Consider the following 57,671-nt stretch of genomic DNA (forward strand, 5'->3'; position numbering starts at 1 on the left):
TCATCCGGTCGATGAAGCTGCAGATATAGGCGATGAACAGCGCGGCCAGCGTCAGCCAGGCTCTCAGCGGCGTACGTCCGGTGCGGATCGGCTCCGGCGCCGCGACCTCAGAAATCGCCTTCTACTCCCATCTCTTCGAGCAGTTCGGCGCGGTCGTAATATTCGCGCCATTCCTTGATCTTGTCACCCTCGACCACGAGGACGCCCACGACGGGCACCTTGCCTTCGTGGCCCTTGAAGGTGAATTCGTCTTCGCGCTCGATGAAGACGGTATTTCCGGTCACCGCCCAGTTGCGCACGTTGAGGCGCATGTGGGTCGCATTGTCGACGAGGAAGGCCATGCGCGGACGGATGGCGTCGCGGCCCACGATCGGATCGATCATGACCGAATGGAGCACGCCGTCCTGCGTGAACATGTCGGTGATCGCATCCGCGTCGAGAGCTTCCCACGCGGCGATCATCTTCTTCACGACCGCGATATTGTGTTCTGCGCTGGCGTCCATCTCACTCTCCTCCTGGCCTGCATCCCGACTGGCGGGTGCGTCGGGCATGTCCGAACTGGCAGGGGGCTGGGTCGCGAGCGCGAACGCGGAAAAGATCAGGCCCAAAGACATAACAACTCCCCATTGGTATTTTTATGCAAGCAAGGGATGACCGGTCGCTCGCCGATGGTCAAGCCCTAGATCGTACTCCCGGGAAACTAACTTGCAAAATAATACCGAGTCGCGCTATCCCGCTTTCCGACCAATCCGAAATTTGAGGAATCGAGTTGCCATGCATGTCGAGAAGCTGCCGCGGGTAAAGACGACCCTGCGCCCCTCGAACCATCCCTACATGTCCGGGCCGTGGACCCCCCAGCATGACGAGGTGAACGCGTCCGAGCTCGAAGTGATAGAGGGGGAGATTCCCAAGGACATCGACGGCATCTACCTTCGCAACACGGAAAATCCCGTCCACCAGCCGATCGGCCGCCCCCATCCTTTCGACGGTGACGGGATGATCCACCAGATCGCGTTTTCGGAAGGTCGGGCTACCTATCGCAACCGCTTCGTGCGCACGCGCTGTTTCGAGGCCGAACAGATCGAGGGCGGGGCGCTGTGGGGCGGCCTCGCCGATGGGCCGGGCGTATCGAAGCGGCCCGGCTATGGCGCCAAGGGCGACCTCAAGGATGCTGCCTCGACCGACATCGTCGTCCATGCCGGCAAGGCCATCGCCACCTTCTACCAGTGCGGTGAGGGCTACGTGCTCGACCCCGAAACGCTCGATAACGAAGGGGTCGCGCCGTGGGTGCCGATCGACGGCATCTCGGCTCATCCCAAGGTCGACGAGGCGACCGGAGAGCTGCTGTTCTTCAACTACAGCAAGCACCCTCCGTACATGCATTACGGCGTTGTCGACGCGGATGGAAAGCTGAAGACCTATATTCCGGTCCCGCTGCCGGGGCCGCGCCTTCCGCACGACATGACCTTCTCGGCAAACTGGGCGATCCTCAACGACCTGCCGGTGTTCTGGGATGCGGAACTGATGAAGCACCGGAACCTCCATGCGGTCCGCCTGCACAAGGGCGTCCCCTCGCGCTTCGCCCTGATCCCCCGCAACGGCAACCCCGATGAGATTCGCTGGTTCGAGGCCGAGCCGACCTACGTGCTCCACTGGCTCAATGCCTATGAAGAGGGCGACGAGGTCATCCTCGACGGCTATTTCCAGGAGAACCCTACGCCCAGGCCCGAGGGTTTCGAGGAGCATGGGGAGCACGCGCACATGATGGCCTTTCTCGACGGCCACTCGCTCGGCACGAAGCTGCACCGCTGGCGCTTCAACCTTGCCGACGGCACGACGAAAGAGGAACGGCTCGACGATCGCACGGTCGAATTCGGGATGATCAACCAGAAGTTCGCCGGGCGCAAATACCGCTACGTCTATTCCACCGTCGCCAAGCCCGGCTGGTTCCTGTTCGAAGGCTTCGTGAAGCACGATCTCGAAACGGGCGAGGGCATCGAGCTGAAGCTCGATCAGGGGCGCTACGCGTCGGAGGCGCCGTTCGCCCCGCGCATCGGTTCGACCGAAGAGGACGATGGCTACCTCGTCAGCTTCATCATCGACGAGAACGAGGGCACGTCCGAGTGCGTCCTGATCGACTGCAAGAAGTTCGAGGAAGGGCCGGTCTGCCGCATTGCGCTGCCGCACAAGCTTTCCAGCGGAACGCATTCGACCTGGGTCGACAGCGAAACGCTGGATGCGGCCAAGGTCCGCAAGCGCGAGGCGCTGGCCGCCTGATCGGCGCTCAGTCTTCGATTCGTTCCTGCACCATGGCGCGCAGTTCGTTGCGCATCACCTTGTTCATCGGATTGCGCGGCAGCTTGTCCACCGTGACCAGCCGTTCGGGCCGCTTGTAGATCGCGACGTCGCGTTCGGAGAGGAAGGCGGTCACGTCTTCCAGCGTCGGCCGGGCACCGTCGGCGGGCACGACGGCCACCGCGATACGCTCGCCCAGCCGGTCGTCGGGAATGCCGACGGTCGCGGCCTCCACCGCCATGGGGAACCCGATCAGCAGATCATCGATCTCCGCCGGGGAGATGTTGATGCCGCCGCGCACGATGATTTCCTTCGACCGGCCAATGAAGCGGTAGAAACGGTCGTCTTCGCCTGCGATCTCGAACAGGTCGCCTGTTCGGTAGTGGCCCTTTTCATCGAAGGCCGCCGCAGTCAGCTCGGGCGAATTCCAGTATCCGGAGAAGATGCTCGCGCCACCGAGGCGCAATTCGCCGGGGCGGCCGGGCTCGGCAATCTCCTCCTCGGTCTCGGGATCGACGAGGCGCGATCGCGATACCTCGTGACTGCGCGCTTCCCAGGTCTGGCCCTCCGCGCCGAAGCGCGGAAAATAGCGCGCGCGGTTGGCATAGTCGGGCACGCTGGCCGCGCTGGAGAAGAGCCCCGCGCCTTCGTTCGAACCGAAGACGTTGGTGATCTCGATGCCCTTGGCGGCCCAGCCTTCGATGAGCCAGGGCGACAGGGGCGCCGATCCGGACGAGACCGTGTGGAGCGAGGATATGTCGACGCTATCCAGCAATTGCGGTTGCTTGAGCAACGCGGTGAGCACGGCCGGCGGGGCGATCGTGTAGCTGACCCGTTCCTGCTCGATCTGCTTGAGAAACACACCCAGATCGAAGGGGTGGTGCAGCACCAGCTTGGTGCCGAGCAGCAGCCACGGCATCACCAGCCCGCCGATCGACCCTATGTTCACGAGGGGGAAGGGGTTGAGCAGCACGTCGCCCTCCTGCGCGCCAGTGCCGTCTGCCACGACCTCGGCATTGAGGATCCAGTGATTGTGATCGCGCGGGACGCCCTTGGGGCGCGACTCGGTTCCGCTGGTCCAGCAGATCGTCAGCACCTCTCCGCCCGCGACCGGGTTCGCGTCGACATGGGCGCGGGTGCGCGAGGGCGATGCCGCGGCGGCTTTCGCGCGCAGGTCGCCTTCCCCACCGCCGAAGGTCAGCACCTGCAGGCCACCGCGCTCCTCTGCCAGCGACCGGCCCAGCGCGGCGTGATCGAACCCCGCGAAGCTCTCGACGGTCACGAAGAAGCGGGGTTTGACCTGCCCGGCGATGAATTCGAGCTCGTGCCGCCGATACGGCATGGCCACGGGCGACAGAATGGCACCCAGACGCGCACAGGCGAGGAAGAGCAGCACCGCGTCCACCGTGTTGGGAAGCTGGGCAAGGATCACGTCGTCCTTCTCCAGCCCTTCGTCCAGCAGGGCCGCCGCCAGTCGGTCGATCCGCTCGTCCAGCTGGCGCCAGCTGAGCCGTTCGGGCTCGTGCCCGTCGAGCTTCGCGCGGTTGAAAGGATCGACCAGGGCATCGCCGTCCCTGCCGCTGGCAACGGCGCGGCGCGTCACGGCGTCGACGCTCTCGCCGCTCCACCATCCGCGATCCTCGTAATCGCGCACTCTATCGGCTGGGGTCAGGAACATCGCTCTCTCCCGTTTTAACTTTCATAAATATACTGACATCATCGGGGAGAATGGTTAGGACGTCAATTCAAAGGGAGGGTATTGATGACGCGCGTAATCCAGTGGGCCACCGGATCTATGGGGCGGACCGGTCTGCGGCGGATCATCGATGCGCAGGGCCTGACGCTCGCCGGAGCCTACGTCTACGGGTCGAAGAAGGCTGGAACCGATGCCGGCCTTCTGGCGAAGCGGGAAAAGACGGGCGTTCTTGCCACCAGTGACCGTGACGAGATTCTGGCGCTGGATGCCGACGTCGTTCTCCATTGCCCGCGGATAACGCAGCCCTACGACGCGCTGGTCGACGATGTCGTGGCCTTGCTCGAATCCGGCAAGAACGTTGTGTCCATCGCGGGCTTTCACTGGCCGGACGCCCATGGGGCGGGTTATGCAAGCCGTCTGAGAGAGGCGGCGATGCGCGGCGGAGTGACGCTGGCGGGCGTGGGCGTGAACCCCGGCATGGTCGTCGAGCGACTGGCCCTGGCGGCAAGCGCGATGAGCCACGAACTCGATCGGATTTCGGTGTTCGAGACGGTCGATGCCTCGGGCATGGCGAGCCCCGAATTCGTCTTCGGACTGATGGGTCTCGACAGCGACCCGGCCGCGAAGGACATCCGCGAAGGCCCTCTGGCGGACCTCTATGGTACGCTGTTTTCCGAGGTGCTGCATTTCTTCGCTGCTGAAATGGGCGGCAAGGTAACGGAGATCGTGCCGGACCACCGCCTCACCCTGGCGGAGAAAGACATCGAGACCGCTGCGGGGCCGATCAGGCCCGGCCATGTGGCGGCGACCGAGTGGCGCTGGACGGCGAAGACCGATCTCGGGCCCGAACTGCTGCTGTCGATCCTCTGGACCGCCGATCCATCGCTGCATGGCGACGATCGCCAAGGTCACTGGACCCTCCGGCTGGACGGGCGACCGGTAATCAGGATGACGCTCGATATCGAGGAAGGCGACCCGTCGAAGCCGCCGAGCCGCGCGCTGACCGACGCGACGATTGCGGTGGCGATCAACGCGATACCGCACGTCGTCGCGGCACCGCCGGGCCTGTTCGCCTTTCATCCCCCTGCCGCCTGGAGCGCTGCATGACCGTTTACATTCACGACGCCGTGCGCACGCCGCGCGGGAAGGCAAGGCCCGACGGGGCGCTCGCCGGGGAAACGCCCCACGGCCTCGTCACCCATCTGGTCGATGCCCTGTGCGATCGCGGGCGCGATGCGCGGGCGATCGACCGATTCACGCTCGGCTGCGTGGGGCAGGTCGGGGCGCAGGGCGGCCACATCGCGATGGTCGCGAAGATGGCTGCCGAACTGCCCGATTCTTGCGTGGTCCATTCGGTCAACAATTTCTGCGCCTCGGGGCTGACCGCGATCGCCCAGGCCGCCGATGCCATCGAGGCGGGGCAGGCCACATCGGCGCTCGCGGGCGGGGTGGAGATGATGAGCCGCGTTCCCTTCATGGGGGACCGCGCGGACTACTATGCCGACCGCGATTTTCCGCCCGCGCGACGCTACATCCCCGTGGGGCTCGCGGCCGACCTGCTGGCGCAGTCCGAAGGCATCTCGCGCCGCGAGCTGGACGAGGTTGCCGAACGCTCGCAGAGGCTCGCCGCAGCCGCGGAGGACAATGCGGCCTTCAACGCGAGCCGCATCGCCGTCGCCGGGCTGGACCGGGAGGAGGCAATCCGGCCGACCACGCTGGAGAAACTGGACGCGCTCCCGCCCACCTTCACGGCATGGGGGAAGGAATATGCGCATGCGCTGGAAGGCGAACCGGTTCACAGCCACACGGTCGGCCATGCTCCCCCGATCGTGGACGGGGCGGCGCTCGCGCTGCTGTCCGCCAGCGGCGAGGGCGCGAGGGCGCGAATTCTGTCCTACGCCGAAATGGGCAGCGATCCGCGCGCCTCGCTGACCGCAGGGTTCGCCGCGATGGAAAAGGCGCTGGAACGGGCCGACCTGACGCTCGACCAGCTCGACCGGATCGAATTCATGGAAGCCTTTGCGGTGACCTACGCCAAGTTTCTGCGCGATTGTCCCGTCGATCCTGCAAAGGTCAACGTATCGGGCGGACATATCGCCAAGGGCCACCCGATGGGCGCAACCGGCGCGATTCTGACCTCCAGCCTGCTCGATGTCCTCAACGCGGATGATGGATGGCTGGGCATGGTCGTGTGCACCGGAGCGCAGGGCGTGGGCGCAGCAATGATTGTCGAAAGGCTGGGATGAGCAAAGAGATACTGAACCGCCTGCGGCTGCCCGTGGTGGCGGCCCCGATGTTCCTGGTCTCGGGCCCGGACATGGTCATCGCCGCCGCTCGTGCAGGGATCGTGGGTGCGTTTCCCACGCCCAATTGCCGCACCACCGAGCAGGTGGACGAATGGATGACGCGCATCGTCGCCGAAACCGCCGACGCTCCGGGGCTGTGGGCGGCGAACCTCGTCACCCATTCCTCCAACCCGCGGCTGGCGGACGATCTGGCGATGGTCGCGAAGCACAAGCCGCCGATCGTCATCACCGCGCTCGGCAGCCCCGTCCCAGCGATCGAGGTGGTGCATTCCTACGGCGGGCTGGTGCTGGCCGACGTCGTGAACGAGAAGCTGGGGCGCAAGGCCGCCGCAGCCGGGGCCGATGGACTGGTCGCGGTAGCGAGCGGGGCGGGCGGCCACACCGGCAGCCTGTCTCCCTTCGCCTTCGTCAGCGTCCTGCGCGAGTTCTTCGACGGCATCGTTTGCGTCGGCGGCGCGATTGCCGATGGAGCGGGCGTCGCGGGTGCGGTCGCGGCGGGGGCGGACCTTGTCTATGTCGGTACGCGCTTCCTCGCGGCGGAGGAAAGCATGGCGGAGCCCGATTACAAGCAGATGGTCGTCGATTCGCGCGCGGAAGACCTCGTCGTCAGCCCTGCGATCACTGGCACTGCGGCGAGCTGGCTCAAGCCCTCGCTGGTCAAGGCCGGGTACGATCTCGACGCGCTCGATAAGCCCGCCACGCGCGATTACGGCGGCGACCCGGCCAAGAAATGGCGCGACCTTTGGGCCGCAGGGCAGGGCCTGCACACCATCACCGATACCGAGCCGCTGGCCGATATCGTCGATACGCTGGAGAACGGCTGGAGCGCCGCCCGCGACAGACTTCACAACTTCGGGAGAGAGAAATGACCGACCAGGAAATCGAGGAATTCGCCGCGCATTTCGTTGACGCCGTGCAGCGCGGCGATGCCGAGGCCATGCGCGCCTGCTACGCCCGCGACGGGGTGATCTGGCACAACACCAATGGCGAACAATCGCTCGACGACAATGTGAAGACGCTCAACTGGTTCGTGGAGACGCTGCCCGACCGCAAGTACACCGTGCAGCGCCGCGAAGTGATCCCCAACGGCTTCATGCAGCAGCACATCCTGTCTGCCACGCTGCCTAATGGCGAAGCGTGGCAGATGGATGCATGCGTCGTCGTCAGCCTCGAAAACGGGAAGATCAAGCGGCTCGACGAATATCTCGACAGCGCCGCAGGTGCCAAGCTGCGCGAGTTCGGGCGCTAGGCGCCCAGCGGGGCCGTTAGGCCCGTTTCGGGAACCATGGTACGAAGCCGGAGGTGCGGCGGACATAGTCCGCGTATCCCGGCTTCGTCCGGCTCATCTTGCCTTCGATGGTCGGCGCGCCAGACCATTTCATCAGCGTCCAGGTCAGCAGCATCGGGCCGATGATGCTCCAGACGCCGGTCGAGGTCTCGGCCGCGACCAGCCAGATCCCCCACCACGCGCAGGCATCGCCGAAATAATTGGGATGGCGCGTGTAGCGCCACAGGCCACGGTCCATCACCTGGCCCTTGTTCGCCGGATCGCGCTTGAAGCGGACCAGTTGCAGGTCGCCGATCGTTTCGAACAGCACGCCGAACAGGCAGACGCATGCGCCGATAATGCCGAGAGTGCCGATCGGCGGGGCGTCGTCGACCTGGCCCAGCTGCGCGGGCAGGCAGACGATGAACAGCAGCGGGGCCTGCGTTGCGAAGACCAGCAGCGCGCTCGCCTTGGCGAAGGACCAGCCGCGCCGTTCCTGCGCCTTGCCCAGCAGCGCGACATAGCGCCGGTCGGACCCGTGATCGCGCCAGCGCCACAGCATGTAGCTGCCCAGCCGCACGCCCCACACCGCCGTCAGCGCCAGCAGCAACAGTTTGCGCTGCGGATCGCCGGTGGCGAAGATGAAGCTGGAAATCGCCATCACGACCATGCCGAAGGCCCAGAAGCTATCGACCGGCGTGACGTCCTTGGGCTTCAGGCAAATCAGCCAGAGTCCCACGAAACACGCGACGAGTATTGCAGCATTGATGGCGAGCAGCGCCCAGACCGACATTCAAATTCCCCCTATTGCGTAGTGTTTGAGATCAGACTTCGCGCACGCTGGTGGGCCGATCGTCGGCGAACAGCGCCTCGACCGCGTCGGCCCGGTTATCGAGCACCGCGCGCCGGTTGATCGTGCCCTTGTCCGAAATTTCGTGGTCATTTGCGCTCGGCGGATTCTCGAGCAGCGTGACCCGGCGGATCTTCGCCGATCCGCCCTGCTGGCCCTGGTTGAAGTCCGCCAGCTTGCCCGCAATCTCGTCGAGTGTCGCGCCCGGCTTGGGCCATGCGAGCATCGCGAGGAAGGGGCGGCCGTCATCCGCCAGCACCAGCTCGGCGACATCGTCGCTGAGCACCTTGAGCAGCTGCTCGCGCAATTGCCCGCCATAGACCCAGGTGCCGTTGGACAGCTTGAATTCCTCGGCCATCCGGCCCGCGAAGACGAGGCCCTGCGCCGGATCGTCGCGGTCGTGGAACACCACGAGGTCGCCTGTGCGGTAGTAGCCTTCCTCATCGAAGGCCGCCGCGGTCTTTTCCGGCTCGTTCAGATAGCCGATCATCAGCATGGGCCCACGGAGCCGCGCCTCGTAGCGCTCGCCCGTGGGGACCAGCTTCATCTCGACCCCGGGGCCGGGCAGGCCGATGCCGACCTTGTCGGTTTCGAAATGGATCGCGCAGCAGCCCGAAACGGTCTCGGTCATGCCGTAGCCGGTGGTCATGTGAATCCGGTGGCCGGTCGCGGCGACCGCGTGGCGCTGCAGCTTGTCGTAGACATGCTGGGGCAGGCCCGCGCCGCCGTAGAGCATCAGCCGCATCTTGGCGAAGAAGGTATCCCGCAGCGCCTCGTCCTGATCCATCGCGTCGACGAGCATGGAGTATCCGAGCGGGACATTGTTGAAATAGGGCACCGAAATGTCGCGCAGATTGTCGATGCTCGTGTCGAACAGGCCGGGCGCGGGCTTGCCGGCATCTATGTGCAGCGTTCCGCCCTGGATCAGCCCTGCGCGCAGCACGCTCGCGCCTGCCGCATGGTGCCACGGCAGCCAGTCGAGCATCACGTCGTCCCATCCGGCGGCACGGCCGATCAGACCGATGCCCTGCGCGGTGTTCGCGGCCAGCGCTGTGAGCGATTGCTGGACGACCTTGGGCAGCCCAGTGGAGCCGGACGTCATCATGTATTGCGCAGCCGCTTCGGTATCGACCTGCTCGATCGCCGCAGCCACCGCGTCGGTCGGCTCGGTCGCGAAGACATCCGCGAGGCAGATGGCGCCATCGCCGAAGACGGCGGGATCGCGCGCAATGATGGTCGCCTCGCAGCCGATATCGCGCAGGGCAGCTGCATAGGCCTCGCGCGGGTCGCAATAGATCGCGGCGGGCGAGACCGAGTCGAAAACATGCCGCAGGCGTGCGTGGTCGCCGCCCGCCATGCCGTAGGCCGGGCTGATCGGGCACAGGATCGTGCCGGTCGCGAAGGCGGCGAAGCTGAGCGCGGCCACCGCGACGCTGTTTTCCGCCATGATAACGAACACGCCGCCGCGCGGCAGGTTGTCGAGCATCCATTGCGATGCGCCGTTCACCTGCCGGGCGAGATCGGCGAAGCTGGTATAGGCCCACTCGCCGCCCGCGCCTCGCTCGGCGAGAGCCTGCGTATGGCCGAGCCGACCGGCGGTTTTCAGGAACGCGCGCGCGAGATTGGCATCGATCGGCTCGAAGGGCTGGTTGCTCTTCAGGCGGATCGTGCCGTCCGCGTCTTCCTGCACATCGAGATCGACGGGCAGGAATTCGGCGTGGCGGAACGGAGCCTGGCGCCAGCTATCGGGGGAATGGGGCGCATTCATTGCGCTGGCCGCCCGACGAGTCCCTTGACCTGGTCGGACCAGCCGTCGCCCGCCTTCTGGCTGTCGATCACGCCCCGGTCGACATAGTCGCGCCAGCCGCTGATCTTGTCGCCGCGGAATTCGATGACCCCGGCGTAGGGTGCCGCGATGTCGATGCCGTCCTTCGTCGTGTATTCGTCCACCCCCTCGACGAACAGCCGGTCCCCCTCCTCGCAGTGGTGGAAGATCCGCCAGCGCACCTCGCCGATATTGGCTCCGAAAGCGTCGATGAAGGCGCGCGCTTCGGCCTTGCCGCGCGCGGGCGGAGCGATTGCGGCGGCGAAATGCCAGACGACGTCGTCGGTCATCGCGCCGAGCACAGCCTCGACGTCCTTGCGCTTCCACGAGTCGATGACGGCCTGAAACTGTTCCATTCGGGACATGCTGGGGCTCCTTGCTTTGGCGAGTAGGGGGACTGGTAGTGGGATCGAAAGCAGCGCGGCGAACGCCATCAGGTTGCGACGCGAAATCACGCCGCTTGTGCGTTTTCGACGATGAAGCTTGCGGTGGTGGTGGTCGAACCGCCAATATTGAGGGTCTGCATGCGCCGCGCGCCTTCGACCTGGTAGTCGCCCGCGGTTCCGGTCACCTGCTTGTGCGCGTCGAGCAGCATGCGCACGCCCGTGGCACCGACCGGATGGCCGAGGCCGATGAGACCGCCCGACGGGTTGATCGGCTTCGCGCCGCCGATCTCGATCGTGCCATCCTCGATCGCCTTCCAGCCTTCGCCGGGCTTGGTCAGGCCGAGGTGGTCGATCGCCATGTATTCGGTCATCGCGAAGCAATCGTGCGTTTCGAAAGCGTCGATCGCATTCAGGTCCACGCCGGCGCGTGCGCGCGCATCCATCACCGCGCGGCGCACCTGCGGGAAAACGTATTCGGCGTTCTCGCTTGCCTTGATTTTCGAGCGATAGGATATCGGTGCCGAGCGATGGCCCCAGCCGGTGATCCGCGACAACGAAGCCGGGTCTTTGCCGCGCTTGCGCGCCCACTCGGCGGCCCACTCATCCGACGCGAGGAAGACCACGGCGGCGCCATCGGTGACCTGCCCGCAATCCATCTTGCGCGTGCGGCCTTCGACGACCGGGTTCGCTTCGTCGTCGGCGGTGAAGCTCTTGTCGGTAAACTGCCACTTGCGCGTCTGAGCGTTCGGATTGCGCCGGCCATTGCCGAAATTGATTTCCGAAATCCGCATCAGGTGGCGGTAGTCGAGGCCGTAGCGCTTCTCGTATTCCTCGGAGAGATCGCTGAAGGCGCGCGGCCAGGGGAAGACGGCATCCTGCAACTCGTGCCCCTGCCAGATCGCCGCGCCCAGATTCTCCGCCGCTTCCTGCCCCGGCACGTTGCGCATCAGTTCGATGCCGAGGACGCATGCCGTGTCGTAGCGGCCCGCCTCGATCTCCGCCGCCGCGCCGAGGATGGCCATCGACCCACTTGCACAAGCGGCCTCGTGCCGCGAGGTGGGGAGCCCGTCGAGCTCGGGGTGAACCTGAGCGAAGAACCCGCCGAGCAGGCCCTGGCCCGCGAACATGTCCGCCACGAAGTTGCCGACATGGCCCGTTTCGATCTCGCCCGGTTCGATGCCGGTCGCCTCGAGCCCGTTGGCGAGGGCTTCAGCGAAGCCATCGGCGATTTCCATGCCCTCTCGCGCCCAGTTGCGCGAGAAGTCGCTTTGCCAGCCACCCAAGATCGTAACCATAACCAATCCTCTCTCCAGAGACGGGTATAGGTTCGATTATGAAAGCTGTCCACTCACATCGCGAGATAGCGCCGACAATTGCGACGGCGTGTCGACGTCGGCCAGCGTGTCGTATGCGTTTGGAGCGAGGGTCGTGCCCTGGGGAAAGGCAAGGCTGGCCGCGCCCCTGTCTCCATCGAGCGTCTGCAGCAAAGCGAACGCCGACCGCTGAAAGGCGGCGGGACTACCGGGCCTGCCGTCCTCCTGCCGCGTGAAGACCGTGCCGTCGGCCTCTGCGAGACGTTGCAGGTGGTTTGCGGTAATCAGCGGCATATCGGCCAGCGCGATCACGATCCGGTCGTGCCCCGATGCGGCCTCCACCCCTGCGGCGATCGACGTGCCAATTCCCTGTTCGGCGTGCGGATTGGTAACCTGCGTCCAGCCCGGCCGCGCAAAATGCGGGGAATTCTCGCCGGTGACGATGTAGCGATGGCGAAAGCCCGCGTTCTCCGCCGCCTTTGCGGCCCATTCCCACAGCGGCGCCCCGCGAAAATCGGCGGTCAGTTTTTCACCACCGAAGCGTCGGCTGCGACCTGCCGCGAGGAGGATGAAAGCCGTTCCGCGATCAGGCGCCGGCATGCATGCGCTCGTATTGCCCGACCACCTCTGCTAGCGCGGATAGGGCGAGGCTGGTCGGTGTCTTGCACGCGGGGATCAGGCCGACCGGACTGCGGACCCGCGCAATATCCTCCTCGGCAACGCCGCGCCCGCCGAGGGCGAGTGCGCGTGCGATCCGGGCATTCTCACCGCCTTGGGCGCCGACATAGAAGGCCTCGCTCGAAAGCGCCTGTTCGAGCAGCGGCAGCTCCCACTCGTGATCGTGGAACAGCAGCAGGGCGGCGGTCCAACAGTCGAACCTGCACTCGCTCGCCGCCTGGCCCAGCGTGAGGCGCTGCTTGTCGAAGCTGTCGAGTTCGGTTCCCATCGCCGAAGCCAGACGAACGAGCGCTTCGAGTTCGGGCCCTTCGCCGAATGCGACGATGCGCAGTGCGGGTATGTAGTGGCGCTCGGCCAACGGAGAGACGGCGGGCAGGGCAAGCCGGGCCGGTTCGCGCCGGGCCAGCGCCGCCGTCGCTTCGGCGCAGGCGCTGCGGTCGGGCATGGGATCGAGCAGGATATCGAGCCCGCCGCCGCATGGCAGGCGAAAGTCGATCTTGGGCGATCCATGACCGTAACGGACCACGCTCGGCCGCTGCAATTCGCGCATATCCGAGGCCAGCTGCGCTTCGAGGCAGCCATCCGACAGGCTGCCGATCGTGGAGCCGTCGGGAGACACCGCCAGTTGCGCGCCGAGGCGCCGCGAGAAGCTGCCGTCGATGCCGACCACGGTGCACAGGCCCACCCCGGGCTCCCCCGCAGCAGCAAGCGCGGCATGGTCCTCGCCGAGGATCGATGCTCGGTCGAGTTCGGCGAGCATCAGTCCGGCATAGCCGCGATCACGCGGTCGGGCGTCATCGGGTAGTCGAAGATGCGCGCGCCGGAGGCGTTGTAGATCGCATTGGCAATCGCCGCCGCGCCGCCGCACATGCCGAGCTCGCCGATGCCCTTGGCCTGGATCGGACTCGCGGCGGGATCGCGTTCCTCGACCATGATGACATCGAGATCGGGCACGTCGCGGTGCACGGGAACATGATATTCGGCGAGGTCGCAATTGGCCAGGTGCCCGTCGCGCGGATCGAATTCGAGCGCTTCGGTCAGCGCCACGCCGATGCTCCAGGTAATGCCGCCGAGGCACTGCGAGCGCGCGGTCTTCTGGTTCAGCACGCGCCCGAAACCGAACGCGCCGAGCATCCGGTCGACCCGCGTTTCGCCGGTGAATCGGTTCACCCGGACCTGCGCGAAGAAGGCGCCGAAGCCCGATGCAGTGAAATCGTCCTCGATATCGCCCGGTTCGTAATGGCCTTCGCGGACGAGATCCTTGCCGTCGAGCAGGCTCGTGAGGCTCTCGCCCGACGACGCCTTGCCGTCCGTCAGTTCGAGGTCGCTCTCGGCAATACCGATGCGCTCGGCCAGTTCCTCGCGGATCGCATTGCTCGCGACATAGACCGCAGAGCCGATCGAGGATGCGCCCCAGCTGCCACCCGATCCGGGGCCGCGCGGATGGCGCGTATCGCCCAGATCGACGAGCACCTTGTCGGGCGCAAGGCCCAGCATCTCGCCCGCCAGCTGCGCCATGATCGTATAGGTCCCGGTGCCGATATCGGTCATGTCGGTTTCGACCAGCGCGGTGCCGTCCGCCTTCAGCGTGACGCGCGCCTTCGCTTCGGAAATATTGTGAACGCGTGCGGCGCTGGCCATGCCTGTGCCGACCCACCACTCGCCCTCTTGCGTGTGGCGGGGCTTGCGCGGCCCATGGTCCCAGCCGAAGGCCTCGGCCCCCTGCTTCAGGCATTCCGCCAGCTTGTGCGACGAGAAGGGCAGGCCGGACTCGGGGGCTTTCTCGGGAATATTCTTCAGCCGCAATTCCACCGGATCGATCCCGGCCTTTTCCGCCAGCACATCCATCGCCGCCTCGAGCGCGGGCATGCCCACGGCCTCGCCGGGCGCGCGCACCGATCCGGCGGTCATCCGGTGGATCCGGGCGACCTCCAGCATCAGCTCGCGGTTTTCGCCGGCATAGAGGAAGTGCGAGGATTGCAGCACCGGCTCTGCGAATGACTCGCGCGGCAGGTTGGAAACCAGCGCGTGATGGCCGAAACCGGTCAGCTTGCCGTCGGCATCGGTGCACAGCCGCAGCCGCTGGGTCGTTTCCGAGCGGCGCATGATGCACTGGAACACCTGCTGGCGCGACATCACGACGCGCACCGGTCGCCCGAGCTGCCTGGCTGCAATCGCGGCGGCAACGGTTTCCTCGCTCAACCCGAGCTTCGAACCGAAACCCCCGCCGACGAAGCGGGAGACCAAGCGGATATCGTCCTCTTCCATGCCCAGCGAGTCGGCCAGTTCGCTGATATTGTAGTTGGGCATCTGCAGGGATGCGTAGACCGTCAGCTTGTCGCCATCCCACTGCGCAATGGCTGCATGAGGTTCCATCGCGGCCGAGGAATGACCCTTGGTGGTGATCGTGACGTCGACCGAATGCGCGGCCTGCGCCATCGCATGTGCCAGGTCGCCCTGCCGCACGGTTTCGTCCTCCTGCTCCTCGGGTTCGACCGCCTGGGGGTCGAGCGGAGCGTCGTCCTCTTCGCGATATTCGACCCGCAGGTGCTTGGCCGCATCGCGCGCCTGTTCGAAGCTCTCCGCGACGACCAGTGCGATCGGCTGGCCCCAGTACGACACTTGCCTGGGACCCTGCTCGGGCGCTTCGCCCGCAGTGCCCTGTGCGGCGCGGGTTGTCATCCGCGCATCGTCGATCACCGCGAGGACGCCGGGCATGGCGAGCGCCGCGTCCTTGTCGATCGCAGTCACTTCGCCGCGCGTGATCGTGGACGTCACGAGGACGCCTTCCGCGCAGCCGTCCAGCACATACTCGGCAGCATAGGGCGCCGTGCCGGTGACCTTCGCCATGCCTTCGACCCGCGGCAGCGCCGTGCCCAGCGTGCCTTGCTTCATGTCGTCGAGGCGGTTGGCCTTGTCCGGCTTGTTCTGCTTGAAATGGACGGTCATGCCGCGTCCTCCGTTGCGTGTTCGAGGACGGCGTGAAGCGTGCGCCGTGCGAGGGGGATCTTGAAATCGTTCTCGCCGTAACCGCGCGCATCTTCGAGCAGGATGTCCGCGGCCTTGTCGAACAGCTGCGTCGACGGAGCCTTGCCGATTAGAGCTTCGGACACGCGCGGATCGTGCCACGGCTTGTGCGCGATGCCGCCGAAAGCGAGGTCCGCGCGGGTGAAGAGGCCGCCTTCCATCTCGACGATGGCGGCGATGGAAACGAGCGCGAAGGCATATGACGAGCGTTCGCGGACCTTGCGATAGATCTGCGTGCCCGCGACGGGAGGCGGCAGCGTGATCCGGGTGACGAGCTCGCCCGCTTCGAGCACGTTGTCGCGCCACGGCGTATCGCCGGGCAGGCAATGGAATTCGCGGACCGGGACGCTCCGTTCGCCGCCTTCGGGCGTGGTGATGTGAACCTGTGCGTCCAGCGCGCTCAGCGCCACGGCCATATCGCCGGGGTAGGTCGCGATGCACTGGTCGCTGGTACCGAGGATGCCGTGCAGCTTCGCGATCCCGTTGATCGCGCCGCATCCGCTACCGGGCTCGCGCTTGTTGCAGGGTTGGTCGATATTGGTGAAGTAGTAGCAGCGCGTGCGCTGGCACAGGTTGCCGCCATTCGTGGCCTTGTTGCGCAACTGCTGGGTGGCCCCGGCAAGGATCGCGCGCGCCAGAACGGGATAGTCGGACCGCACGCGGGGGTGAACGGCCGTTTCGGTATTGGTCGCCAGCGCTCCGATGGACAGACCGCCGTCGTCGCTGTCTTCGATCTCGTTGAGGCCGATGCGGTTGATGTCTGCGAGCTGGCGCGGGGTCTCGACCTGCAGTTTCATCAGGTCGAGCAGGTTGGTGCCACCGGCGATGGGTGCGGTGTCCGGGTCTGCGGTGATCTGCGCTGCGTCGGTCAGCGTGCGGGCGCGGGTGTAGTCGAACGGCCTCATGCGTTTTGCTCCGCCACATCGCGAATGGCCGCGACGATATTGGCGTAGGCGCCGCAGCGGCACAGATTGCCGCTCATCCGCTCGCGAATTTCCTCGCCAGAGACCGACATCGGCCCCTCCAGCGTATCGCTGGCGTCGCTGGGCCAGCCGCTGGCGATCTCTTTCAGCATCGCGGTTGCCGAGCATATCTGGCCCGGGGTGCAGTAGCCGCACTGGTACCCGTCGTGTTCGTGGAATGCGGTCTGGAGCGCGGAGGGTGCCTCCGGCGTGCCCAGTCCCTCGATCGTCGTGACCTCGTCGCCATCGTGCATGCAGGCGAGCGTGAGGCAGCTGTTGATCCGGACCCCGTTGACGAGGACGGTGCAGGCACCGCACTGGCCGTGGTCGCAGCCCTTCTTGGTGCCGGTCAGCCCGACGTCCTGCCGCAGGAAATCGAGCAGCGAGACACGCGGGTCGTCCGGGACCGCATGCTGGTGTCCATTGACGGAAATTCGATCGGCCAAATGCGCCTCCTTTGCGCATTCAACCACTCTACCTTGGAATTGGGTCCATATTCTTTTGCGTGAGCCCCCCTGCCGCTCCTGCGACGGCAGATTGAGGGCCATGCCAGCCGGAAAGCGCCACTCGCCGGAGTGCATTGCGGCACCCCGGCGGAGCGTTTCGTCATGCAGCCGGCGTCAGGCCGCCAGCCTCTCGATGGTCTGAGCGGCGGCTTCGATCTTCTCCTCGCCATCGACACCCATGATGCCGTCGGCGGCCACGATCTCGACATCGGTGATGCCGAGGAAGCCGAGGAAGTGGCGCAGCCAGGGCGTGAGGAAGTCGATCTCGCTACCGATCGGCGTGCCACCGCTGGCGATGACGACATAGGCCTTCTTGCCGGTCAGCAGGCCTTCCGGGCCGCTTTCGGTATAGCGGAACGTGGTCCCGGCGCGCGCGACCAGATCGGCCCAAGCCTTCAGCGTGGAGGGCATGGTGAAGTTGTAGACCGGCAGGCTGAGGACCAGCGTATCGGCGGCCTGGAGTTCCTCGATCAGTGCGTCGGCGACATCTGCCAGCGCCTGCTGCTTCTCGTCACGCTCGGCGGGCGGGGTCAGGTTGGCGGCGAAGCGGTCCGCGTCGATCAGCGGCAGGTCGTTGGCGGCCAGATCGCGGGTCACGATGTTGGCGTCTGTGCCCTGGCTGATCTTTTCGACCAGCCGGTTGCCGAGCTTGCGCGAGACGGATTCGCCGCTGCGAATGCTGGCGGTGACATGCAGGATATTGGTCATGGGATGTTCCTTTCCGTGTGAGATATTCAGGCCGCGTCGACGAGGACGATTTCGCTGTCTTCGAGTGCGGTGATCCGCAGCACATCGAGATCGCTGATCGCTGCGCCGTCGCGTGCGTTGACGGTCTGCCCGTCGATCTCGACCGCGCCGGTTGCGGGCACAAGATAGGCCTTGCGGTTGGCGCCGAGCGGGTACTCGACCGTTTCCCCGGCAGGGATCGTGGCGCCCACCACCCGCGCATCGGTGCGGATCGGCAGGGCGTCGGCGTCTTCCTCGTAACCGCTGGCAAGCATCACGAACTGGCCCGCGCGGTCGCCTTTGGGGAAGGGCTTGGCCCCCCATTGCGGGGCATCGCCTTCGCTGGTCGGGATGATCCAGATCTGGAAGATCTGCGTCACCTCGTCCTCGCGGTTATATTCCGAATGGCGGATGCCGGTGCCCGCGCTCATCACCTGAACGTCGCCCGCTTCGGTGCGGCCCTTGTTGCCCAGGCTGTCCTCGTGCGTGATCGCGCCTTTGCGGACATAGGTGATGATTTCCATGTCGCGGTGCGGGTGCGGCGGGAAGCCGGTGTGCGGCTGGATCGTATCGTCGTTCCACACCCGCAGATTGCCCCAGTGGACGCGCGCGGGATCGTGGTAGTTGGCGAAAGAAAAGTGGTGCTTGGCATCGAGCCAGCCGTGGTTTTCGCCACCGAGACTATCGAAAGGACGCAGTTCGATCATTGCGGTTTTCCTTGTCTTTGGCGGACATCGGCAGGTGCCGGTTCCGCTGCGTTGGTTCCGATTTAGGCTTGCGCACCCCTGCTGCTAAGTGGGATAAGTTCGATCCCATTGTTCGAGAAAGTCGAAATGTCCGAACCCGGCTCCCCCACGCTCGACCAGCTGCAGATTTTCCTCGCAGTGGTCGAGGAGGGCAGCTTCGCCGCCGCCGGACGGCGGCTGAACCGCGCGGTGTCGGTGATCAGCTACGGTATCGGCAATCTGGAGGCGCAGCTGGGCCTCACGCTGTTCACGCGCGAGGGCACGAAGAAACCGGTGCTGACCAAGGAAGGCGAGGCGATCCTGGCCGACGCGCGCGTGGTCGCCGCCGGCCTGGCTGGACTGCGCGCGCGGGCCAGGGGCCTGCTCGAAGGGCTGGAAGCCGAAGTCAGCCTCGCGGTCGATGTCATGCTGCCTGCCGAGCGGCTGGCGAGCGTGCTGCGCGCCTTCGCCTGCCAATTTCCGACAGTGCCGCTGCGCCTGCATGTCGAGGCGCTGGGCGCGGTTGCCGCACTGGTGATCGAGGGAAGGGCAGGACTGGGCATCGCGGGACCCGTCGCCGCCGATATCGAGGGGCTCGACCGGGTGGAAGCGGGTACGGTCACGCTGGTGCCGGTCGCGGCGCCCGATCATCCGCTGGCGCGGCAGGCGAAGCTCGAGCCCGGCGCCGGGCGCGACCATATCCAGCTGGTCCTGACCGACCGTTCGCCGCTGACGCAGGGGCGCGACTTCGCGGTCCAATCGCCGCATACCTGGCGGCTGGCGGACCTCGGCGCAAAGCACGCGCTGCTGCGCGAAGGGATCGGCTGGGGCAACATGCCCCTGCCGATGATCGAGGCCGATCTGGTCGCGGGCACGCTGGTCCGGCTGGCCATGCCCGACGACACCGGCGGCGAGTTCCGCTTCTCCGCGATCTACCGCTCCGACGCGACGCCCGGCCCGGCGACCTCCTGGCTAATGGAGCGCTTCGCGGAGCCGGGCACGGTCGTTGTTGCAGCCGAGGACTGAGTGCCCTTCAGGGGGACCATCATCGGCTGCGCGGTGATCATGCCATACCGGCTGTGATCGGCCCGTGCCCGACTCTGCAGCGCGGCCTGCTCAGGAGACCGTATAGCTGCCGTCGATTCGCCGCAGGCCGCCGGTCGCACCTTCGCGCAGGGCTTCGGGCAGCAGCGCCTCGGGCATGTCCTGATAGGATACGGGGCGCAGGAAGCGTTCGATCGCCAGCGTCCCCACCGAGGTGCTGCGCCCGTCCGAGGTCGCCGGGAAGGGCCCACCGTGGACCATCGCGTGGGTCACGTCGACGCCCGTCGGCCAGCCATTGGCAATGATCCGCCCGGCGAGCTGTTCGAGCACGGGCATCAGCTTCGCCGCAGCTTCGTGGTCACCGTCGTTCATGTGCAGCGTGGTGGTCAGCTGGCCTTCCATGCCCGAGAGGACCTTGGCCACCTGGTCGAGATCGGCGCAGCGCACGATCAGCGATGCAGGGCCGAAGACCTCCTCCTGGAAATCGGGATCGGCAAGGAATGCGTCGGCGGACACGGTATAGACCTGCGCCCGCCCGCAGGTACCCGGCGCGTCCTCGCCCAGGCCGACGAGCTGCGCACCGGCGCGCTCCGAAAGGCGCTTCGCCCCCTCGGCATAGGCCGAGGAAATGCCGGTGGTCAGCATGGTCTGGCCGCCCACGTCGGGCAGCGCCTTGGCGGCGGCGGCGACGAAGGTGTCGAGCGCTTCGCTCTCGATCGCGAGCACGATGCCCGGATTGGTGCAGAACTGGCCCGCGCCCATCGAGAGCGATCCGACATAGGCTTTCGCCAGCTCCTCGGGAGCCTCGGCGAGGCGCGCGGGCAGCAGGGTGACCGGATTGACGCTGCTCATCTCGGCATAGACCGGGATCGGCACGGGGCGCGATGCGGCGTGATCCATCAGCGCAAGCCCGCCCTTGCGCGATCCGGTGAAGCCGACTGCGGCGATATGCGGGTCCTTGACCAGCGCTTCACCCAGCGCGTTTTCGGTGCCGTTGACGAGCGAGAAAACGCCTGCGGGCAGGCCTGCTTCGGCAACCGCCTCGGTGATCGCACCCGCGACCAGTTCGCTGGTGCCGGGGTGGGCGGGGTGGCCCTTGACCACGACGCAGCATCCGGCGGCAAAGGCGGAGGCGGTGTCGCCGCCCGCCACCGAGAAGGCGAGCGGGAAGTTCGACGCGCCGAACACCGCGACCGGGCCGAGCGGAATCATCCGCAGCCGCAGGTCGGGTTTGGGCGGGGTCCGCCCGGCATCGGCATGGTCGATCCGCAGCGATTGCCATGCGCCGTTCTCGACCTCGTCGGCGAACAGCCGCAACTGGCCGACCGTGCGCCCGCGCTCGCCGTTGAGGCGCGCCTCGGGCAGGCCGCTTTCCTCCATCGCGCGCTGGGTCAGCGTGTCGCCCAGGGCATCGATCTTGTCGGCTGCAAGCCGGAGGAAGGCCGCACGCTTGGCCAGCGACAATGCGCCGTACGCCCGCTGCGCCTCGGCCGCGGCGGCGCAGGCGCGCTCCACGTCTTCCTTCGTGGCGGCATGGAATTGCTCGCCGAAGGTATTTCCGCTGGCCGCTTCGCGGGCCTGGAAGGTCTCGCCGCTCTTCGTCCGCTCGCCTGCAATGAAGTTTTCGCCTGTAATGGTCATCCGCGTTTCTCCTGTTATGTGTTTCGGCTGGTAAGCCTGCGCAAAGCCATGCATTGCATGCTTGCGTTGGCCTCGGTTTCCGTCGTAGGTAGCGCTAACATAATAAGCCGGTGTTGCAACCGGAGGTCAGGGAGCGGAACTTTGGATAACGCACGCGATAGCGCCAATATGGCGCTGATCTCGGCGATCGTGGCAGTCGCGACGCTGGGGGGATTTCTTTTCGGATTCGATAGCGGGGTCATCAACGGAACGGTCGACGGGCTGCGGCTCGCGTTCGATTCGGACGAGGTGGGCACCGGATTCAATGTGGCCTCGATGCTGCTCGGCTGTGCGGTCGGTGCATTCTTCGCGGGCCGCCTTGCCGACATCATGGGGCGCAAGAAGACGCTCCTGATCGCGGCGGCGTGCTTCATCGTCAGCGCTTACGGCTCGGGCATTGCGGGCTCGTCCACCGAGTTCGTGATCTACCGCATCATCGGCGGCCTCGCGGTGGGCGCGGCCAGCGTGCTCGCCCCGGTCTACATCAGCGAAGTGACGCCCGCCAACATGCGCGGGCGCCTCTCCAGCATCCAGCAGGTAATGATCATCGTCGGCCTGACCGCCGCGTTCCTTTCCAACTACCTGTTGGCAGAATTCGCGGGATCGTCGATCCAGGAATTCTGGCTTGGCTACGAAGCCTGGCGCTGGATGTTCTGGATCGAGCTGATCCCGGCCACGATCTTCCTCGTGGCGCTGCTCTTCATTCCCGAAAGCCCACGCTATCTCGTCAGCCGCTCGCGCGAGACCGCCGCGCACGGCGTGCTCGAACGGCTGTTCGGCAAGACTTTCGCCACGCGCAAGGTCAGCGAGATCGAGGCTTCGCTCGCCAAGGACCACCGTCCGCGCCTGTCGGACCTGCGCGACAAGGTCAGCGGCAAGATCCGCCCGATCGTGTGGACCGGCATCGGCCTCGCGGTGTTCCAGCAGCTCGTCGGCATCAACGTGGTGTTCTACTACGGCGCGGTGCTGTGGCAGGCGGTCGGCTTCAGCGAGAGCGACGCGCTCAAGATCAACATCCTCAGCGGTGCGATCTCGATCGGTGCGGTCACTCTCGCGATCCTGCTGATCGATCGCCTCGGGCGCAAACCGCTGTTGCTGATCGGCTCGATCGGCATGGCGATCACGCTGAGCACCGTCGCCATCGCTTTCATGAGCGGCGAGCTCGTGGACGGGAGGCTCAACCTTTCGGACGATGCGGGGCTGACCGCGCTGATCGCGGCGAACCTTTACGTCGCGTTCTTCAACTTCAGCTGGGGCCCCGTGATGTGGGTGATGCTGGGCGAGATGTTCCCCAACCAGATCCGCGGATCGGGTCTGGCGGTCAGCGGCTTCGCGCAGTGGATCGCCAATTTCGGGATCACCATGACGTTCCCGATCATGCTCGCGGGCATCGGCCTGACCGGAGCCTACGGCTTCTACGCCGCCAGCGCCGCCGTGTCGGTCGTCTTCGTCTGGCTGCTGGTCCGCGAAACCAAGGGGATCGAACTGGAGGACATGCAGGGCTGATCCGTCTGACCGGGCGGCGGGCCATGCTTCGCCGCCCACAGATGGGGTAGGGCGATCCGGCGATGGAACAGCGCAAACCCACCAGGGTCGTCGTGCTCGGCGGCGGAACCGCCGGATGGATGAGCGCGGCCGGGATCGCCCGCCTGCTCGGCGACCGGGTCGAGGTGCAGCTGGTCGAGAGCGATGACATCGGCATCATCGGCGTCGGCGAGGCCACGCTGCCGCATATCCGCGGTTTCGTGGAGCGGCTGGGGATCGACGAGGCGGCCTTCATGAGGGCCACCCATGCGACCTACAAGCTCGGCATCGACTTCCGCGATTTCGGGCGCATCGGCGAAAGCTACATCCACCCTTTCGGCTCCTTCGGCGAAGAACTGGCGGGGGTGGGCTTCCACCACTACTGGCTCGAACTGCAGCGCCACGGCATGGCGCAGCCGCTGGGCGACTATTCGCTGTGCGTCGCCGCTGCGCTGGCCAACCGGTTCGAACCGCCCGCGCAGGACATGTCGCTGCGCTCCACCTACGGTTACGCCTACCAGTTCGACGCGACCTTGTTCGGCCCCTTCATGCGCGATTTCGGCCTGTCGATCGGCGTCACCCGGCAGGAAGGGCTGGTGACCGGCGTCGACCGCAATGCGGCGAGCGGCGATGTGACCGCGCTGCTGCTGGAGGATGGCCGCCGGATCGAGGGCGACCTGTTCGTCGACTGCTCGGGCTTCCGCTCGCTATTGCTGGGGCAGGAGCTGGGCGAGGAGTGGGAGGACTGGACGCACTGGCTCCCGTGCGACCGCGCCGCCGCCATGCCCTGCGCGCACGCGAGCGAGGACCTGCGCCCCTACACCACCGCCACTGCGATGCCTGCCGGCTGGCGCTGGCAGATCCCGCTGCAGCACCGGCTGGGCAACGGCTACGTCTTCTCCAGCGCCTTCATCGAGGAAGAGGCTGCGTGCGAGGCGATCCGCAATGCGGCCGAGGGCGATCCGCTGGCCGACCCGCGCGTGCTGCGCTTCCGCCCCGGACGGCGCAAGCGCTCGTGGAGCCACAACGTCGTCGCCGTGGGGCTGGCGAGCGGGTTTCTCGAACCGCTCGAATCCACCTCGATCTACCTCGCGCAGATGGCAATCACCTATCTGATCGAGCTGTTTCCGCAGGATGGCCGGATCGCCGATGCCGACCGCGCCGAGTTCAACCGGCTGGTCGACATGGAATACGACCGGGTGCGCGACTTCCTGATCCTCCATTACCACGCGACCACGCGCGATGATTCCGAGTTCTGGAACCACGTCCGCACTATGACGGTGCCCGACAGTCTGGCCGAGAAGATGGAGCTGTGGCGCAAGGCGGGCAGGATCGAACGCTATTCTGACGGGCTGTTCTACGACGCCAGCTGGATCGCGGTCTATGTCGGGCAGGGCTGGCTGCCCGAGCGGCACGATCCGCGCCCGGGCATGATCGACCCGCACAAGCTGAAGGTGGCGGCGGACCGGTTGCAGCAGGAAATCGGCGACGAGGTTTCGCGCATGCCCGGCCACCGCGACTATCTGCGCGGTGAGGCCGCCCGGCTCGCGGAGCCGGCATGAGCCAGCCGCGCGAACCGCTGCGCCGCATCGTCGTCGTCGGCAGCGGGCCCGTCGGCCTGCTGACCGCGATCGGCCTGCGCCGCGCGCTGCCGCAATGCGAGGTGGTGGTCGCGACGACGATCCCCGCGCCGTCCTCCTTCGCCGACTATGCGGCAACCGCGCTGCCTTTCACCAACAAGCTGCACGACCGGCTGGGGATCGACGAGGCCGCGCTGGTCCGCTCCGCCGGGGCGAGCCACCGGCTGGTCACGCGCTATATCGGCTGGAGCGGTCAGGGGACGCAGGGCATGATGCCCTATGGCGGCACCGGCGACCCGGCGCTGCAGACCCGCTTCGCGCAGGACTGGGGCGGCGGGCCGCGCAATGCGGGCGGGGAGCGCCCGGCAGGCTCGCTGGCCGAGGTGCTGGCGCAGGCAGGCCGCTTCGCCCCGCCGCCGCCCGACGAGGACACCCCGCTGGCGCAGGTCGAATATGCGCTGCGCTGGAACCCGCACGCCTATCGCGAGATGTTGATCGCCATCGCGCAGCAGCTGCGCATCGGCCGCGTTCCGGGCGACATCGCCGCGCTGGAGCCCGACGAGCGCGGCGGGCTCGCTGCGATCGCGATTGCGGGGCAGGGGCGGCTGGAGGCCGACCTGTTCGTCGATTGCAGCGGCGCGGGCGCGCTGCTCGCGTCGGCCCTGCCGGAGTTCTCGGTCGTGGACTGGGGCGACGTGCTGCCCGTCAGACGGCTGCTCGTCGCGCCGCGTGGGCAGGCGATGGTCGCGCTGGAAGACAGGGTCTCGCTGCTCGAGCAGGGCTGGCTGTGCGAATTCGCCGGCCGCGACGGATTGCAGACCACGCTCGCGGTGGGCGAAGGCGTGCCGGACGATGCCGCGATCGCGGCGCTGGGCCAGAGACCGGCGGCGGTCATTCCCGTCGTGCCCGCCCGCATAGCGAAGGCGTGGCAGGGCAATGTGATCGCCATCGGCGATGCGACCGCGCAGTTCGAACCGCTCGGCTTCCTCAACCTCGATCTCGCGCATCGCCAGATCGACCTCCTGCTGGAAATGCTGCCGGGTCGCGACATCCTCGCGCTCGAACGCGCCGAATTCAATCGCCGTGCCGGGCTGATGCTGGACGGCGTGCGCGATACGCTGGCCCTGCATTACGCCGCGCCGCGCGCCCGCGATGTCTTCGGGCAAACCGCCATGCCGGCCAGCGTCGAGACCGCGCTCGACCAGTTCACTCGGCGTGGGCGCCTCCCCTTCCAGGAGGAATCGGCGCTGCTGCGGCAGGAGACGACCGCGCTGCTCGAAGCGCTCGGGCACCAACGCGGACTTGCCCCGCAGCATCTCGACACCGACCCGCAGCAGGTCGAGGCCGCGCAGGCCGCGTTCGACGACCGCGCGCGCGCCGCGCTCGCCTTCGCGCCGCCTTACGCGCAGTGGATGGAATCGGTCACCCGCGCGGCTGCAATGCCGAGCGTATGAGGCCGCGGATCCGGTCGAACAGGCCGGGGCTGGGCGGACCGAGCACGCCCTTCGCATGGTCCGGCAGGTGCGCGCCCGCCGCGCCGCTTTCGTCGAACACGTAGTAGTCGAGCAGGCCGCGCCACGCCGCGCGCTGTTCGGGCGGGAGGTGACGAAGCGCGAGGATCGCATGCAGCAGCGCGTCGTAGGGGCTGCCGATCCCCTGCGGCTGGCCCTGCGTCCACCAGTAGTTGACGAGGATGCTGACCGGCGAAAGCGAGCGCACGCCGTGCCACCAGCCATAGGGAATGTAGATCGCGTCCCCGGGATCGAGCGTCGCCTCGCACGCATGCTCCATCGCGTCGGCGAAGCGCGGAAAGGCGGCGAGGTCCGGATCGTCGATGTCGACCATGCTCACCGGCGTACCCGCCGGGGTCAGTTCGAAGGGACCGGGATAGAGATTGCCGGTCTGATCGGGCGGGAACAGCGTGAAGCGGCGCTGCCCCGCGACGCACACGGCGATGTTCTCCTTGATGTCGAAATGGGGCGCGACGACGATGCGGTTGCCGATCCAGATGCGCGGTTCGACCCCGGGCAGAAGGTCCAGCCGGTTGTCGCGCGCGAAAGCGGGTAGCAGCTCGGGAACGGGTTCGGACTGGACCGCCATGGCGGGCGCATCGGGCAGCGTGCCCGCCCGCAGCAGGTCCTCCAGAAAGGCCTGCAGGTGCCCCTGGCCTTTCGCGAAATTGAGGCCGGTAAGGTCGGGCTTGTAGAAGAAACGCCCCTGTTCAGAAGGCGGCGCGGCGATCGCGACCACGGGCCGCGTGACCCCGCCCTCGACAATATAGCGCACGATCGCCGCGTCGCTTTCGCGCGCGGCGGCGACGGCGGGCCAGTCGCTGGCGAGGCCGCGCATCACCACGGGGCGGCATGCGGCGCGAATGTCGGCAAGGGCGCCGGGCGTGATGGCGCCTTCGCGCTCTTCGATCGGACGCTCTTCGGCCGGAAGGGGGCTGGCGATCATGCGGTCAGGCGTTCGGACGCGGGAATCGCGCTGCCCTGTTCGGCGAGGAAGCGATCCTGCGTCGGCATCTGCGCGACGGTGGAGGCGATCACCTCGCGGATATGGGCAAGCCGCTTGCGGGTCTCTTCGGCACCGATCGTCATGGCGAGTGGGTGGAACCGCGCCGGCTCAACGCCCTGGCCGACCATCACCGCCAGCCAGCTCGGCTCGGTGAAGAACTCGTTGTTCTCGCGAAAAATGCGGCCCGAGCTTTCGAACATCTCGAGCTTGTGCGCCAGCCCGTCGGGCGGGTCGACGGCCCGGCACGCGCGCCACAGCTCCCCTTCGCGTTCGGTCTTCAGGTAATGCAGCACCAGCATGTCGCGGATATCGACCATGTCGCGCACGCTGTCCGCATTGAAACGGCGGATCTCCGCCTGGCCGAAGCTCGAATCGGGAAACAGCGCCATCAGCCGCGCGATCGATGCCTGGACGATCTGGATCGAGGTCGATTCGAGCGGTTCGAGAAATCCCGCGGCGAGACCCAGCGCGACGACGTTCTTTTCCCACGGTCGCTCGCGCAGGCCCGCCGCGAAGCGCAGCCGGTTGGGCTCGGCCAGCGGCTTGCCGTCGAGATTGGCGAGCAGCAGGTCGAGCGCCGCCTCGTCGTCCATGTGCGCGGAGGAATAGACCAGCCCGTTGCCGATCCGGTGCTGCAACGGGATGCGCCACTGCCAGCCCGCTTCGCGCGCGGTGGCCCGCGTCAGCGGCTGGCTGTCTCCGCCCAGTTCGCAGGGAATCGCCACCGCGCGGTCGCAGGGGAGCCACCCGGTCCAGTCGATGAAGGGCACGCCGAGCGTCTGCCCCAGCAGGAGCGAACGGAAGCCCGAGCAGTCGATGAACAGCTCGCCCCCGATCTCGCGCCCGTCCTCCATTCGCACGGCGGTCACGAAGCCGCTATCCGCGTCCTGCAGCACGTCGACGATCCGGCCTTCGTGCCGGACCACGCCCTGCCGCTCGGCCCGTGCGCGCAGGTAGCGGGCATAGCGGGTCGCATCGAACTGGAAGGCGTAGGCGAGCTTGGACAGCGGCGACTTGGGATTGTCGAGCTGCGGCGGGAAGTACCGGCCCGCCTTTCCCGCCATCGCGCCGATCGAATATTCGTCGAGCGGCGCGGGATCGTCCGCCGCCCGGCCGTGCAGCCAGAAATGGTGGAATTCGATCCCGAGCATGTCGAGCCCGTAGGACCCGAAGGGGTGGACGTAGGAATGGCCCGGCCGCAGCCAGTCGACGAACTCGATGCCCAGCTTGTAGGTCGCGTGCGTCTCGCGCACGAATTCCGCTTCGTCGATGCCGAGCAGGGTGTTGAAGGACCGGATCTGCGGCACGGTCGCCTCGCCGACCCCGACGGTGCCGATGGCCTCGCTTTCGACAAGTTCGATCGAGAGACCGGGGAATTGCCCCATCACCCTCGAAATGCCGGCCGCGGCCATCCACCCTGCCGTGCCACCCCCGACGATGACGATCTTGCGGATGGGCTGTGCGGTCACACGCGCGCTCCGTGCGCGCGCAGCGGGGCCTGGCCTTCCGCGGGCGCGGATGCGTGCCAGGCGCCGGCCTGGCGCATGAAGGCCTCCTGCGACGGCAGGCGTTCGGCGACGCTGCGATAATTCTCGCGCAATTGCGCCATGGCCGATGCGATCTTGGTCTCGTCCAGCGTGTCCGCGATCGCGTCGTAGGTTCGGGGTTCGATATTCTGCCCCATCAGCACCGCGATCCAGCTGGGCTGCGCGAACAGCTCCGCATTCTCGCGGAACACGCGGGCGTGGAGGCGCCACAGGTCCATCTTGCGGGCGAGGCTGGCGGGCACCTCCATATCGCGCACGTAGCGCCAGAACTCGGTATCGTCGCGCTGCGTCGCCTTGTAGTGCAGGATGATGAAATCGCGCACGTCCTCGTAAAGCTCGCGCATCCCGCGATTATACTCGTCGCGCTCGAGCGGGCTGATCGGCGTGTCGGGGAAGAGTGCGAAAAGGCGCGCGATGCCGTTCTGGATCAGGTGGATGCTGGTCGATTCGAGCGGCTCGATGAAGCCCGACGACAGCCCCAGCGCGACCACATTGTGGTTCCACGCCTTCTTGCGCATGCCGGTGAGGAATCTGAGCGTGCGGGGCTCTGCCAGCGGTTCGCCCTCGACAGACCCGAGTAGGATCGCGCGCGCCTCGTCCTCGTCCATGAAGCGGCTTGAGAAGACGTGGCCGTTGCCCATGCGATGCTGCAGCGGAATGCGCCATTGCCATCCGGCACCATGGGCGGTGGCCCGGGTGAAGGGATCGGGCGAGGTCGTATGCGTCGTCGGCAGCGCGATGGCCCGGTCCATCGGCAGCCAGTGGCTCCAGTCCTCGTAACCGGTTTCCAGCTCCTCCTCGATCAGCAGGCCCCTGAAGCCCGAGCAGTCGATGAACAGGTCGCCTTCGATCCGCTCGCCGTTCTCCAGCTCGATCGACAGCACGTCGCCGCTTTCCGCATCGCGGTGGGCGGCGGTGATCCGCCCTTCGTGCCGGATCACACCCTGGCGCTCGGCCATCTTGCGAAGATAGGCGGCATAGAGACCGGCATCGAAGTGGAACGCATAGGCGATTTCGGAAACGACGCTTTTCGCCGCTGCCGAGGGCCGTCCGAAGGCGCCGCGCGCGGCCGCCATCGTGCTCATCGAATAGTCGCCGATACCCCCCAGGTCCGGGTTCGCGAGCGCCTTCTGGCGCAGATAGAGCTGGTGGAACTGGATTCCGTGGAAATCGTGGCCGTACTCGCCGAAGGGGTGGAAATAGCGGTCGCCCCGCTGGCCCCAGTTGACGAATTCGATCCCCAGTTTGAACGTGCCGCGCGTTTCGCGCAGGAATTCGTTCTCCTCGATCCCCAGCATCGCATTGAAGTTCCGGATCGGGGGGATGGTTGCTTCGCCGACCCCCACCGTGCCGATCGCATCCGATTCGACCAGCACGATCGACCGGCGACCATCGTCGAAAAATCGCGACATGGCCGCTGCGGCCATCCATCCTGCGGTGCCTCCGCCGACGATGACCACCCGCGCGACCCTGTTCGCGGTAACGATACCACCACGCTCAGCCATCTCTCCCGCTCCACTGTTTCGTGTTTGCAACACATCTGAAACTAATCGTGCCGGGGCGTATTGCATAGGCCGGAATCTGCCGATACGATCCGGGCCTAGAAAAAACAAAAGACGCGTACCAATTTGTGGTAGCGCTAACATGGGGGAGTTGGCCAGGATGGCTATGATGCTTAAGGGCAGAATGAATGACCGTGGCTTCGGCGGTTTCCGGACATTGTTGCGAGTGGGCGTATCCTCGGTTGCGCTGGGTGGTTTCGTAACCGGCGGGGCCGCGCTGGCCCAGGACCGGCCGCAGACGACCGATACCGAGCAGGCGGGCGAGCCCGAGCAGGGCGCAGAGCCCACCCAGGTCGAAGAGAACCTGATCGTCGTCAGCGGGATTCGCCAGTCGCTGGCCAATTCGCAGGACATCAAGCGCGATGCCGATACGGTCGTCGACGCGATCACCGCCGAAGATATCGGCGCGCTGCCGGACCGGTCGGTGACCGAGGCGCTGCAGCGCGTCCCCGGCATCGCGATCAACCGCTTCGCCGGTTCGAACGACCCCGATCACTTCTCCGTCGAAGGATCGGGCGTCACGGTGCGCGGCCTCAACTTCGTGCGCTCCGAATTCAACGGCCGCACCGCCTTTGCCGCCGGTGTCGGCGGGCAGGCGCTCAACTTCGCGGACGTGTCGCCCGAACTGCTCGGTTCGGTCATCATCAGCAAGAACGCGACCGCCGAACAGATCGAAGGTGGCCTTGCGGGCACCGTCAACCTCAACACGCGCAAGCCCTTCGACAAGAGCGGCTTCCGTTTGGGCTTCAGCGCAGAGGCGAACTACGGCGACTTCCGCAAGGAATGGACCCCGACCGGTTCGCTGCTCGTCAGCAACACCTGGGATACCGAGATCGGCCGGTTCGGCGTGCTCGCCAGCGGGTCCTATTCGCGCATCAAGAGCCGCGCCGACGGCCTGCAGATCGCCAACTACCAGACGCGCGACGGGCAGCGCGTGCTCGCGGCGAACGCCGACAACCTCTTCGTCTGCCGCAACCCGCTGCCCTCGCAGAGCGACCAGCAGACGCTGCCGCCCGGTGGCGCGGCCTGCGGCAACTTCGGCACGCCGGGTGCGGACGGTTTCGCGGACTACGCCGATTACCGCGTCGCCCCGGTGGGCGGCCAGTTCCGCACGCAGGAATTCGATCGCCAGCGCGATGCCTTCGCGTTTTCCGGCCAGTTCGAGAGCATCGACGGCCGCACGCTGATCACCGCGGAATACATCCGTTCGCACTCGACGAACGAATGGGGTGAATACACCTACGAAACCGCGCCGGATCTCGGCGAATATTCGACCTATCCGCTCGGCTGCCAGCAGAACGCCAATGGTCCGCGGCAGACCGACAACCAGGGTACGTTCAATCCCGACGACGAGCAGCCGCCGCGCGCGCAATGCCCGGTCGGCGGGTTCGAGGACTGGCTCTATGATGAGAACGGCCTGTTCCAGTCGGGCTATATCGTCGATGCGTCGAACGGCTGGCGCGGTGCGGTCAACAACTACGATCCCACGCTGGGCACGGGCGGTTCGCCCTATGTGCCCGTGGGCGGCTCGCAGTATTCGCTCGCCCGGCGCCAGGTGAAGGACGAGGTCACCAACGAGGACTACAGCATCAACCTGCGGTCGGAACTGACCGACAAGCTGACGCTGAGCATGGATGCGCAATATGCGACGTCGAAGAAGGAAAACCTCGACTTCAGCGTCTTCGGTTCGACCTTTGCCGATTCCGAACTCGACCTGACGGGCGATCTGCCGGTCGTCGTTCCGCATGCACCGCAGTTCCTCGGCTATACGTGGTCGGCCCCGAGCCCCGAGCTCGAGGCTGCCGCAGCCGACGATGCGACCTATTTCGGCGACCCGCGCTTCCAGTTCTGGCGCGCCGCAATGGACCACGCCGAGCTGAGCACGGGTGACCAGTTCGCGCTGCGCGCGGACCTCGACTACGAATTCGAGCCGGACTCGTTCATTCGCCGGGCCAAGGTCGGGGCCCGTTTCCAGGGCCGCGACCAGGAAGTTCGCTACTCGACCTATAACTGGGGCATGCTCAGCGAAGTCTGGAGCGGCAGCCGTCCGATCAACTTCGCCGACACGCCGGCGGATCAGATGACCCGCTACGACTTCCCCAACTTCTTCCGCGGCGAGGTGCCCGGGGCGCCGGGGGCGTTCTACTACGGTGGCGACCTGATCGGCGACTACGACGGGACGGTCGACTTCCTGCGTTCGGTCCAGGCGCTGACCACGCAGGCGGGCGGTTCGCCCACCTGGAACCCGCTTGCGGAACGTGGCGGGGCGACGCCGGACGGTTACCTGCCGACCGAAATCCAGACCGTCGATCAGGACGATTACGCGGTCTACGGGATGCTCACCTTCGGCAGCGACACGCTGCTGGGCGACGTGCGCTTCTCGGGCAATATCGGCCTGCGCTACGTCAACACGTCGCTGGTGTCGCGCGGTGCGCGCGGTCCGGGATCGCGTGCCGACCTCAACATCGCCGATCCGTTCTCGGTGCGTTGTGCCGAACGCGAGGTCGCGGACGGGCCCAACGCCGGCCAGACCGTGCGTCCGGGCGGCATCTGCCTGCGCGGCGAAGCGGCCTACAACGCGCTGCAGGAATTCGTGGACGGCAGTTTCAACTACACCCAGGTCCGCAACGATTACGACTTCCTGTTGCCCAGCCTAAACCTGAAGTTCGGCCTTACCGACGATCTGATCCTGCGCTTCGCGGCGTCGAAGGTCATCACGCCGCCCGACAACGGCCTGATCCGCAACTACTTCACCGCCTCGCTCACGCCGGAAGGCACCTTCACCGGGACGGCGGGCAATCCGTTGCTCAGTCCTGCGTCGGCCAAGCAGTTCGACGTCAGTCTCGAATGGTACTTCGCCGCGGTCGGTTCGCTGACCCTCAACGGTTTCTACAAGGAAATCGACGACTTCTTCTATCAGGAGATTCGCGAGGACACGATCACCAACGCATCGGGCGATACCCGGGACGTCACGGTGCGCGGCCCCGCGAACTTCGATGGAACGGGCAAGGTCAAGGGCTTCGAAGTCGCCTACCAGCAGACGTTCGATTTCCTTCCCGCGCCGCTCGACGGGTTCGGGGTGCAGGCGAACTACACCTATATCGACAGCGAGGGCCTGCCCAACAGCTTCCTCAATGCAGGGGCCGTTCCGGAGGATTCGCCGATCCCGCCTTCGGGCAACCTGCCGCTGGAGCAGCTGTCCAAGCACAACTACAACATCGCCGGGTTCTACGAGAAGGGACCGATCTCGCTGCGTGCGGCCTATAACTGGCGTTCGCGCTTCCTGCTGACCGCGGCGGACGTGATCTTCCCGTACTACTCGATCTTCAACGAGCCGACCGGCCAGCTCGATGCTTCGGTGTTCTTCAACCTCAGCGACAGCATCAAGGTGGGTGTGCAGGGCGTGAACCTCCTCAACGAGGTGACGAAGACGACGCAGGCCTATGCGGGCGATCCGGACGCGCTGGCGCCGCGGTCCTACTTCATGAACGACCGCCGGTTCTCGTTCATCGTTCGCGGCAACTTCTAGGGCCGCGACGCCACGGGGGAAGGGGCCGTCACGCTGGAAGGCGTGGCGGCCCCTTTTGGTTTAAGTGCTGCGCTGAGGGGGCAATGCTTGCCGGGGCTGCACCTCATCCAACAGAACATGCGTCGGCCCGGACTTGATCCGGGCCCGGTGCTTCTTCCTTCCGCAAGTTCTCAAAAATAAGCACCGGCCCCAGTGGTTAACCCTGGGGTGACGCGGACCTTGCGCGGGGCTTCTGGCAATCTGCGCCAGACCCGCATTCGCAAGCTCGCCACATACGAAAAGACCCGCCCCGAATGGTCGGGACGGGCCTGCTTGTATCGAGCCTCGCGGCTGGTGCGCTACTCCGCGTTCAAGCGTTCTTCAGCGCGTCCGCAATCGCGAAGCGCAGCGGCTTCGGGCTGTAGTCGGAGGCGTAGGGCGTGCCGCGCACTTCCATGCCGTCTTCGCGCATCGCAGGGTCGAAATACTGCAGCCAGTTGAACTTGTCGACCATGCCCCAGGCGAGGATATCGTCCAGATGCGCGTCGTATTCGAGCATCAGGTCGAAATAGCGGCGCGCGAAATCGGCCACCTTGGCATCGCGCGTGGCGATATTGCCGGGCAGCGCCTTGTCCTTCACGTCGAACTCCGTGATCAGCAGGCGGTATCCCATGCCGGTCACCTCGTCGAGGAAGGCGCGCCATTCGCGTTCGGCATAGGGGCCGACGCCGGTCGCCGGGTCGATCTCGAACATCTCGATATGCGACTGGATGCCCAGCGCATCGACCGGCGTGCCGCGCTTGCGGAACCCTTCGAGCAGGCGGAGCACGTCTGGCACGTGCTTGTTGCCGGTGATGTGCGCGGGCTCCCAGCTCATGTAGTCGTTGTAGACCAGCTGGCCTTGCGGGAGCTGTTCGCGCGCGGTGTGGAAGGCGAGGTCGAGCACCGCCTCCGGGCTGCCCATTGCGCGGCTGAGGCTCGTCTCGATCGGCATGTTGCGATCGTGGTCGATCGCCTCGTTGACGACGTCGTAGCTGGTGATCTGGCCGCGATACCGGTCCGTTACCCGGCGGATATGGGTCGTGAGCAGGCGCTCTGCCTCCTGCACCGGGTTGGCGCCGAAATCGTAGGTGTTGAGCCAGTCGGGGAACCACTGAGGGCGATGCCACAGCAGCGTATGCCCGCGCAGCGCCAGCCCCTTGGCCTGCGCGTAGGCGGCGATCTGGTCCATCCGGGTGAAGTCGAATGTCTCGGGGCCGGGGCGCACGGTCTGCCACTTCATCTCGTTCTCGGGCACAACCATGCCGCATTCGGCCTCGACCAGCGCGGTGTAGCGCGGGTTCTGGACCGATCCGGTATCGGTGCGCCCCGGGGTCGAGGAAATCGCGGTCCCGAAATGGCGGCCGCCCCGCTGTGCAAGCGCGTCGAGGCTTGCGTCGGCCGCGGGTGCCATCGGCACGGGAGCGGACGCCGCGCCGCCCAGCCCCTGCGCCGCGCATCCCGCAAGGGGTAGGGCCGCCATCCCGGCGAGGACGCCCCGCCGGCTGGTCTCGATACTTTCGATACTCATACGATCTCCACTTCGACAGCGCGAAGCGATGCGCTGCTGTTGCCGACCGACACGGTGACCGGGCCCGGCTCGTTGACTTCCTCCATCGCGCGATTCCAGATCGCGAGACGTCGCGGTTCGATTTCGAAGCGCACGGTCCGCGCCTCGCCCGGGGCCAGCGTGACCCGCTCGAACCCCTTGAGTTCGAGCACGGGCTGCGTGACCGACGCGTTGGTACGCGTGATATACAGCTGTACGACCTCGTCCCCCGCCTGTTCACCCGTGTTGCGCACGTCGACCTCCACCACCAGCGGCTCGTCGGCGCGGAAGCGGCGCTTGGCGGGGCGGGGTTCGGAGATGGCAAACGTCGTGTAGCTGAGCCCGTGGCCGAAGGGGAACAGCGGAGTCGCCTCGTCGAACAGGTAGCCGCGCAGGGCGCTCGGCTTATGATTGTAATAGAGCGGCACCTGGCCCTCGTTGCGCGCGACCGAGACCGGCAGCTTGGCCCCCGGATTGATACGCCCCAGCAGCGCCTCGGCAATCGCAGTGCCGCCTTCCTGCCCCGCGTACCAGCATTCGAGGAGCGCATCCGCCTTCTCGGCCACGTTGGGCCAGCTCGGCGGGCGACCGTTGATCGCGCACACGACCAGCGGCTTGCCCAGCGCGGCGAGCGCATCGACCAGTTCGTTCTGCTCGCCGACGATATCGATCTCGGTCCGGTCGCCGAGGTGGTTCTTGGCGAAGCCTTCGCGGCTGGTCTGCTCGGTATCGCCGATGGCGAGGATAATCGTATCGGCGCCCTTCGCCACCTCGACCGCCTCGGCGATCAGGCGCAGGTTCTCGGCGCGGTCGGCGAGTTCGATGATGTCCTGCGAGCGATCCTCGCTGGTGGTGATAAACACGCCCTGCGCGGTGACGAAGTCGGCATCGGGCGCGATCGCGCGCAGGCCTTCGATCAGGCTGACGGTCTGCTTCGGCACGCTCGAATAGCCGCCGAGGCGCGCGATGGCGTGGTTGGGGCCGATAACGGCGACGCGGCCCATCGTGGCCGGTCTCAGCGGCAGCGTATTGTCGCGGTTGGTCAGCAGGCACAGGCCCTTGCGCGCCGCCTCAAGCGCCAGCGCGCGTGCCTCGGCATTGCCGGTAATGCGCTGCGCCAGCGCGGCGTCGCCATAGGGGTTCTCGAACAGGCCGGCGCGGAACTTGATCGCGAGCATCCGCGCGCAGGCGGTGTCGACCAGCTCGACCGGGATGCGCCCGGCCTCGACTGCGTCCTGCAGGGTCGCGTAGGCCATGCCGTCGGGCAGCTCGCTGTCGACGCCCGCCAGCAGCGCCTGATGCGCAGCATCTTCGAGGTCGGTCGCGACATGGTGGAGCGTCGCGAGTTCGTTGACGCCGCCGTAATCGCTCACGATCACGCCGTCGAAACCCCATTCGCGGCGCAGAACCTGGCCCAGCAGCCATGTGTTCGCGTGGCTGGGGATGCCGTCGATCTCGTTATAGCTCGGCATCACCGCACCGATGCTCGTGCGGCGAACCACTTCGCGGAAGGGCGGGAAGAAGTTCTCGCGCAGCTCGCGCTCGGAGAGCTGGGCGGGGGAGACGTTGTTGCCCGCCTCGGGCTGGCCGTGCCCGGTCATGTGCTTGAGGGTGGCGAACACCTTGCCCTCGCGCAGTTTGTCGAACTTGCCTGGCCCCTGAAGGCCCTCGACCGCCGCAACGCCCATCTCCGCACACAGGTACGGGTCTTCGCCCCAGGTTTCCTCGATGCGGCCCCAGCGCGGATCGCGCACGATGTCGACCACCGGGCTGAGCACCAGCGGCACGCCGCGTGCGCGGACCTCGCGCGCCGTCACCGACTGGACGCGGCGCATCAGGTCGGTGTCGAAGCTGCCCGCGAGCGCGATCGCCTGCGGGAACATCGTGGCTTCGGTGGCCATGTAGCCGTGGAGCGATTCCTCGTGAAGCAGCACGGGGATGCCCAGCCGCGTGTCCTCCACCGCCCAGCGCTGGAGCGCGTTGATGAATTCGACCGTCTGCTCCGGCGTGCGCCAGCGCGCAGCGGTGCCGCCCGCCGCGCCCGAGATGCCGGGCACGCCGCGCTTGTCGCTGGGGCGGGTGACGTGGCCAATCCCTTCGGGGAAGGCCGCGCTGGCCTTGGCGGCATCGAAGGCGAGCCCGTCGATCATGTCCGCCTTGTCCGCCCACGCGGTGCGGATCTGCGCGATCTTTTCCGCCAGCGTCATGCGCGCCATCAGGTCCGCCACGCGCGCCGTGATCGGCGCGCGCGCATCCCTGTAGAGCGCACCGCCCTGCGCGAGCGCCGCGGGTGCCTGCGCAATCGCGAGCGCGGTCAGGCTGCTTTTCGCGAGCAGCCCGATCGCGCCGCGCCGTGTCATCCCCCCCAAGCGGCTCACGGCGTGACCGTCAGCGTCACGGACTGGAGGTCTTCGGAGTTCGGGCCGACCATGATGGTGAACTCGCCCGGTTCGATGACCCGCTCCATCTCGCGGTTCCACATCATCAGCGAACGCGGTTCGATGGTGATAGAGACGGTGCGGCTCTCGCCCGGCTGCAGGGTGACACGCTCAAAGCCCGCGAGCTCCTTCACCGGCCGGGTGACCGAGCTGATCTCGTCGCGCAGGTAGACCTGCACGACCTCGTCGCCCGCCATCTCGCCGGTGTTGGTGACCGTGGTGGCCACGGTGACCGGCTGCCCCACCGCGATGTTCGCGGAGGAGAGCACGGGCGCACTCATGGTGAAGTCGGTATAGCTGAGCCCGTAGCCGAACGGGTAGAGCGGGGTCACCTCGTCGAACAGATACCCGCGCCGCGCGCTCGGCTTGTAGTTGTAGAAGTTGGGCACCTGGCCGACATTGCGCGCGGTCGTGACCGGCATCTTGCCGCCCGGATTGACCCGCCCGAACAGCGCATCGGCAATCGCGGTGCCCTGCTGTTCGCCCGCGTACCAGGTTTCGAGGATCGCATCGGCTTCCTCGGCCACAGTGGGATAGCTCGGCGGGCGACCGTTCACGAGCACCGCGACGATCGGCTTGCCCAGTTCCCTGAGAGCCGCGAACAGTTCGTTCTGCTCGCCCACCAGGTCGAGGCTGGTGCGGTCGCCGAGATGTTCGGGCGCCCAGCCTTCGCGGCTGGTCTTCTCGGTATCGCCGATGAACAGCAGGATCGTGTCGGCATCGCGCGCGACCTCGACCGCTTCGGCGATCCGGCGGCGGTTTTCTTCCGGGTCGCCGAGTTCGACCTCGTCCTCCCACCAGTCGTCGTCGCCCTTGGTGATCTCCACGCCCAGCGAGTGAACGATGTTCGCCCGGTCGCCGACCAGCGCGCGAATGCCTTCCAGCGGAGTCACGCTGGCGCGCGGTTCGCCATAATAGCCGCCCAGCCGAGCGACGTCGGCATTGGGGCCGATCACCGCGATGGTCGGCTTCGCGCCGCCTTCGGGCAGGTCGAGCGGCAGGACGCCGTCGTTCTTGAGCAGGACGAGCGACTTCTCCGCCGCCTTGCGGGCGAGAGCCACACCCTCGGGCCCGTTGGAGGTCAGCGCGGTTTCGAGGTCGGGCCATGGATCGTCGAACAGCCCGGCGTTGAACTTCATGGTCAGGAAGCGACGCACGGCAGTGTCGAGCGCCTCCATCGAGACCTTGCCTTCGGCCACGCTCGCGGCGAGGTTTTCGAACCCGTCGCCTTCGGGCAGGTCGACATCGACGCCCGAATTGATCGCGAGCTCACCGGCGGCCTTGTAGTCGGGCACGATCTTGTGCAGCCGCGCCATGTCCTCGATCGCGTAGTAATCCGAAACCACCGCACCGCGGAAACCCCATTCGCCGCGCAGCACGTCGTTGAGCAGCCAGCTGTTGGAGTGCGAGGGGATGCCGTCGATCTCGTTATAGCTCGCCATCACCGCTTCGATCGGCGTGCGGGTGACGACCTGCTCGAAGGGCGGGAAGAACTGCTCGCGCAGCGTGCGTTCGCTGATCTGCGCCGGACCGACATTGGTGCCGCTTTCGGGCTGGCCGTGGCCGGTCATGTGCTTGAGCGTGGCCATCACCTGACCATCCGGCAGCGCGAGGTCGGTGCCCGGGCCGCTCAGTCCCTCGACCGAAGCAACGCCCATTTCGCCGACGAGGAACGGATCTTCGCCGAAGGTTTCCTCGATCCGCCCCCAGCGCGGATCGCGAGCGACGTCCACGACCGGAGAGAGAACCAGATGGACGCCGCGCGCGCGCACTTCGCCCGCAATCAGGTCGTTGATCTCGCGCACCAGATCTGGGTCCCAGGTGCTGGCGAGGCCGATCGATTGCGGGAAGGCGGTCGCATCCTTGGCCGCGAAACCGTGGAGCGATTCCTCGTGGAACAGCACTGGAATGCCCAGCCGCGTTTCCTCCATCGCCCATTTCTGCGCGTCGAGAACGTACTGGATGCTATCCTCGATGCTGCGGCGGGGCACTTCGCGCGGGGAAGTAGGGCCGAGCCTGTCGGAGGGGCGGGCGATCTGGCCGATCCCGTCGGGATAGACCTGGCTCGCCTTGGCCGGATCGAACACGTCGTCCTCGCCCTGGATCGCCGCCTTGCTGTTCCAGACGGTGATGATCTGGGCGACCTTCTCGTCCAGGGTCATGCGGGCCAGCAGGTCCTCGACCCGCTGTTCCACGGGCAGCGACGCATCCCAGTAGGGCGCATCGGCCATCGGTTTTTCGACCGCGACTTCCTGTGCGAGAAGCGGGGCTGTAACGGGTCCGGTAAGCGCCATCAGGGCAGCGCCCGCGGCAAGGCTGGCACGCAGCATAATACGCATTGTCAGTCTCTCTCCCTCGGCCGCCTCGCTTGACTGGGCAGCCCTATGTGGTAGCGCTACCATGATGAGGGTGCGAGAGGTTGTCAACCGGGTTGCGGCGGGGGCCGCGATACTGCTTTTGGCGGTAACAGCGGCCACGCCCGCGTCTGCCGAGGACGGCTACGACCTTTGGCTGCGCTATGCCCCGCTGGAGGGCGAGGCGGCGGTTTATTTGCAGCGCGGTTTCGCCGTCGAAGCCGAGATGACGCCAACGGTGGAAGTGGCGGCGGATGAGCTGGCTGTCGCGCTTGGCAAGATGGCAGGCTCATCCGATCGAAAGCTTCCGGCGCATCCGCGCATCGTCATAGGCACGCGCGATCGCCTTTCGCCCGCCTATAGCGACGTGACCTCGCGACTGGAGGGACTGGCGGCGAACGCTTTTATCATCGGCCAGAGCACTGATGGCAGAATCGTTGTCGCAAGCGATGACGACCTCGGGCTGCTTTATGGCGTGTTCGCGCTCACCCGCCACCTCGCGGTTCATGGAAATCTGGATGATGTGGATCAAGCATCGGCCCCCGCCATGCCGCTGCGGCTGCTCAACCACTGGGACAATCCCGACGGCCATGTCGAGCGCGGCTATGCCGGGCGCTCGATCTTCGACTGGTGGCACCTGCCCGAGAAACTCGATCCGCGGATGATCGACTATGCCCGCGCCAATGCCTCGATCGGGATCAACGGCGCGGTCGTGAATAACGTCAACGCGCGCGGCTTCATGCTCGAGCCGCGCTATATCGCGAAGTTGCAGCGCCTGGCCGACGCTTGGCGCCCTTATGGCATCCGTGTGTACCTTTCTGCACGCTTCAGTGCGCCGGTGGACATTGGCGGGCTCGATACCGCCGATCCGCTCGACCCGCAGGTCGCCGCGTGGTGGCAGGTCAAGGCGGACGAAATCTACGCCAGCATCCCCGATTTCGGCGGCTTCCTCGTAAAGGCCAACAGCGAGGGACAGCCCGGCCCGCAGGATTACGGCCGCACCCATGCCGACGGCGCGAACATGCTCGCCGCAGCGATCGGCGACCGGGGCACGGTGATCTGGCGCGCCTTCGTCTACTCGGCAGAGGACGAGACCGACCGGGCGAAGCAGGCCTACGAGGAGTTCGTGCCGCTCGACGGGCAATTCGCGGACAACGTGATCGTGCAGGTCAAGAATGGGCCCGTGGACTTCCAGCCGCGCGAGCCCTTCCACCCGATGTTCGGCGCGATGCCGAACACGCGCCTGATGCTCGAACTGCAGATCACCCGCGAATATCTCGGCCAGGCGACCGGGGCGGTCTATCTCGCCCCGATGTGGACCGAGGTGCTGGATGCACGGACCGGGCGGGGCGGAAGCGTCGCCCGGATCGTCGCTCCGGTCGGCGTGGCCGGGGTCGCCAACACCGGCTCGGCCCGCAACTGGACCGGCACGCATTTCGACCAGGCCAACTGGTACGCCTTCGGGCGACTGGCATGGGATCCGACGCTCACCAGCAAAGAAATCGCGCGCGAATGGGTCGCGCAGACCTTCGTGCGCGAGCCCGGGCCGCGCGATGCCATTGCCGGTTCGATGGAGCAGAGTCGCGAGAGCGTGGTCCGGTACATGACCCCCTTCGGCCTCGCGCACCTGATGGCGACGGGGCATCACTACGGCCCGGCTCCGTGGGTGTGCGACCTCGCCCGGCCCGAATGGAATCCATGCTACTACCACCGCGCGGACGCGGACGGGATCGGCTTCGATCGCACGGCGAACGGTTCGGACGCGCTGGCGCAATACGCGCCGGAGGTGGCGTCGCAATGGGCCGACCCGGCGGCCATCGACGAGGATTACCTGCTCTGGTTCCACCACGTACCGTGGGATCACCGGATGAAGAGCGGGCGCACGCTGTGGGAAGAGCTGGTCGCCAGTTACGGCTGGGGGGAGCTGCGCATCCTTGCACGCATCCAGGGGTGGCAGAAATTGGCACCCTTCATCGACGCCGAACGGCACGCGGCGGTCGCGGCGGACCTCGCGATCCAGTTGCAGGAGGCGCGCTGGTGGCGCGATGCCAGCATCGCCTACTGGCAATCGGTCAACGGGCTGGACCTGCCGCCCGGCACGCGGCCACCCGAACACGATCTGGAATACTACCGGAAGCTCGACTTCCCCGAGGCGCCCGGACAATGATCCAGCCAATCACAGCGATGCTTGCTGAAAATCGGGAACGCGGTCTATGGACCTGACGATGCAGGACGGATCCGAAGACCGCAAGAAGAGCGCGCGACAAGGGGGCAAACGCGGTGGGCGGCGGGGCAACTCCGCCCCGACCATTGGCGACGTGGCGCGCGAAGCAAATTGTTCGCCGATGACGGTCAGCCGCGTCATCAATGGCGAGGGCAATGTCCGCGAGGAGACGCAGGAGCTGGTGCTCGCCGCGATCCGCAAGCTCAAATATTCGCCCAACCGCGCTGCGCGCAGCCTCGCCGGCGGCGAGCAGCTGCGGGTTGCGCTGATGTTCGACAACCCCTCCGCCTCCTATCTCAGCGAATTCCTGATGGGCGCGCTGGAGGAAGCGACCCGCAACGATATCCATCTGGAAGTCCAGAGCTGCGAGAATCCGGGGGATGCCGCGCCGCTCGTGCGCAAGCTGGCCGAGGGCGGGATCAAGGGTTTCATTCTCCCGCCGCCCTTGTGCGACGATCAGGCCCTGCTCGATCTGGTCGGCGAGCTGGACGCGGTGGCGATCGCGGTCGGCCCGGGCCGGGCGACGGGCACGCACGGCGCGGTGATGATCGACGAATATCAGGCCGCCTACGACATGACGCGGCACATCATCGATCTGGGCCACGAACGGATCGGCTTCATCATCGGCAATCCCGAACAGGTCGCCAGCGGACGGCGCCTGAACGGCTATTGCGCGGCGATCGAGGATGCGGGCCTCGAACCGCTCGACGAACTGATGGCGCAGGGCCGCTTCACCTATCGTTCGGGCATGGCGGCGGCCGAAAAGCTGCTCGCCCTCGACCCGCGCCCGACCGCGATCTTCGCCTCGAACGATGACATGGCAGCCGCGACCGTCGCGGTCTGCCACCGCAACCACCTCGATGTGCCCAACGACATCACCGTCTGCGGCTTCGACGATACCGACATGGCGAGCACGATCTGGCCCGAGCTGACCACGGTCCGCCAGCCGATCCGCGAGATGACCGCCTGGGCCGTGACCGCAATCGCGCGGATCATGCGCGCGCGCCGGACCAACGAGCGGCTGACCCCCGAACAGACGATCCTGCCTTATACCCTGGTGCGCCGCGAATCCGACGCAGCGCCCAGCCTGGTGCGCTCGTCATCCTCCGGCAAGAACGGCGAGCGATGAACGAAAAAGCTTCTCCCGTGCGCCTGCGCAGCCGCGACTGGTTCGACAATGCCGAACGGATGGACATGACCGCGCTCTATCTCGAGCGGTTCATGAATTACGGCGTCACGCCCGAGGAACTGCGCAGCGGCAAGCCGATCATCGGCATCGCGCAGTCGGGCAGCGACCTCTCACCCTGCAACCGCATCCATATCGAACTGGCGAAGCGCACGCGCGACGGCATCCGCGACGCGGGCGGCATTCCGATCGAATTCCCGGTCCACCCGATCTTCGAGAATTGCCGCCGGCCGACCGCCGCGCTCGATCGCAACCTGCTCTATCTAGGGCTGGTCGAGCTACTCAACGGCTACCCGATCGACGGCGTGGTTTTGACGACCGGCTGCGACAAGACCACGCCGAGCCAGATCATGGCCGCATCGACGGTCGACATCCCCGCTATCGTGCTTAGCGGCGGGCCGATGCTCGACGGCTGGCACGAGGGCGAACTGGTCGGCAGCGGCACGGTCATCTGGCGCAGCCGCCGCAAGCTGGCGGCGGGCGAGATTACCGAAGAGGAATTCCTCAACCGCGCAACCTCCAGCGCGCCGAGCGCGGGGCATTGCAATTCGATGGGCACCGCCAGCACGATGAACGCGGTCGCCGAAACGCTCGGCCTTAGCCTGACCGGCTGCGCCGCAATCCCGGCGCCCTATCGCGAGCGTGGGCAGGTCGCCTACCGAACCGGGCGGCGGATCGTGGAAATGGTGCACGAGGATCTGAAGCCCTCCGACATCCTGACGCACGATGCCTTCCTCAACGCAGTCGCCGCAGTCAGCGTGCTGGGCGGATCGTCCAACGCACAGCCGCATATCCAGGCGATGGCGGCACATGCGGGCGTGCGGCTGGAGCCGAGCGTGTGGCAGGATCACGGCTATGACCTGCCGCTCCTGCTCAACATGCAGCCCGCAGGCGAATATCTGGGCGAGCGCTTCCACCGCGCCGGCGGCGTTCCCGCCGTTCTGTGGGAATTGCTGCAAGCGGGCGTGCTCAAGGGCGATGTGCGAACCTGCACCGGCGCGACGATCGCGGAAAACCTTGCGGGCCGCGAAACGAAGGATCGCGAGATGATCCGCCCGTTCGCCGATCCGCTGATGGAGAAGGCGGGCTTCCTTGTCCTGTCGGGCAACCTGTTCGACTTCGGCATACTCAAGACTTCGGTCATCTCGGACGAGTTCCGCGCCCGCTATCTCTCGCGCCCCGGCAAGGAAGGCGTGTTCGAGGCGCGGGCGGTCGTCTTCGACGGGTCGGACGACTACCACCACCGGATCAACGACCCCGACCTGAACATCGACGAGGACTGCATTCTCGTCATTCGCGGATCGGGTGTGATCGGCTGGCCGGGCAGCGCCGAGGTGGTCAACATGCAGCCACCCGACGCGCTGATCCGCGCGGGCACGCAATGGCTGCCGACGCTGGGCGACGGCCGCCAGTCGGGCACCAGCGACAGCCCCTCGATCCTCAACATCTCGCCCGAAAGCGCAGTGGGAGGCGGGCTCGCCTGGCTGCGCACGGGCGACATCATCCGTGTCGACCTCAACGAAGGCACCTGCAATGCCGACGTCGAGAAGGCGGAGATCGAACGGCGGCTTGCGGAAGAGAGCATTCCGGAAACGCCCGCCCACAACACACCGTGGGAAGAGCTGTTCCGTGAGAAGACCGGCCAGCTGGGCGAGGGCGGGGTGATGGATTTCGCGCTCAAGTACCGCGGCACGTCGAGGAAGCTGCCGAGGCACAACCACTAGGCACAGGACGCAATGGGGGAGAAGGCGATGCGCAGGACAATCGGACGGCTGATGGCGCTGGCGCTGCTGGCGACGACACCGGTACTCGCCACCCCGCTCGCCGCGCAGGCGACCGAGGCGAGCACGCCCGGCGTGAACCCGATCATCCGCGACCGCTTCACCGCCGATCCCGCGCCGCTGGTGGTGGGCGACCGGCTCTATCTCTATGTCGGGCACGACCAGGCCGAGCCCGGCGAGATGTTCAACATGCGCGAATGGCTGGTCTATTCCACCGACGATATGCGCAGCTGGACCGATCACGGCCCGATCATGCGGCAGACCGACTTCGCCTGGTCGAAGCAGGATGCCTGGGCGGCGCAGGCGATCGAGAAGGACGGTCGCTTCTGGTTTTACGCCACCGTCGAACACGACGATACGAAGCCCGGCAAAGCTATCGGCGTGGCGGTATCCGACAGCCCGACCGGGCCCTTCGTCGATGCGAAGGGATCCGCGCTGATCTCCAACGACATGACGCCCAAGGGCACGCATAGCTGGGAAGACATCGACCCGACCGTGCTGACCGACGACGACGGGACCACGTGGATCGCCTGGGGTAACCGGCAGGCCTATATCGCCCGGCTCAAGCCCAACATGATCGAGATCGACGGGCCGATCCGGGAGATCACGCCGCCCCACTTCGAGGAAGGCCCGTGGCTGCACAAGCGCGGAGATCTCTACTACCTCACCTACGCCTCGCTCGACCGCGAGACCCATACCGACGAGCGGGTCTCCTACGCCACCGCCACTTCGCTTGATGGCGAATGGACCTATCGCGGCGAACTGACCGGATCGGGGAAGAACAGCTTCACGATCCATCCCGGCATCGCGCAGTTCGACGGCCAGTGGTACATCTTCCTGCACAACGCATCGCTCACCATCGGCGATCGCGAGGGCGCGCTCGGCCGGCGTGCGGTGACGGTGGAATATCTCGAATACAACGAGGACGGCACGCTGAAGCCCGTTGTCCAGACCGACGCTGGCGTCACTGCGCCACGGCCGGATTCGGGACAGGCGGATTCCGAACAGCCGGATTCGGGGCAGGGCGCGCAAATGGTCCCGATCCCCGCGCCTGCGCAGCCGGACGCGATCCCGCTCGGCACCGGCCCACTGCCGGGTGCGCAGAATGCCGAGAGCTGGCATCGCCAATACGGCAGTGAGTTCGCGCGCAACGTGACCGAGGCCACTCTGACCCCCTTCCTGCCCGATCCGGACAAGGCCACCGGCGCGGCAGTGATCGTCGCACCGGGCGGCGGCTTTCGCACGCTGTCGATGTCGAACGAGGGCTGGGAGGTCGCACGGGCGCTGGCTGACCGGGGCGTCGCAGCCTTCGTGCTCAAGTACCGGCTCAATCAGACGCCTGCGGACATGGCGGGGTTCGAGCAGTCGATGCGCGAAATGTTCGCGGGCGCTGCGCGCCCGCAGCGGCCCGCGCCGGATTCGGCAGGCACCATGCTGGCGCCTCAAATCGCCGATGCCAACGCCGCCTTCGCGCTGATCCGCGCGCGGGCGGAAGAGTGGGGCGTCGATCCGGACAGGGTGGGAATGGTCGGTTTCTCGGCAGGCGCGATGCTGACCATGGCGACCACGCTCACCAGCGAGGAAGCGCGTCCCGCCTTTATCGGCGACATCTACGGACCATTGGGCGCTGCCGAGGTGCCGGCGGATGCGCCCCCCCCGCTGTTCGTGGCGCTTGCGGCGGACGATCCGCTGTTCGGCAATAGCGGTTTCGGCCTGATCGAAAGCTGGCGCGCAGCCCAGCGGCCGGTCGAGTTCCACCTCTACGAGCAGGGCGGCCACGGCTTCGGCATGTATCCCAAGGAAACCACCAGCACCGGCTGGTTCGATGCCTTTGCCGCCTGGTTGGCCATGCGCGGCTACGCGCAGCCGGTGGAGGACTGAGCGCTCGGCAGAGCTGTCCTACTTGGCAGGCAGGGGCCATGATGCCGCTGCTCTTTGATCTTGTAGGAATGTTGCGCTGTGCGTGGCCAAGTCGCTCGCTGGAAGGCGGACCGCGCGCCCGAATGGAAGGTGACACCCGCGAGCGCGCCGATGAGGGCAATGGCGAGGATTTGCAGGCTCCCGGGGGCGAGCAGAGTTTTCGTAAAATACCCCTGTCGGTGTGTCAGAATGCTCGTCAGCCTTGATCGGCCTCGATCCGCAGCGCGATACCCACCGCGCAGCCGGGCTGCACGATGGGCATCGCCTCGGGCGACTGGTTGAGCGCATCGGGCGGGTGGCTCACCGGCTCGATGCAAAGCTCCTCGCCGCCGGGTGGCGCGAAGATGTGAACGTGTGGAGCGCCGAAGCCGCGCAGACGGATGGTGCCGTGGGTATCGGTGACGGTGGCCGCACCGCTCCACCCGGTGAAGCAGTGATCGACCAGCGTGTCGGGCAGGGCGCTTCCCTCGCTCCATGGCGCTAGGCTGTCGGCAGGATGCCCGGTGCCATCGGCAAGAGCGTCACCATCGATGCCGAGCATCTGGTGAGCGTCGAAGGCGATGCGGCTATCGGGCGCGCGGCGGAAGTAGGGATGCAGGCCGGAGCCGAGCGGGGCGGGTTCGTCAGCCCGGTTCTCGACGATCAGGCGAATGGTGCACCCAGCCTTGTCGAGCGCAATGTGCTGGTGCGCGCGATAGGGCCAGGGCCAGTCCGCGCCACCGGGGTAGTCGTCCTCCAGCAGCGCGCTGGTCTCATCGTGCCGGATGACGCGCCATTCGCGGAGCCAGCCCGTGCCGTGGAGCGGATGCGGGTGGTCGCCGAGGTTGGGATCGAGCGCCACCTCGCGCCCGCCGAAGCGGAAGCAGCCGTGAGCGATGCGGTTGCAGTAGGGGACGAGCGGGAAGCAGGCCGATTGCAACGGATGGTCGGCCCTGTCGGCCATGGTTCGCAGGACCGGTGTGTCGCCGAGTGTCAGCGCGGACAGGCAGCCGCCCACGCCGGGGCGCAGGCGCGCCTCCCACGCACCAGCCGCCAGCACGATGTCAGGCAAGCCCGCCGGTCTCCGCATGGTCACGGATCAGCGCGAGCATCTCCGCATCGGTGTCGAAATTGCCGAACCAGCCCTGCGGTTCGTGCGGCGGATCGCCCATATACTGGAGGTCGCCGTCGCGGAAACGGGCATCGGAGTGCGCGGCGCGCGCCTCCCCGTTCCAGGCCCAGAAGTTACTGCCCTGCGTCGGGCCGCCGCTCGCCCAGCCGCGCTCAACCGCGTCATAGATCTCGCGGTAGAAGCGCTGGCGGAACTCAGTGGTGGCCGAAGGCGCGGAGGCTTCGCCGTCGCGCGGGAAGCCGAACTCCTCGATCAGCAGCGGCTTGCCGGCCTCGCGCGCCAGCCGCTCGTGCGCAGCGATATAGGCGCGGGTGTTCGCCTCGACCGTGGGCCAGGTGCCCGCGAGATCGTCGCCCTTGGCCCAGCCCCAGACCAGCGGCCAGATATGCGCGGTGAGGTAGTCCATGGTGCGATGCGCGCGCAGCACCACCGCTTCCTGCCCGTTGGCGGCGTGGGTGCCTTCCTGACCGAGGCTGACCATCTGACGGGGAGCGAGCTTGCGGATGCGTGCCGCAGTCGCGTCGATCCATTCGACATAAGCATCGGCATTGCGCGCGATCGCAGCATCGCTGCCGCCCGGCCGCGGCTCGTTGGCGAGCTGCCACGAGAACAACGCGGGGTCGTCCGCATAGCGCCGCCCGGTGATGGAATTGGTGCGGCCCACGACGCGATCGAGATGCGCATTGTAAAGCTTACGCGCCTGCGGATTGGAATAGAACTGCGCGGTCGAATTGGCGAAGGCGGGCCAGGGATGGGCGGGGTCGCCCATGTCCATATACTCGCCCGTCGCGCGCCACAGCAGCGTCTGCAGCCCTCCGGACCATTCCCAGAAGTTGGAGAGGACCAGCACTGCGGTCATCCCGCGCCTTGCGATCTCGGCCATCGCGAAGTCGAGACCCTCGAACAGCACGGCGTTGGGCGTGCCGTTGGGCCCAGTGAAGCCGGGCTTGATTGAATTGTTGAGCGGTCCTTCCTCGCCCGAGGCCATGATCCGCAGGTTGTTGACGCCGATTCGCTGCAACCGGTCGAACTCGCGCACCAGCCGCGCGCGGTTGCCATAGGGCGCATCGGCGCCAAGCCAGGCGGCGTACCACATGTTCGCGCCCACGATCCGGTAGGGCAGGTCACCCCGGCTGAATCCCGTGTCCTCGCGGCGCACGAAAGCCGGTGCGCTCGCGTTTGGTGTCACGCAGCCGGTGAGCGAGACCATGGCTGCCAGCGCCGCACCCTGGACAAGGACGCTGCGGCGATCGAATGTCACGGAGACACTTCCAGCTCGAAGCCGGGGATGGGCAGGCCACGCGCATCGTACAGATTGACGATCGGCGCATCGGACCACGCGTGACGGACGCGCGCGACGGTTCGGCCGCTCTCGACCGGGATCGCCACAGTGGCGCCCTCGATCCGCGCATCGGCCCAGCGGCAGGTGCCGTCAGGGGAACACGCCTCGATACCCAGCGGAGCCGCTCCGCCGAATGCGCGCAAGTCACCTTCGACGCCTTCGAAGCGAACCACGATCCGGTCGCCCTCGCGGGTCGCACCGGCAGGCATCGGCATCGGCGTGCCTTGCGCCGCGGCGGCCAGCCGCTTGCCCAGATCGTTCTTGTTCGCCGGGTGGATATCGGTCGGCTCGCCAATGTCGATCGCGGTTACAAGCGCGGCGTTCCCGTCCGCCGCCACCCCGTCGAGCTGGTCCTGCCGCACCTGCGCCCAGGCGGACTCGGTCGGTTCGCTGTGCCGCTGGCCGTAATCGGCAAGCTGGACGACCAGCATGCGCGTTTGCGGGCCGAACTGTCGCCGCCAGCCCGCAAACAGTTCACGCAGCTTCACGTCGTAGTCCGGCTGGCCCACGTCGGCCTCGCCCTGGTACCACGCCACACCTGCCAGACGCATCGGGCCGAGCGGGGCGATCATCGCATTGTGCATGACGCCCAAGCCCGCATTGGCATCCCACGGCGCACGCGGCGGGACGCCTTCGACCGTACCGATGGAATATTCCCAGTCGGCGCCGAGCGGGATCGTGCTGCCGCCGTGCGTGGTGAAGAACAGCCGCTCCGGCCCCGCAAAGAAGCCTCCGGTGTCCCACATGTTGTTGGCGGCGATCAGGACTTCGTTTTCGCCTTCGCGCAGGTACTGGGCGGGCACGCGATAGGTGCGCTCGACGGCCCAGCCGAATGTGTAGCCGACCGGATTGCCATTGACCCAGGTGAGGTCGAGATCGTCGATCGCGCCAATCGAAAGCGCGCCTTCGCCGCTTGCCTGCTCGGCAGTTAGCGTGAAGGTCTGCCGCAGCCAGACATTGGCGCGCGGGTTCTCGTCGAGCCCGGTGCCTTCCCAGTCGTTCCAGAACGAGAACTGGGGGATCGGCTGCCAGTCAAGCATCGAACTGTCGGTCCACGGCTCGCGGCCGTTGTCGTTGGCGCGCCACCAGTCGTACCACTGGGGAACGAAGGCCTGCGCCGCGGCCAGCGGATCGCGTTCGTACACCCGAAGCTGTTCCAGCGTGTCCTCGCCGTAGAGCACGCGCACGCTCTCGGGCGTCAGCCATGCGCTGGCGGCGCTGCCGCCCCAGTTCGAGTGGATCAGGCCCAGCGGCACGTCCGGATGATCCGCGCGCAGCTGCTTGCCCATGAAGAAGCAGGCCGCGGAAAATTCCTCCACGCTCTCGCGCGTCGCGGGCTGCCAGGCGCCCGGTTCACTGAGAGTGTCCTGCGGTACCGGGGCAGTCGTCTGCGCGACCTTGAACAGGCGAATGCCATCGTCCGGTGCCAGCCGCAGCTCGGTGAAGGTATTGAGCGCGCGAGTCACCGGCAGTTCCATGTTCGACTGGCCCGAACACAGGTAGACGTCGCCAATCAGGAGGTTGTCGACCTTCGTCTCGCCGCTCGCATCGCGCAGCGACAAGCTGATCGGTGTCTCGCTCGCTTTCCGCGCCGGGAAGCTCAGAGTGAAAGCGCCCTCGCGATCCGCCTTCGCGCTCACCTGATCGCCGCCGAGCGATCCGGTGACCGTGCCCTCCGGCGTCGCGGTCCCTGCGACGAGGATGGGCTCGCCGCGCTGGAGCACCATGCCTTCGCCGTAAGCCGGACCGAGAGTGGGTGCGGCCGAGGCGGACCCGGCAACGATCAGTGCCGCCAAGCCGAACGCGTATTTCATCCCAGCTTCGCCAGCGGCTGCGCAAAACCTTTCACCGGCGCATCGAACGCGAACAGGCTCCCGGCGAGGGGATATTCCTCCATGTCGGCAGGCTCCATGTTCTTGGTAGCGGTGGTGACGTAGCCGGTGCCGAAATCGGTCCCGCCGAAGGCCATCTTGGTGATGTCGCGCGCAGGCATCGCGATCGTCGCCACCAGTTCGCCATCGGGCGAGAAGCGTGCCACGCGGCTGCCCAGGTAAAGTCCGGTCCACACGTGATCCTCGGCATCGACCACTGGGCCGTCGGGGTAGGCATCGGGGAACAGCGCCCCGGTATCGGCGAAGGGCCGCGCATCGCCGACGCCATCGGCCGACAGGTCCGCGACCATCATCTTCTGCGATCCGGTGTCGGTGAAGTAGATACGGTCGCCTGCGGCACTCACCGCCGGGCCGTTGGTGATGGTGATGCCGGAAGGACCCGCAGGCCTGATATCGCCGCGGTCGAAGACGTAGAAACGGCCCGAGGCGCTGCCTTCGCTATCGTCCATCGATCCGAACCAGACGCGCCCCCAGGGATCGGTGCAGGCATCGTTGAGCCGGTTGCCCGCAGGTTCTCCCGGAACCGCCATCAACTTCGCAAACGCCTTTTGCTCGGGATCAAAGGTGTAGAGCCCATCCTTCAGGCCGCACAGCAGCCCCCCCCCTTCTGCAGGCAGCGCCCAGCCGATCTGGTCGGGCGCCTCGGCGAAGGAATTGCTCCCCGTGTCGGGATCGTAGTGCCACAGGCGGTGCCGCTTGATATCGACGAACCATACGATCTGTCGTCCGGCATCCCACAGCACGCCCTCGCCGAGCTTGCTCTGGGCGTCGAGGACGCTGCGAACTTCGGCCTTTATCTCCATCCGGCATCCACCCAGTAATTATGCGCGGTGCAGAAGCGCGCGTCGTCCGATGCGAGGAACAATGCCATCGCCGCGATGTCGGCCGGCTGGATACGGCCCTTCAGACACTGCGCCGCCACGATCTCCGCCTCGCCTTCGGGCGTGTACCATTTCATCTGACGCGGAGTCTGCACATTGCCCGGAATGATCGTGTTCACGCGGATGTTGTCGGGCCCCAGCTCCCGCGCGAGGCTCCGCGTCAGGCCTTCGATGGCAGCCTTTGCGGTCTCGTAGAGTGTCAGGTTCTCCAGCCCCAGATGCCAGCTGATCGATCCCAGGTTGACGATGCTGCCACCGCCCGCCTGCTGCATCGCGGGAGTGACCGCCTGCGCGGCGAAGAACTGATGCTTGAGGTTGACCGCCATCCGGTCGTCCCAGAATTCCGGGGTCACATCGGCCACCTTGTGCCGGTCGTCGCTGGCGGCGTTGTTGATCAGCACGTCGCATCCACCGAACCTATCGATGATCGAGTGGATCTTGGCGCCGTAGTCGGCGGTGTCGGTAATGTCGCAATGGTGGAAGATCGGCTGTGCCGGTGCATCCGCCAGCCGTTCGACCAGCGCTTCGCTGGTATCCGTCTGCACATCCACGAAAGCGACGCGCGCGCCCTGCCGTGCAAATCCCTCTACGATCGCCTCGCCGATGCCGGACCCGCCGCCACTGACGATCACCCGCTTGCCGGACAAGCTCGGATAGACGGCCGATCCCGAAGTCGGGGCCAGCTCACCCTCCGCCATGCGGTTAAATTCCTCACCCATTTGCATTTTTCTCTTTAATTCCAAGTAGATCGGGCGCCGGTCAAAGCCTGTCGACCAACCCGCGCGCGTTCAGATTTCGTACCCATTCGCCGATGCCGGTCGTCCAGGCCGGGGCATCGCGCGAAGTCATAACAGTATTTACGAGGCTCCCGATCCGTTCCGACCGGATGGTGACCACATCGCCGATCTTGTGGGTAAACCCGGCGCCTGCCTCTTCACGATCGTCGGTCGGCGCGAACAGCGTTCCGCAAAACAGCACGAAGCCATCGGGATAATGATGCTCCGACAGGCACTGCGCAACCAGATCGGCCGGATCGCGGCTGATCTGCGCCATCTCGTTTCGGCCTTCGAGGCGATATCCGTCCGGCCCTTCGATCTCCAGTTCCACGTCGGCCTTGCGCACGTCGTCGAGCGTGAAGCCATCGTCGAACAGACGGATAAACGGCCCGATCGCGCAGGAGGCGGTGTTGTCCTTCGCCTTGGACAGCAGCAGCGCGGAACGGCCTTCGAAATCGCGCAGATTGACGTCGTTGCCAAGCGTCGCGCCCAGGATTTCGCCGTGCGCGTCGCACACGAGCACCACCTCGGGTTCCGGATTGTTCCAGCTCGAATCCGAACGGATGCCGATGGGTTCGCCGTGCCCAACCGAAGAGAGGACCGGGGATTTGGAGAAGATTTCCGCATCCGGGCCGATCGCCACTTCGAGATATTGCGACCACATGCCCTCTTCGAGCAGGGCCTGCTTGAGCTGTTCGGCTTCCGCGCTGCCGGGAACAACTGCGCGGATTCCGGCGCCGACCTTCTCTTCCAGCTGCGCGCGAATATCCTTCGCCTTCTGCGCGTCGCCGCGCGCACGTTCCTCTATCACCCGCTCGATTGCCGACACCGCGAAGGTAACGCCGCTGGCCTTGATGCACTGGAGGTCGATCGGGCTGAGCAGGCTCCAGCCTTCGGGAAGACCGTCGGTGACCCGCCCCAGCTTCTCGCCGCCAGTCCAGGCCTTCCGTGCAAGAGCGCCGGAAACGCTCGCGACGGAGCTGGTCAGATCGTAAAGCATGCCTTCGTGGATCGCGATGACCACGGGTCCTTCCGGCGCCATTGCGCGCCCGATGAAGCGTCCGCTCGTGTAATCCGCTGGCAGAATGGAAACCAGATTTTCGGCCATATGTGGCTCTTGCCCTCCCGAGTGTGAGCGCTACCATATGGATGCGACCTTGCGAGAGCAAGGCATAACAAAAAGCGTTGGGAGAGACTTCGATGGCATACCGAATTGGGGGAGTCCTGCTCCCTATGGCGCTCGTTCTGGGTCATCCGGCACTTGCCCAGCCGGAAGCGACCTTCGACTTCGTGGAGTACGAGGGACGCGACAACACGCCGCCGGCGCCCGAGGGCTATTACCGTAATCCGGTCCTGCCCGGGTTCCATCCCGATCCCTCGATCGTGAAAGTGGGCGACGATTTCTATGCGGTCAATTCGACCTTCAGCTGGTTTCCGGGCCTGCCGATCCTGCACAGCCGCGATCTGGTGGACTGGACGCTGATCGGCAATGCGATCAACCGATCGGACCAGCTCGATTTCTCCGGGCTGGGGACCAATCGCGGCCTGTTTGCGCCCGCGATCACGCATCACGACGGCAAATTCTGGATCGTGAATACCTGCATCGAATGCGGCGACAATTTCGTCATTACTGCGGATCGCCCCGAAGGGCCGTGGAGCGATCCCAAGTGGCTGGAGTTCGGCGGGATCGACCCATCGCTCTATTTCGAAGGCGAGCGGGCCTGGATTGTCTACAACGACGCGCCGCCGGGAGAGCCGAAGTATGAAGGCCACCGCGCGCTCTGGCTGCAGGAGTTCGATCAGGAAACCATGCAGGTCTTGCCCGAGCGCACGCTGCTGGTGGATGGCGGCGTCGACCCGTCGACCAATCCGATCTGGGCCGAAGGGCCGCATATCTACAAGATCGACGGCTGGTATTATCTGCTCACCGCCGAAGGCGGCACGGCGGACCAGCATTCGCAGACCATCTGGCGTTCGCGCAATGTCGACGGGCCCTACGTGCCGGGGCCGATCAACCCGATCCTGACCCAGCGCGATCTTTCGCCCGACCGGCCGGACCGGGTGGAGGCGACCGGGCACGCCGATATCGTCCAGCTCGACGACGGCAGCTGGTGGGGCCTATTCCTCGCCACGCGACCCTTCGCCGGGCAATCGACATTGCTGGGGCGCGAGACCTTCCTTCTGCCGGTCCGCTGGAAGGATGGCTGGCCGCTGTTCCTCGAGCCCGGGGAAGCGGTGCCGCCGGTGGTCGAAAAGCCCGATCTGGCCGCCGCTACGGGCGCAGAATGGACAGCCTGGCGCGACGGTTTCGACGCGCCCGCACTCTCGCCCGAATGGCTCACGATGCGCACTCCGGGAGAGGAATCGCGTATCCTGCACGATCTCGACCGCGGCGAAATCCTGCTGCGGCCCGGCGCCGTGCCGGCGGGCAGTCTCGACAGGTTCGCTTTCATCGGACGCCGGATGCGCCATCACGACGCGGCATTCACCACCGCGGTGAACATGACCCGCGGGGACGAGGGGGATTACGCAGGGCTGCTCGCCTTCATGGACGAGGGGCATTTCCTGACGGTGGGCATCGAACAGGGCGAGGCCGCGCGCGAGATCGTAGTCCGCCTGCGCAAGGACCCGGACGACGCGGAGCGGGGCGAAGTCGTCCACCGCGCTGCGTGGAACGACGCGAGCGCCCAACTGCGGCTGAGCTTCGAAGGTGGCAGCGCCGTCGCCGCATGGCGCGAAGGCGAGGATGGCGAATGGACGCAATCTCCTGCGATCGACGTCGAGCCCTTGTCATCGATCCATGCCGGGCTGTTCACCGGGCTGGTGGTCGGCCCCTATGCAGTGGCGGGCGACTAGGCCTGCCGGGCGGGGTGATCACTCGGCCCGGAAGATATAGACCGGGCCGATATCGATCGCCTGTGCTTCGGCGGCGAAGTGCAGCGCCAGCTCGGCGGACCCGGCAGGCAGATCGCGCGGCGCTGTGGTGTTGATCCGGATCAGCTGCCAGTTCTCGCCGACGGTGAACAGGTTCTGCGCGAATCCATCGTAGGGCGGGGTCCGGTCCTGGATGCGCATCGCGACCAACCCCTTGCCGTCGGCGGTCTGCGCGCTGACCGTCTTGGCGGCGATCGCGATGAGCAGCTTGTCACCCTCGGCAATCGGCTCCTGGATCGGAATCCCTGCGACAAGGTCCCAGTCGTTCTCGCCGGGCGCGTCGAGCGAATAGCGCGTCGCCTTGCCCAGCCAGATGGAGGAATCCTCGCGATCCTCGATCGTGCCGACCGTCGCGCCCCGCGTCCAGTTGCGCAGATCGGGGCGGTTCAGGAGCGTGCCTGCATCGGTGAGCGGATCGGGGATCAACGGTTCTTCGGTCTCCACCGGTTCGGGCTGGTCGGGTTTGGGCGCACCGAGGATAGAAGACGCACCGGTGACCACGATGGTCTGGCCGATCTCGACCGTCTGCTTCGCCCCGCCGAGCTGGAAGACCACGCGCGCCTCGTCGCTCGCGTAAGCTGCGTTGGCGGTGCCGCTGACCTCGTACCATTCCCAGTCCGAACCGACCGAGATGGTATCGTCCGCGAAGCCACCATAGGGCGGGCCGTTTTCCTGCACGCGCACCGCGATCACACCTTTCCCGTCGGCGGTGTCGGCAGAGACGGTCCGGGCATGGAAGCCGATCGTCACCGTGTCTCCGCGCGCGATCCCTTCGAGTAGCGGAACATAGGTCTGGCTGGACCAAAGGTCGGGCCCCTTGCTGCTCACCTCGTAACGGCGCGCGGCGCCGCCTCCAGGAATCGTCTCGTCCTGCACGCCTTCGACGTCGAGCGCGGCGCCTTCGGTCTGCCAGACGAGATCGCGCGGATCGTTGATCAGGCTGCCGGGAAGCTGTTCGCTGAAGGCTTCCAGTTCGGGCGGCAGGCCCTGCGCGAGGACCTGCGGCGCGGCGAGCAGGAGCGCGCTCGTCGAAAGGGCGATGGTGATGGTGCGGCCTAGCATGTCAGGATCCTCGCGCTGTCAGTTGTCTTCGGTCAGGCCCAGGGCGGCGCGCATTCCGGACAGCCATTGCCCGCTTGCGCGATCCCAGAAGGGATAGGTGTTGGCATAGGCCCACACGCACATCCCGATGCCCGTCGGCTCGAAAGCCTCGCGCACCGCACGGTGGTAGGCGGCGCGTTCGGGCGTCGCGACGTATTTGTCGTAGGCGCCGGTCTCACCCATGAAGGGCGTCTTGCCCGTGCGTTCGATATAGGCGCGCACCTTCTCGACATCCTTCGCGAGCTGTGCGCGGTCCCCGGCGACGGGGAAGCTGCGGCCGGGCGGCGGCATGTCGGGCTGGGTCCATTCCGCCCCCTGATGGGTGAAGGCGAAGGGATCGTAATAGTGGAAGGTCGGGTGGATGTTGGGATCGTCGGGCAGCGGCAGGCTGGCGAGCGAATCGATCCCGCTCCAGTTCTCGCCGCCGATGATCACCGCGCGGGTAGGATGCGTCTCGCGCACGGCTTCGAGTGCGGGAGTGAGCGTCTCGAGCAGGTTGGAATGGTCGAAATTCTTGTGCGGCTCGTTCTCGAGCTCGAACCACAGCGTATCTTCGGGGTAGCCTTCGAACCGATCGGCGATCTGCGCCCACACGGCGCCGTGCCATTCGGCCACCGCG

At 66.5% G+C, this 57,671-nt stretch carries 43 protein-coding genes and 2 pseudogenes (2 of these 45 cut by a window edge); 16 read left to right on the top strand and 29 right to left on the bottom strand.

All coding sequences use genetic code 11. The features are described from left to right. Nucleotides 1–115 carry the 5' portion of an MFS transporter gene (locus DL238_RS06545; protein ID WP_325048447.1) on the bottom strand. The gene continues 1,193 nt to the left of window position 1, outside the view, so 115 of the gene's 1,308 nt are visible here — the first part of the coding sequence; it begins with the start codon at nt 113–115; its stop codon lies off the left edge, out of view. Next, the gene (locus tag DL238_RS06550; RefSeq protein ID WP_115491529.1) at nt 108–614 is read right to left on the bottom strand and encodes an SgcJ/EcaC family oxidoreductase; all 507 of its coding nucleotides are present in this window, start codon (nt 612–614) and stop codon (nt 108–110) included. The genes DL238_RS06545 and DL238_RS06550 overlap by 8 nt, the downstream gene beginning before the upstream one ends. A gap of 160 nt (nt 615–774) precedes the next feature. Here DL238_RS06550 and DL238_RS06555 point away from each other — a divergent pair, with 160 nt between their 5' ends. Then, nucleotides 775–2,277 carry a carotenoid oxygenase family protein gene (locus DL238_RS06555; protein ID WP_115491530.1) on the top strand — a complete coding sequence of 501 codons (1,503 nt, stop codon included), beginning with the start codon at nt 775–777 and terminating at the stop codon, nt 2,275–2,277. A gap of 7 nt (nt 2,278–2,284) precedes the next feature. Here DL238_RS06555 and DL238_RS06560 read toward each other — a convergent pair whose 3' ends face one another. Next, nucleotides 2,285–3,973 carry a class I adenylate-forming enzyme family protein gene (locus DL238_RS06560; protein ID WP_115491531.1) on the bottom strand — a complete coding sequence of 563 codons (1,689 nt, stop codon included), beginning with the start codon at nt 3,971–3,973 and terminating at the stop codon, nt 2,285–2,287. A gap of 84 nt (nt 3,974–4,057) precedes the next feature. On the opposite strand from DL238_RS06560, the gene DL238_RS06565 reads away from it, so the two are divergent. The 4 genes from DL238_RS06565 to DL238_RS06580 are packed head-to-tail and all read left to right on the top strand — an operon-like array spanning nt 4,058 to nt 7,546. Beyond that, nucleotides 4,058–5,098, top strand: a complete 1,041-nt coding sequence (locus tag DL238_RS06565; protein WP_115491532.1) for an NAD(P)H-dependent amine dehydrogenase family protein — start codon at nt 4,058–4,060, stop codon at nt 5,096–5,098. Next, nucleotides 5,095–6,237, top strand: a complete 1,143-nt coding sequence (locus tag DL238_RS06570; protein ID WP_115491533.1) for an acetyl-CoA C-acyltransferase — start codon at nt 5,095–5,097, stop codon at nt 6,235–6,237. Before DL238_RS06565 ends, DL238_RS06570 begins: the two co-directional genes overlap by 4 nt. Further along, nucleotides 6,234–7,166, top strand: coding sequence for an NAD(P)H-dependent flavin oxidoreductase (locus DL238_RS06575; RefSeq protein WP_115491534.1), 933 nt, complete (start codon nt 6,234–6,236; stop codon nt 7,164–7,166). Before DL238_RS06570 ends, DL238_RS06575 begins: the two co-directional genes overlap by 4 nt. After that, complete coding sequence (locus DL238_RS06580; protein ID WP_115491535.1) at nt 7,163–7,546, top strand: nuclear transport factor 2 family protein; 384 nt, start codon at nt 7,163–7,165, stop codon at nt 7,544–7,546. Before DL238_RS06575 ends, DL238_RS06580 begins: the two co-directional genes overlap by 4 nt. Nucleotides 7,547–7,562: 16 nt before the next feature. Here DL238_RS06580 and DL238_RS06585 read toward each other — a convergent pair whose 3' ends face one another. The 11 genes from DL238_RS06585 to DL238_RS06635 all read right to left on the bottom strand — a co-directional run bounded on the left by DL238_RS06585 (nt 7,563) and on the right by DL238_RS06635 (nt 18,544). After that, a complete protein-coding gene (locus tag DL238_RS06585; RefSeq protein WP_115491536.1) occupies nt 7,563–8,357 on the bottom strand; it encodes a DUF1295 domain-containing protein in 795 nt (264 codons plus the stop codon). 31 nt (nt 8,358–8,388) lie between these two features. Then, nucleotides 8,389–10,182 (bottom strand): AMP-binding protein, encoded by a 1,794-nt coding sequence (locus DL238_RS06590; protein WP_115491537.1) that lies wholly within the window; start codon nt 10,180–10,182, stop codon nt 8,389–8,391. After that, entirely contained in the window at nt 10,179–10,604 is a 426-nt protein-coding gene (locus DL238_RS06595) for a nuclear transport factor 2 family protein (RefSeq protein ID WP_115491538.1), read from the bottom strand. Before DL238_RS06595 ends, DL238_RS06590 begins: the two co-directional genes overlap by 4 nt. Nucleotides 10,605–10,690: 86 nt before the next feature. Next, nucleotides 10,691–11,920: an acetyl-CoA acetyltransferase gene (locus DL238_RS06600; RefSeq protein WP_115491539.1), complete on the bottom strand. Its 1,230-nt coding sequence runs from the start codon at nt 11,918–11,920 to the stop codon at nt 10,691–10,693. Nucleotides 11,921–11,956: 36 nt separating this feature from the next. Next, nucleotides 11,957–12,538 (bottom strand): nucleotidyltransferase family protein, encoded by a 582-nt coding sequence (locus DL238_RS06605; protein ID WP_115491540.1) that lies wholly within the window; start codon nt 12,536–12,538, stop codon nt 11,957–11,959. Further along, a complete protein-coding gene (locus tag DL238_RS06610; RefSeq protein WP_115491541.1) occupies nt 12,525–13,376 on the bottom strand; it encodes an XdhC family protein in 852 nt (283 codons plus the stop codon). The genes DL238_RS06605 and DL238_RS06610 overlap by 14 nt, the downstream gene beginning before the upstream one ends. After that, nucleotides 13,376–15,565: a xanthine dehydrogenase family protein molybdopterin-binding subunit gene (locus tag DL238_RS06615; RefSeq protein WP_115491542.1), complete on the bottom strand. Its 2,190-nt coding sequence runs from the start codon at nt 15,563–15,565 to the stop codon at nt 13,376–13,378. Before DL238_RS06615 ends, DL238_RS06610 begins: the two co-directional genes overlap by 1 nt. Next, complete coding sequence (locus DL238_RS06620; RefSeq protein ID WP_115491543.1) at nt 15,562–16,548, bottom strand: FAD binding domain-containing protein; 987 nt, start codon at nt 16,546–16,548, stop codon at nt 15,562–15,564. Before DL238_RS06620 ends, DL238_RS06615 begins: the two co-directional genes overlap by 4 nt. Next, the gene (locus DL238_RS06625) at nt 16,545–17,051 is read right to left on the bottom strand and encodes a 2Fe-2S iron-sulfur cluster-binding protein (RefSeq protein WP_234030990.1); all 507 of its coding nucleotides are present in this window, start codon (nt 17,049–17,051) and stop codon (nt 16,545–16,547) included. Before DL238_RS06625 ends, DL238_RS06620 begins: the two co-directional genes overlap by 4 nt. A gap of 174 nt (nt 17,052–17,225) precedes the next feature. Next, entirely contained in the window at nt 17,226–17,819 is a 594-nt protein-coding gene (locus DL238_RS06630; RefSeq protein ID WP_115491544.1) for an FMN-dependent NADH-azoreductase, read from the bottom strand. Between the two features lie 26 nt (nt 17,820–17,845). Continuing rightward, on the bottom strand, nt 17,846–18,544 hold the full coding sequence (locus DL238_RS06635; protein WP_115491545.1) for a pirin family protein: 699 nt from the start codon (nt 18,542–18,544) through the stop codon (nt 17,846–17,848). 126 nt (nt 18,545–18,670) lie between these two features. On the opposite strand from DL238_RS06635, the gene DL238_RS06640 reads away from it, so the two are divergent. Next, nucleotides 18,671–19,588 carry a LysR family transcriptional regulator gene (locus tag DL238_RS06640; protein ID WP_115492805.1) on the top strand — a complete coding sequence of 306 codons (918 nt, stop codon included), beginning with the start codon at nt 18,671–18,673 and terminating at the stop codon, nt 19,586–19,588. A gap of 90 nt (nt 19,589–19,678) precedes the next feature. On the opposite strand, the gene DL238_RS06645 is transcribed toward DL238_RS06640, so the two are convergent. Next, nucleotides 19,679–21,247, bottom strand: coding sequence for an aldehyde dehydrogenase (NADP(+)) (locus DL238_RS06645; protein ID WP_115491546.1), 1,569 nt, complete (start codon nt 21,245–21,247; stop codon nt 19,679–19,681). 168 nt (nt 21,248–21,415) lie between these two features. On the opposite strand from DL238_RS06645, the gene DL238_RS06650 reads away from it, so the two are divergent. The 3 genes from DL238_RS06650 to DL238_RS06660 all read left to right on the top strand — a co-directional run bounded on the left by DL238_RS06650 (nt 21,416) and on the right by DL238_RS06660 (nt 25,844). Continuing rightward, nucleotides 21,416–22,792, top strand: coding sequence for a sugar porter family MFS transporter (locus DL238_RS06650; RefSeq protein ID WP_115491547.1), 1,377 nt, complete (start codon nt 21,416–21,418; stop codon nt 22,790–22,792). A 62-nt stretch (nt 22,793–22,854) separates the two neighbouring features. Further along, nucleotides 22,855–24,372 (top strand): tryptophan halogenase family protein, encoded by a 1,518-nt coding sequence (locus DL238_RS06655; protein WP_115491548.1) that lies wholly within the window; start codon nt 22,855–22,857, stop codon nt 24,370–24,372. After that, on the top strand, nt 24,369–25,844 hold the full coding sequence (locus DL238_RS06660; protein ID WP_115491549.1) for a tryptophan 7-halogenase: 1,476 nt from the start codon (nt 24,369–24,371) through the stop codon (nt 25,842–25,844). Before DL238_RS06655 ends, DL238_RS06660 begins: the two co-directional genes overlap by 4 nt. On the opposite strand, the gene DL238_RS06665 is transcribed toward DL238_RS06660, so the two are convergent. Genes DL238_RS06665 through DL238_RS06675 form a run of 3 tightly spaced genes read right to left on the bottom strand, consistent with a single transcriptional unit; the run spans nt 25,813 to nt 29,959 of the window. After that, nucleotides 25,813–26,847, bottom strand: coding sequence for a cupin-like domain-containing protein (locus DL238_RS06665; protein WP_115491550.1), 1,035 nt, complete (start codon nt 26,845–26,847; stop codon nt 25,813–25,815). The two genes, DL238_RS06660 and DL238_RS06665, sit on opposite strands and share 32 nt — an antisense overlap. Next, nucleotides 26,844–28,376 (bottom strand): tryptophan halogenase family protein, encoded by a 1,533-nt coding sequence (locus DL238_RS06670; RefSeq protein ID WP_115491551.1) that lies wholly within the window; start codon nt 28,374–28,376, stop codon nt 26,844–26,846. Before DL238_RS06670 ends, DL238_RS06665 begins: the two co-directional genes overlap by 4 nt. Next, nucleotides 28,373–29,959 (bottom strand): tryptophan halogenase family protein, encoded by a 1,587-nt coding sequence (locus tag DL238_RS06675; protein ID WP_115491552.1) that lies wholly within the window; start codon nt 29,957–29,959, stop codon nt 28,373–28,375. The genes DL238_RS06670 and DL238_RS06675 overlap by 4 nt, the downstream gene beginning before the upstream one ends. Nucleotides 29,960–30,125: 166 nt before the next feature. Here DL238_RS06675 and DL238_RS06680 point away from each other — a divergent pair, with 166 nt between their 5' ends. Further along, the gene (locus DL238_RS06680; RefSeq protein WP_234030991.1) at nt 30,126–33,545 is read left to right on the top strand and encodes a TonB-dependent receptor; all 3,420 of its coding nucleotides are present in this window, start codon (nt 30,126–30,128) and stop codon (nt 33,543–33,545) included. A 349-nt stretch (nt 33,546–33,894) separates the two neighbouring features. Here DL238_RS06680 and DL238_RS06685 read toward each other — a convergent pair whose 3' ends face one another. From DL238_RS06685 to DL238_RS06695, 3 genes are read right to left on the bottom strand one after another with little or no spacing between them, the layout of a single operon-like run. Beyond that, nucleotides 33,895–35,094: an endo-1,4-beta-xylanase gene (locus DL238_RS06685; RefSeq protein ID WP_115491554.1), complete on the bottom strand. Its 1,200-nt coding sequence runs from the start codon at nt 35,092–35,094 to the stop codon at nt 33,895–33,897. Continuing rightward, a complete protein-coding gene (locus DL238_RS06690; protein ID WP_115491555.1) occupies nt 35,091–37,472 on the bottom strand; it encodes a glycoside hydrolase family 3 N-terminal domain-containing protein in 2,382 nt (793 codons plus the stop codon). The genes DL238_RS06685 and DL238_RS06690 overlap by 4 nt, the downstream gene beginning before the upstream one ends. A gap of 14 nt (nt 37,473–37,486) precedes the next feature. Further along, a complete protein-coding gene (locus DL238_RS06695) occupies nt 37,487–39,880 on the bottom strand; it encodes a glycoside hydrolase family 3 N-terminal domain-containing protein (RefSeq protein ID WP_407640853.1) in 2,394 nt (797 codons plus the stop codon). A gap of 70 nt (nt 39,881–39,950) precedes the next feature. Between DL238_RS06695 and DL238_RS06700 the strand changes: the two genes are divergently transcribed. From DL238_RS06700 to DL238_RS06720, 5 genes and pseudogenes are all read left to right on the top strand, one after another. Then, nucleotides 39,951–42,071 (top strand): alpha-glucuronidase family glycosyl hydrolase, encoded by a 2,121-nt coding sequence (locus DL238_RS06700; protein ID WP_407640842.1) that lies wholly within the window; start codon nt 39,951–39,953, stop codon nt 42,069–42,071. Between the two features lie 58 nt (nt 42,072–42,129). Next, nucleotides 42,130–43,257: a LacI family DNA-binding transcriptional regulator gene (locus DL238_RS06705; RefSeq protein WP_115492807.1), complete on the top strand. Its 1,128-nt coding sequence runs from the start codon at nt 42,130–42,132 to the stop codon at nt 43,255–43,257. Next, entirely contained in the window at nt 43,254–45,038 is a 1,785-nt protein-coding gene (locus tag DL238_RS06710; RefSeq protein ID WP_115491557.1) for an IlvD/Edd family dehydratase, read from the top strand. Before DL238_RS06705 ends, DL238_RS06710 begins: the two co-directional genes overlap by 4 nt. A gap of 51 nt (nt 45,039–45,089) precedes the next feature. Continuing rightward, a pseudogene (locus DL238_RS06715) lies at nt 45,090–46,016 on the top strand (glycoside hydrolase family 43 protein); the annotation flags it as partial. Between the two features lie 99 nt (nt 46,017–46,115). Further along, a pseudogene (locus tag DL238_RS06720) lies at nt 46,116–46,976 on the top strand (alpha/beta hydrolase); the annotation flags it as partial. Between the two features lie 235 nt (nt 46,977–47,211). Here DL238_RS06720 and DL238_RS06725 read toward each other — a convergent pair. Genes DL238_RS06725 through DL238_RS06750 form a run of 6 tightly spaced genes read right to left on the bottom strand, consistent with a single transcriptional unit; the run spans nt 47,212 to nt 54,125 of the window. Continuing rightward, a complete protein-coding gene (locus DL238_RS06725; RefSeq protein ID WP_181883849.1) occupies nt 47,212–48,066 on the bottom strand; it encodes an aldose 1-epimerase in 855 nt (284 codons plus the stop codon). Then, the gene (locus DL238_RS06730) at nt 48,059–49,387 is read right to left on the bottom strand and encodes a glycoside hydrolase 5 family protein (protein ID WP_199798037.1); all 1,329 of its coding nucleotides are present in this window, start codon (nt 49,385–49,387) and stop codon (nt 48,059–48,061) included. Before DL238_RS06730 ends, DL238_RS06725 begins: the two co-directional genes overlap by 8 nt. Beyond that, nucleotides 49,384–51,282 (bottom strand): sialate O-acetylesterase, encoded by a 1,899-nt coding sequence (locus DL238_RS06735; RefSeq protein WP_115491559.1) that lies wholly within the window; start codon nt 51,280–51,282, stop codon nt 49,384–49,386. The genes DL238_RS06730 and DL238_RS06735 overlap by 4 nt, the downstream gene beginning before the upstream one ends. Further along, nucleotides 51,279–52,163 (bottom strand): SMP-30/gluconolactonase/LRE family protein, encoded by an 885-nt coding sequence (locus DL238_RS06740; protein ID WP_115491560.1) that lies wholly within the window; start codon nt 52,161–52,163, stop codon nt 51,279–51,281. Before DL238_RS06740 ends, DL238_RS06735 begins: the two co-directional genes overlap by 4 nt. Continuing rightward, nucleotides 52,154–52,960, bottom strand: coding sequence for an SDR family NAD(P)-dependent oxidoreductase (locus tag DL238_RS06745; protein ID WP_234030993.1), 807 nt, complete (start codon nt 52,958–52,960; stop codon nt 52,154–52,156). The genes DL238_RS06740 and DL238_RS06745 overlap by 10 nt, the downstream gene beginning before the upstream one ends. A 40-nt stretch (nt 52,961–53,000) precedes the next feature. Next, nucleotides 53,001–54,125 (bottom strand): fumarylacetoacetate hydrolase family protein, encoded by a 1,125-nt coding sequence (locus DL238_RS06750; RefSeq protein ID WP_115491562.1) that lies wholly within the window; start codon nt 54,123–54,125, stop codon nt 53,001–53,003. A 125-nt stretch (nt 54,126–54,250) separates the two neighbouring features. Between DL238_RS06750 and DL238_RS06755 the strand changes: the two genes are divergently transcribed. Beyond that, a complete protein-coding gene (locus DL238_RS06755) occupies nt 54,251–55,873 on the top strand; it encodes a glycoside hydrolase family 43 protein (protein ID WP_181883850.1) in 1,623 nt (540 codons plus the stop codon). A gap of 18 nt (nt 55,874–55,891) precedes the next feature. Here the strand turns inward: DL238_RS06755 and DL238_RS06760 are convergent, their stop codons facing one another. Both DL238_RS06760 and DL238_RS06765 read right to left on the bottom strand, forming a co-directional pair. After that, nucleotides 55,892–57,013 (bottom strand): hypothetical protein, encoded by a 1,122-nt coding sequence (locus DL238_RS06760; RefSeq protein WP_115491564.1) that lies wholly within the window; start codon nt 57,011–57,013, stop codon nt 55,892–55,894. Between the two features lie 18 nt (nt 57,014–57,031). Then, nucleotides 57,032–57,671: the 3' portion of a glycoside hydrolase family 5 protein gene (locus DL238_RS06765; RefSeq protein ID WP_115491565.1), read on the bottom strand. 395 nt of this gene lie beyond the right edge of the window; the window shows 640 of its 1,035 coding nt (coding positions 396–1,035); its start codon lies off the right edge, out of view; its stop codon occupies nt 57,032–57,034.

The sequence above is a fragment of the Alteriqipengyuania lutimaris genome (assembly GCF_003363135.1).
Taxonomy (GTDB): domain Bacteria; phylum Pseudomonadota; class Alphaproteobacteria; order Sphingomonadales; family Sphingomonadaceae; genus Alteriqipengyuania; species Alteriqipengyuania lutimaris.

Bases quoted from the DNA above. Each gene is read 5' to 3' on its own strand.
- DL238_RS06760 (WP_115491564.1), bottom strand. From the start codon at position 57,013: ATGCTAGGCCGCACCATCACCATCGCCCTTTCGACGAGCGCGCTCCTG.
- DL238_RS06595 (WP_115491538.1), bottom strand. From the start codon at position 10,604: ATGTCCCGAATGGAACAGTTTCAGGCCGTCATCGACTCGTGGAAGCGC.
- DL238_RS06710 (WP_115491557.1), top strand. From the start codon at position 43,254: ATGAACGAAAAAGCTTCTCCCGTGCGCCTGCGCAGCCGCGACTGGTTC.
- DL238_RS06550 (WP_115491529.1), bottom strand. From the start codon at position 614: ATGTCTTTGGGCCTGATCTTTTCCGCGTTCGCGCTCGCGACCCAGCCC.
- DL238_RS06755 (WP_181883850.1), top strand. From the start codon at position 54,251: ATGGCGCTCGTTCTGGGTCATCCGGCACTTGCCCAGCCGGAAGCGACC.
- DL238_RS06650 (WP_115491547.1), top strand. From the start codon at position 21,416: ATGGCGCTGATCTCGGCGATCGTGGCAGTCGCGACGCTGGGGGGATTT.
- DL238_RS06705 (WP_115492807.1), top strand. From the start codon at position 42,130: ATGCAGGACGGATCCGAAGACCGCAAGAAGAGCGCGCGACAAGGGGGC.
- DL238_RS06570 (WP_115491533.1), top strand. From the start codon at position 5,095: ATGACCGTTTACATTCACGACGCCGTGCGCACGCCGCGCGGGAAGGCA.
- DL238_RS06740 (WP_115491560.1), bottom strand. From the start codon at position 52,163: ATGGAGATAAAGGCCGAAGTTCGCAGCGTCCTCGACGCCCAGAGCAAG.
- DL238_RS06575 (WP_115491534.1), top strand. From the start codon at position 6,234: ATGAGCAAAGAGATACTGAACCGCCTGCGGCTGCCCGTGGTGGCGGCC.
- DL238_RS06690 (WP_115491555.1), bottom strand. From the start codon at position 37,472: ATGACACGGCGCGGCGCGATCGGGCTGCTCGCGAAAAGCAGCCTGACC.
- DL238_RS06600 (WP_115491539.1), bottom strand. From the start codon at position 11,920: ATGGTTACGATCTTGGGTGGCTGGCAAAGCGACTTCTCGCGCAACTGG.
- DL238_RS06620 (WP_115491543.1), bottom strand. From the start codon at position 16,548: ATGAGGCCGTTCGACTACACCCGCGCCCGCACGCTGACCGACGCAGCG.
- DL238_RS06700 (WP_407640842.1), top strand. From the start codon at position 39,951: ATGATGAGGGTGCGAGAGGTTGTCAACCGGGTTGCGGCGGGGGCCGCG.
- DL238_RS06735 (WP_115491559.1), bottom strand. From the start codon at position 51,282: ATGAAATACGCGTTCGGCTTGGCGGCACTGATCGTTGCCGGGTCCGCC.
- DL238_RS06560 (WP_115491531.1), bottom strand. From the start codon at position 3,973: ATGTTCCTGACCCCAGCCGATAGAGTGCGCGATTACGAGGATCGCGGA.
- DL238_RS06745 (WP_234030993.1), bottom strand. From the start codon at position 52,960: ATGGGTGAGGAATTTAACCGCATGGCGGAGGGTGAGCTGGCCCCGACT.
- DL238_RS06555 (WP_115491530.1), top strand. From the start codon at position 775: ATGCATGTCGAGAAGCTGCCGCGGGTAAAGACGACCCTGCGCCCCTCG.
- DL238_RS06640 (WP_115492805.1), top strand. From the start codon at position 18,671: ATGTCCGAACCCGGCTCCCCCACGCTCGACCAGCTGCAGATTTTCCTC.
- DL238_RS06675 (WP_115491552.1), bottom strand. From the start codon at position 29,959: ATGGCTGAGCGTGGTGGTATCGTTACCGCGAACAGGGTCGCGCGGGTG.
- DL238_RS06580 (WP_115491535.1), top strand. From the start codon at position 7,163: ATGACCGACCAGGAAATCGAGGAATTCGCCGCGCATTTCGTTGACGCC.
- DL238_RS06635 (WP_115491545.1), bottom strand. From the start codon at position 18,544: ATGATCGAACTGCGTCCTTTCGATAGTCTCGGTGGCGAAAACCACGGC.
- DL238_RS06615 (WP_115491542.1), bottom strand. From the start codon at position 15,565: ATGACCGTCCATTTCAAGCAGAACAAGCCGGACAAGGCCAACCGCCTC.
- DL238_RS06660 (WP_115491549.1), top strand. From the start codon at position 24,369: ATGAGCCAGCCGCGCGAACCGCTGCGCCGCATCGTCGTCGTCGGCAGC.
- DL238_RS06655 (WP_115491548.1), top strand. From the start codon at position 22,855: ATGGAACAGCGCAAACCCACCAGGGTCGTCGTGCTCGGCGGCGGAACC.
- DL238_RS06685 (WP_115491554.1), bottom strand. From the start codon at position 35,094: ATGAGTATCGAAAGTATCGAGACCAGCCGGCGGGGCGTCCTCGCCGGG.
- DL238_RS06610 (WP_115491541.1), bottom strand. From the start codon at position 13,376: ATGCTCGCCGAACTCGACCGAGCATCGATCCTCGGCGAGGACCATGCC.
- DL238_RS06630 (WP_115491544.1), bottom strand. From the start codon at position 17,819: ATGACCAATATCCTGCATGTCACCGCCAGCATTCGCAGCGGCGAATCC.
- DL238_RS06585 (WP_115491536.1), bottom strand. From the start codon at position 8,357: ATGTCGGTCTGGGCGCTGCTCGCCATCAATGCTGCAATACTCGTCGCG.
- DL238_RS06565 (WP_115491532.1), top strand. From the start codon at position 4,058: ATGACGCGCGTAATCCAGTGGGCCACCGGATCTATGGGGCGGACCGGT.
- DL238_RS06750 (WP_115491562.1), bottom strand. From the start codon at position 54,125: ATGGCCGAAAATCTGGTTTCCATTCTGCCAGCGGATTACACGAGCGGA.
- DL238_RS06645 (WP_115491546.1), bottom strand. From the start codon at position 21,247: ATGACCATTACAGGCGAAAACTTCATTGCAGGCGAGCGGACGAAGAGC.
- DL238_RS06605 (WP_115491540.1), bottom strand. From the start codon at position 12,538: ATGCCGGCGCCTGATCGCGGAACGGCTTTCATCCTCCTCGCGGCAGGT.
- DL238_RS06680 (WP_234030991.1), top strand. From the start codon at position 30,126: ATGCTTAAGGGCAGAATGAATGACCGTGGCTTCGGCGGTTTCCGGACA.
- DL238_RS06665 (WP_115491550.1), bottom strand. From the start codon at position 26,847: ATGATCGCCAGCCCCCTTCCGGCCGAAGAGCGTCCGATCGAAGAGCGC.
- DL238_RS06695 (WP_407640853.1), bottom strand. From the start codon at position 39,880: ATGCTGCGTGCCAGCCTTGCCGCGGGCGCTGCCCTGATGGCGCTTACC.
- DL238_RS06590 (WP_115491537.1), bottom strand. From the start codon at position 10,182: ATGAATGCGCCCCATTCCCCCGATAGCTGGCGCCAGGCTCCGTTCCGC.